Source organism: Propionibacterium acidifaciens, assembly GCF_003798325.1.
GTDB lineage: Bacteria > Actinomycetota > Actinomycetes > Propionibacteriales > Propionibacteriaceae > Propionibacterium > Propionibacterium acidifaciens.
Genome location: NZ_CP033719.1, coordinates 1264986 through 1322656, shown reverse-complemented (window position 1 = coordinate 1322656; position 57671 = coordinate 1264986). Strand labels below are relative to the sequence as shown.

Below are 57671 nucleotides of genomic sequence, written 5' to 3'. Positions count from 1 at the left end.
CGACGCCACGGGAGGCGTGCAGGACCGCCTCGGCCTTCATCCCGGCGAGCACGCGACTGCCGGAACGCCTCCTCCACCCGACCAGGACGGCGGTCTCCTCCGGGGCGACCCCGACCCGCACGCCCCCACCGCATCCGAAACAGCACAGGAAACCCACGAAACACGGCCCCGTCTCAGGGGGCCATAGATGGCCCGAGTGGCCTCGACCTGCACGTGCCGGTCATCGGCGAACAGGGCGTCTAGGCGGTTTTTCTGCTTGTCGGTGAGCAGCCGGCGCGGTGTGAAGGGTACGGCGGTCCTGGTAGAGCGGGTCCCCGGCCTGGCCTCGTCGGACGTGGATTTCTTGTTGGATGCGTCGGCGGCACTCGTCCGGGGCGTCCGCCGGCCAGGCGGACGACATGGAAGGGGTCCATTACTGGCACGGCCTCAGAGATCTCCTCGGCGGCGGTCTTGAACCCGGTGAACCCGTCCATGACCACGGTCTTGATGCTGGCTCTCCAGGCCTGGGGTTGTTCGGCGAACCAGGTCTTGAACACGGCCTTGGAGCGTCCTTGAACCATGTCGAGGAGCCTGGCCGGGCCGGTTTCCTCATGCACGCCGGTGAGATGCGGTGATGACGGTGACGTACTTGTCGCCCCGGCGGGTGTGTCGCATACGTGCTCATCGACCCCGATGACGCGAACACCATCAAGGCGGGCCGGGTCCGCGATGAGCAGGCGTCTGCCTTCGGCGAGGACAGCGGTGTTCGCGGTGTGCTAGAGACCCCGAGAACGCCCGCGAGCTCGTCTTCGACACGATGGCCTATCTCGACCGGGTCTCCGTCGAGGGCGTCGTGATCCCCGAGGAGCTGGCCGCCCCCGCCGCTGCGGCCGTCCCGGAGGCCGACGCCGCCGGAGACGGGCGCGACGGGGCGGGTTCCGGCCCCCGAGCCGGCTCGAGGGCGGACGCGGTCGGCTGAGCGGGCCCGGACGCCGATGGCCGGGGCCCGCAGAGATCATTGAGCTGTCCAATGAGTCAGACCTGCTCCTGAGAAGGCCCTTTCTGGGGAGAATGCTCCGTGTCCCCCGCTGCCTGCTGTCGGCCATGGTGGCGCGCGTCCCGGCGCGCTACGCCTCGGACGTCGTCGTCCGGGAGCTCTGCCTGTCGCGTCACACGGTCATCACCCACCTCGCCCGCATCCGCGACAAGTACCGTGCGGGGCGCCATCAGCTCGGCCGCGTGGCGTCGAGGATGGCGCGGGCCGCCTCGGCGGCGAGGTCTGCGAGCTCGGTGGGGCTGGGCGCGTCCGGGTCCGTGCGGGCGGCCCACCAGGAAAGGGTCTCGACGAGGTGGTCCAGGAGGAGGAGGGCGATCATCCGACGGCCGAGGTCCTGCCCCGGGGGCGAATCGGGGCGGAGCAGGGTCTCGATGGTGTCGACCCAGCGGGTGCGGTGCCCGTGCAGCGCGGCGAGGAGCGAGGGGTGCGAGGCGATGAGTCGGACCCAGTTTGCCATCTGGGACAGCTCGGTGGCGGAGAGGCGCCGGACGAGTTCGTGGGCGATGTCCTGCCCGATGCGAAGTGCCGGCGTGCCCGGTGGCTGTTCGGCGATGACGGCCCGGATCATCCGGAGTGTCTCGTCATCGATCATCATGCCGATGATGAAGTCCTCCTTCGTCGAGAAGTGCCGGAAGAATGTCATCTGCGAGACCCCGGCGCGCTGGGCGATCTGCGCCACCGTGATGGCGTCGTAGTCGTGCTCGGCGAGCAGGGAGCGACCGGCCCGGCGGATCGAGTCCCTCGTGGTACGACGTTTCTGCTCCTGCCAGGCCCGGCGCGCGGCCACGGTCCTCGTCGACGTGCCGCGGCCAGTCGGCGCAGCGGACGGCCTCGTGGCGGTACTCTGCGCATCGGTGTCGGTCACAGTCGCATCATCACCCGGTGCGGGTGTCACCGCGGCGCACGAGCACCACGACGGCGACGAGTGCGCCGACGGCGACCAGGCAGCAGGTGAGCAGGGAGAAGTCCGTCGCCGTGGTGTATGCGCGGGCGGCTGCCTCTCGGAGGGCCTGTCCGGCCGCGTCCGGCGAGCGGGCGGCCTGCTGGAAGGCGATCGTCACCGAGCTCGTGGCCTCGGGCGTCGCGTGAACACCTGAGGCAGTCAGGCCAGTGCTGTAGATCGAGCCCTCGACGGTGCCGAGCACTCCGATGCCCAGCACCGAGCCGAGCTGTTGGAGGACGCTGAGCAGGGACGACCCGGTGCCCCGCCGGTCGCTGTCGACTTGGGAGAGTCCCCACGACAGCGCGACGGGCTGGCAGACGCCCATGCCCAGGCCGGCGAGCGCTTCGCCCACGCCCATGAGGACGAGTCCGCCTCGGACGGTCGCGGCGCCCATGATGACAGCGCCCAGGGCCAGCAGGGTCAGGCCGGCTCTGCATGCGCCGGCGGGGCTCAGCCGACGCGTGGCGTGCTCGTTCAGCAACGAACCGAGGATCGCGCCGGCGACCAGCGGCATGAGCAGCAGCCCGCCCACCAGCGCGTTGTGGCCGCGGACCGTCTCGAGATAGGCGGGCAGGACGAAGATCAGCCCGAAGACCGCGAAGTTCACGGTGGCCAGCACGATCCCCCCGATCGCGAAGGGGGTCGAGGCGAACAGGCGCAGATCGGTCAGCGGACGCCCGGTGCGCAGGTCGGACACCACGAACCCCACGACGAGCACCACTCCTGCCAGGGCGGAGCCGCAGGCCGACAGGCTCATCCAGGCGCGCTGGGCGTTGATGAGCCCAGCCGTGAGCAGACCGAGCCCCGCGGTGACGAGCAGCCCGCCCCGCCACGGCAGGCCGGTGGCGGACGCGACCGGCCGCCTCGACCGGGGGATCACGCGCAGGCTCCACACCATCACCACCAGGAATGCGACGACGTCGAATGCGAAGATCGCCCGCCACCCGGCCAACGAGGTGAGCCCGCCGCCGATCACCGGTCCGAGCGGAGCGCCGAGGGTCCCGGCGATGGTCCACACGGTGAGCGCTCGCGCCCTGTCCGCCATGCGGGGGAACAGATCGGCGATCAGGGCCAGGCTCATCGGGATGAACATCCCCGCGCCCGCGCCCATCAGGGCCCTCGCCGCGATGAGGCACCCCACGACGGGGCTCGCCGTGCCCAGGACTGAGCCGACGAGCAGGCCGACCAGCCCCATGAGCAGCACCCGGCGGTGGCCGAGGCGGTCTCCCCCGAAACCGGCGATCAGCAGGACCACGACGAAGGCCAGGCTGTAGGCCGAGGCGACCCACTGCTGCTGCGCCATCGATGCGTTCAGACTCGCACTCACGTCAGGCAGTGCCACGTTCACCGCGGCAGTGTTGACGAACAGCATCGCAACGCCCACCGACAGACACACCAGCCCGGCCCAGCGGCCGGAGGCCTCCTGCCCGGATGCCCGGGCCCGGCCCGTGTCCTCACCCACAACGTCCCACTTCCTCTCGGTCGCAGCACCCCGGACGCCCTGCCCGGCCGCGACGGCGATCCGATGCGTCACTCGGATCCGAGACCACCAGCATATTCCATATGTGAGAGACTATCATTCTGGTCGGTCGGGTCGCCCGAGGACTTGAGTGCTACCGGGGCGGCGGCCGCGGCACGTCGAGAAGGAGAAGTACGCCGATGGGATACAAGCCAGGGCGGGTGCCCGCCTCGGTGCGCGACAGGCTCCACGATCTGGTGGAGACGTCCGATCGTGACTTCGTGCCGCCGCTCTCGTGGCGGGCGGCGATCGGCGAGGTGTTAAGGAAGCCGGAGTTGTGCTGGAGACGGCTGATGTCTCAACTCCTCTATCCGTAATCGCTTTCGTTGTGCCGCGTGAAGCCCAAGACATAGCCGCCAAGCCCGCGTTGAATAGTGCTAATCTCCAATACGTTGATGCGTGTGACGAGATCTACTTGATTGACCGCATTCCACGTCTGCCTATTAACGGAAAGGTTGACCGTAAGACTCTGCTTACCCACTTGCCCGCAGTCCGATCCGGGAATTTTACCCAGACAGATATCTTCTCTATTGCAAACCTTTGCAGAAAGTAGGAAACCGATGTTGATACTGCTAATCATCAACGCAGTGATCTCCCTGTCCACAGTAGTCGCAGCCTGCATTGCGTTTGTGCGGCCGGGTATGTTCAGTGGCTCTCGTCATGTGGCTGGGGGTGAACGTTTCTTCGCGAACATGTACGCAGCTCGCGCCATTCCCCTCGGGGTTCTTGCCGGAGTGTTGCCATTCATCGTTTTCGCAGACCAGTGGCCGACCAAGGTGCTGCTCGTCGCAGCCGCGCTCGTCCAAGTTGTCGATGCTGTCATCGGTGCTGGCAAGAGGGAATGGGGCATGACGGGTGGTGCAGCAGCCGCCGTCGTTGTCCATGGTCTGACGGCATGGCTCATCTGATCGCAGCCGAAGATTCAAGAGCATTTTTCTTCCTGTTCGACCACGCCATCAGCGAATATTGAGGCTCATTCGTAGGAAGCCGGGCGGAAGAGTGCCCCGGCCATGTCCGGGGCGGCTGGTGTTCCACGTTTTCGGGCTCCGGGGGTGGACACGCTGTACTGGCGGTTCGACCCGGGTGCTGCCGTCTGCTCGTTGGTGTCCCGTGGGGTGGGATGATGCCCGTGGCGTCTTGTCGACGGCCGCCGCGATGCGGGGAGGCGGGTCTCGTGCCGGCCTCCCCGGCGGGCGGGTGTGGCGCCCGCCCGCCGGTTCCGGTCGGGCGGGCGCGCTCCGGCTCAGTGGCCCGTCGGGGCGTGGTGGCCCGCTCCGGCCGGCCGCCTACTTCAGCCAGTCGTTGCCGGGCAGGTCGGCCAGTCGGGTGATGTCGAGGTGCGTCCGGACGTCCGAGGCCGGCTGGAGGCCGTAGTGCTCCAGTGACGTGCGGATGTACTCGGCTCCGTCGATGTTGAGCGGGCCCGAGGTCCACATGGCGTAGGGCAGGTTGACGAAGCGGCCCTCCTTGACGGCGGTCAGGTTCTTCGTCGCGTCATTCGACCGCAGCGCCTCGACCTTCTCGTCGTAGCTCTGGCCCGGGTAGTCGACGAAGAAGATGATGTCGGGGTCGGCGGTGGCCAGTCGTTCCCAGCTCACCGACGTCCAGGTGTCCTGCACGTCGGCCAGGGCGTTCGTGACGCCGGCCGAGTCCATCATCGCCTGCGGGGCGCCGAAGGAGCCCGACGAGAAGATCGTGTCCGAGCTGGAGTCGAACAGGAACGCGGTCGGCTCGTCGGCGGCCCGCGGCGCCGATTCGAGCCCCTGGCGGCGCGTCGTGATGTCGTCCACGGCCGACTCGGCGGCGTCCTGGTGGCCGGTCATCGCGCCGATGTTCGAGATGTCGGTGGTGAGGGCGTCCCACGGGGCCATCGTGCCGCGGTTGCCGTCGGCCTGACGGCAGGTCTCCGAGAGCAGGTAGGTGTCGATGCCCTGCTCGCTCAGCCCGTCGGGGGTGAGGTTCTTCTCCTCGGAGAAGCCGTAGCCCCAGCCGGCGAACACGACCTGCGGCTGCGCGGCGACGATGTTCTCCATCGTCGGGTACTTGTCGGCCACCTGGTTGAGGCCGTCGACGGTCTCGTCGCCGTACTTGAGGGCCAGCACGTCGCGGTCGCGCTGCATGCTCGACACGGCCGTGATGTCGCCGGCGGCGCCGGCGGCCAGCGCGATCGAGATGATGTTGCCGTCGTTGACGAACAGCTTCGTCGTCGGGCTCGGGTACTCCTTCGTCTCGCCGCAGTTGGTGAGCTGCACGGTGCCGGCGGCCGACGAGCCCGCCGAGCCGGACGACGCGTTCGGGCCGCAGCCGGTGGCGACGAGGGCCATGGCGAGCAGCCCGACCGGTGCGATGCGGGTGATCTTCATCGGGTGTCCTTTCCCCTGCTGATGAGCAGATGGGGTTGATGGGTGTGCGGATGGGGGATCTGCATGGCCTCGACGGCGAAGGCCTCGCCCATGAGCCCGGCATCGAGCACCTCGGCGGGCCTGCCGGAGGCCTCCATGCGCCCGTCGTGGAGCACGGCGACGAGGTCGAAGTGGCGCAGCACGGTGTCGATGTCGTGGATGGCGGCGATCACCGTCGTCGGCTGGGAGCCGAGCAGGTCGAGCAGGCGCAGCTGCCAGGCGATGTCGAGGTGGTTCGTGGGCTCGTCGAGCATGAGGACGGGGCAGCGCTGCGCCAGGCCGCGGGCGATCATGGCCCGTCGGCGCTCGCCTCCGGACAGGTTCGTGCAGGGCGTCTCGAGCCGGTCGCCCAGGCCGAGCGCGGCGAGCGACTCGCGGACGATGTGCATCTCGCCGTGCGTGTCCATCGACCACGGGCTCCGGTAGGGGATGCGGCCCAGGGCGACCATCTCGCCCAGGCGCAGGTCGTCCGGAGGGGTCTCCTCCTGCGAGACGAACGAGATGACGCGGGCCCGTTCGCGGGGCCGCATGGCGCCCACTGGGCGTCCGTCGAGCAGCACCCGGCCGGCGGCGGGCTCGGCGATGCCGGCGGCGGCGCGCAGCAGCGTCGACTTGCCGGCGCCGTTCGTGCCGACGAGCGCCAGCTTCGTGCCGGGCGGCACGGTGAGGCTGACGCCGCGCACGACGACATGGCCCTCGACCTGGGCGGCGACGTCCTCGAGGCGGATCTCGGGGATCGGCCCGATGCCGCGGTGCGTGCGCCTCGTGCCGCCCCTCATGCGTCACGACTCCCGAACGCGTAGCGGCGCCGCCCCATGAGGACCAGGAAGACGGGTGCCCCGATCACGCCGGTGACGACGCCGATCGGGATCTCCTGGGGGCTCACGACGACGCGCGAGACGACGTCGACCCACAGGAGGAACAGCGAACCGACCAGCGCGGCGATCGGCAGCATCCGGCGGTGCAGCGAGCCGACCGTCATGCGCGCCGCATGCGGGACGATGAGCCCGACGAAGCCGATGCCGCCGCTGACGGCCACGAGGCAGCCGATGAGCACGCCGAGCCCGATGAACAGGCCGACGCGCATCGCCCCGACCCGCACGCCGAGGGCCGCCGCCGTCTCGGGGCCGGCGGCCAGGGCGTCCAGCCAGCTGCTGACGGCCAGCATCGCGGTGCCGACGACGGCGACCGCGAGTAGCGGCAGCAGCAGCTTCTCCCAGCTGGCGCCGGCCACCGAGCCGAGCATCCAGAACATCACCGAGGTCGCCGCGTGGTTGTCGTCGGAGAGGAAGACCATGAACGAGGCGACCGCCGAGAACGCCGAGGACAGCACGACGCCCGACAGCACCATGCGCAGCGGCGTGAGGCCGCCCTGGGCCTGCGAGACGCCGAACACCGCGCCCGCCGCGCCGAGCGCCCCGAGCAGGGCGCCGGCCGACAGCGAGTAGACGCCGAACCGGGCCAGCACCCCGAAGACGAGCACCGCCGTGGCGCCCACCGAGGCGCCCGAGGAGATGCCCAGCAGATAGGGCTCGGCGAGCGGGTTGCGCACGAGGGTCTGCATGCCCGCGCCGCCGATCGACAGGCCGGCGCCGACGAGCACCGCCAGCAGGGCGCGCGGCATGCGCAACTGCCAGATGATCGTCGCGAACGGGGAGGAGACGGGGTCGCCGGACAGCTGCCCGCGCACGACCGCCCAGACGTCCGCCAGCGGGATGCGCTCGGAGCCGAACGCCAGCGACAGCACGATGCTCACCGCGATGGCGACGACGAGCCCGATGATGACCGGCGTCAGGGCGACGCGGGCGCCGCGCCGGGCCGGTGCGGCGGATCCCCTCGTCCTCATGCGGCGCCCCGCGCGTGGGCGAGGGCGCCGCCATCACGGCGCGACCGGTACCGGCGGGGGACGCTGAGGGGCACGGGACCTTCGACCTTCATCTGGGGCGTCTGTGAGCGCGAGACGCCGAGCGGACGGGCGAGCCGACAGGTCTTCGGACTCGGATCACCCGGGACCGGCCCCTTCCCGGGTCTCCCCAGTGGGTCTCGTGCCGGCCCCGTCACCTTCACCGCTGCGCGCCAGTCCCGGATTTCCACCGGAGTTCCCTGGCGCCCACATCAGTGGGCGCGATCGACTCGACACACAGAGTAGACCCCTGGGGGTCGGGCCGGCGAGGCGGAGGGGATGTTCCGGATTCCGGGACTCTCGCCCTCCCCCCTTGTTACCAGGTAGTAGGTTACTTGATCGTAAGTTGTGGTGCGGTGAGAGGAACGATGGTGGACATCGAGGATCCGACGCAGCCGGTGCGGTTGCTCACGCCCGAGGGGGAGCTCGTCGAGGACCCCCGCTTCCGCTGGCGGGGCGGTGACGGGAGCCTGGTCGAGATGCTCCGCGGAATGCGCCGGGGCCGCCGGTTCGACGTCGAGGGCGCCGCGCTGCAGCGCCACGGGGAGCTCGGGCTGTGGCCGCCGCTGGTCGGTCAGGAGGGCTACCAGGCGGGGATCGCCGCCGCGCTGAACCCGGCCGACATGGTCTTCGCCACCTACCGTGAGCAGTCCCTGGCCCTGGCGATGGGGGTGAGCCCGGCCGACATACTCGCCCTGTGGCGCGGGGCGGGCCTGTCGCGCTGGGACAGCGCGGCCACGCGCATGGCGCCCTACTCGCTCATCATCGGCTCCCACCCGCTCCACGCCGTCGGGTACGCCCTGGGCGTCGCTCTCGGGCGCGCCGGCGACGGTCCCGCGCCCGCTACCCTCGCCGTCTACGGCGACGGCGCCTCGAGTCAGGGCGACGTCAACGAGGCGCTCGTCTTCGCCGCGGCCCGCCGCGCCCCGGTGGTGTTCTGCTGCGTCAACAACGGCTGGGCCATCAGCGAGCCGGTCACCCGCCAGAGCCCCATCCCGCTCTACCAGCGGGCGCACGGTTTCGGCATCCCCGGGATCCGCGTCGACGGCAACGACCCGCTGGCCTGCGCCGCGGTCATGGACTGGGCCCTCGGACGGGCGCGCGCCGGCTCCCCGGTGCTCGTCGAGGCGCTCACCTACCGGATGGGCGCGCACACCACCAGCGACGACCCGGGCCGGTACCGCAGCGACGAGCTCACCCGGCAGTGGGCCGGCCGCGACCCGATCGAGCGGCTGCAGACCCACCTGCTCGCCCGCGGCCTCGTCGACCGGCCCTGGCTGGAGGCCCTCGACGCGGAGCTCGACGACTTCGGCGCCGAGGTGCGCCGCACCTGCCGCGAGCTGGTCGACACGCCCATCGAGCGGGTCTTCGACGATCTGCTCGTCGAACCGGGCGCCCACCTGGCCGAGCAGCGGGCCGAGTGCCTCGACTGGTTGTCCACCGTCCCGGGCTCCACCGTCCCGGGCGAGGAGGTCGGCGCATGAGCGGGCTCACCGTCGTCAAGGCGCTCAACAGGGCCCTGCACGAGGCCATGGCCGCCGACCCCGGAGTGCTCGTCCTCGGCGAGGACGTCGGCGTCCTCGGCGGGGTCTTCCGCGTCACCGAGGGGCTCTCCGAGGCCTTCGGCGAGCAGCGGGTCATCGACACCCCGCTGGCCGAGTCCGGCATCATCGGAACGGCCATCGGCCTGGCGCTGCGCGGCTTCCGGCCGGTCGCCGAGATCCAGTTCGACGGCTTCGTCTTCCCCGGTTTCGACCAGGTCGTCAACCAGCTGGCCCGCTACCGCTCGCGCACCCACGGGCGGCAGGGCCTGCCGGTCGTCATCCGCATCCCCTTCGGCGGCGGCATCGGCGCGGCCGAGCACCACTCGGAGTCGCCCGAGGCCTACTTCATGCACACGCCCGGCCTGCACGTGCTCTCCTGCGCCTGCCCCCAGGACGCCCACTGGCTGCTGCGCCAGGCGATCGCGTGCCCCGACCCGGTGATCCTCTTCGAGCCGAAGGCGCGCTACTACGCCAAGGGCGAGGTGGACGAGTCCGGGCCCGATCTGCCGATGGGCTCGGCGAGGATCGTGCGGCCCGGCCGTGACGCCGCGCTGCTGACCTACGGGCCGATGGTGCGCACCTGCCTGGACGCCGCGCAGGCCGCCGCCGGGGAGGGACGCGACGTGGAGGTCGTCGACCTGCGCTCCCTCGCCCCGCTCGACATGGCGACCATCCGGGCCTGCGCCGAGCGCACCCGCCGGGTGATCGTCGTCCACGAGGCCCGCCTCACGCTCGGGCCCGGCGCCGAGCTCGCCGCCCGCCTGGACGAGGAGATGTGGGGCGCCCTCGACGCCCCGGTGCTCCGCGTGGCGGCCTGGGACACCCACTACCCGCCCGCCAGGACCGAGCGCGCCTATCTGCCCGACGCCGAGCGCGTCCTCGACGCGCTCGACAGGTCCTTCGCCTACTGACCACCCACTCATCGCACGAAGGAGTCATCGTGCCCGCATATCTCATGCCCGACGCGGGGGAGGGCCTCACCGAGGCCGAGATCGTCGAATGGCACGTCGCCGTCGGCGACGAGGTGGGGGTCAACGACGACCTGCTCGCCATCGAGACGGCCAAGTCCGTCGTCGAACTGCCCTCGCCGTTCGCCGGCACCGTCACGAGGATCCTCGTCGAGGAGGGCGAGACGGTCGACGTCGGCGCGCCCATCGTCGTCATCGACGACGGCTCCGGGTCCGACGGGGACGACGGGCAGGACCCGGCGCGGCGGGCCGGGAACGCAGAGGGCCACGCTCCGGAGGCCTCTGCATCGGAGCCCTCCGCGGCCGAGTCCCCTGCGCCGGCCGGTCCCGGAGCCGCGGCCGAGGAGGAGGCCCCTGCGCTCCTGACCTCGGACGTCCAGGACCCGGACGGCGCCCAGGAGGCCCCGACCGCCCAGGCCTCGACCGCTCAGCCCCCGGTCTCCTCGGCCCAGGTCCCGACTCCGGATGCCCCGGCCCGGTCCGGGCCCGCCGCCCCGCCGCTGCTGGTCGGCTACGGCGCCTCGACGGCCGCCGTGCCCGGCCCTGTCCGGCGGCGGCGCCGCCACGAGGTGAGCAGGCGCGCCGGCTCCCGCCCCCGGCGCGACGAGGCGCAGGCCGTCGACGCGGTGCGCCGGGCCACGGCCCGCAACGTCATCGCCTCGAAGGACTCCAAGGTGCACACGACGGCCTTCGTCGAGTGCGACGCCGGCGCCACCGTCGAGCTGGTCGGGACGCTGCGCGCCCGGCGCGACTTCGCCGGCCTCCACGTGACGCCGCTGCTCGTCTGGTGCAAGGCCGTCTGCCTGGCCATGCGCACCAATCCGATGATCAACGCCAGTTGGCCCGGCGAGGAGGACCGGATCACCGTGCACGAGTCCATCAACATCGGCTTCGCCGCCGACACTCCGCGCGGCCTGCTCGTGCCGGTCATCCGTGATGCCCAGGACCGCGACCTGAAGGACATGGCAGGTGAGCTCGGCCGCCTGGTGAAGCTGGCCAAGGCGGGCCGGCTGCAGCCCGCCGACTACAGCGGCGGCACCTTCTCGATCACCAACCTGGATGGTCTCGGTCTGGACGCCGGCACCCCGATCATCAGCGGCTCCGAGAGCGCGATTCTGGCGATCGGCTCCATCCGCCGCCGCCCGTGGGTGATCGAGCGCAATGGGCAGGAGCTCATCGAGCCGCGCTGGACCACGGCGATGTCGCTGTCCTTCGACCACCGGCTCATCGACGGGGCCGAGGCGGCGCGCTTCCTGGCCGACCTGGCCGCCCTCATCACCGATCCCGGGCTGGCGATGATGTACTGACCCGATCCCGTCGGTGCTGGTCCGGCCCGGTCGGTCGACCCGATCCGCCGGTCGGCGGATCCGAATGCGGCTGCGGTGCGCCGCCCGCGGATTGTGCACGGGCGACGCACCACCCGTGCATTCAGGGACGACGCCTCGAGCAGGTGGCCCGTGATGTGGAGAGGTCGGCGTCACCCGTGCATTCAGGGACGACACCCGGGCCGGGGAGTGCCTTGGTGCGGGGCGTGTGTGCAGGGGGCGCGGTGACGCTACTTCCAGAAGGTCGCGATGAAGAAGCTGGCGGCGATGAGCCCCAGGCCGATGAGGAAGTTCCAGTTGCCGAGCACCGCCATGAACGGGAGCGTCGCGCCGGCGATGTAGAAGACGACGAGCCAGATCACCCCGATGAGACCGACCGGCACGAAGACGTAGGGCACCCAGGCGCGGTCGGCGATGCGGACGGACTGGAGCTTCTTGTTCGCTGCGGCCCTCTCCTTGGCCCTGTTCTTCGACCTCTTCTTGTCGACGGCCTTCTTGCGGGCCTTGGATTCGGGCACGGTGAGCTCTCCTCGGAACGACGACACGACTGCGCCGGCAGGGGCGCACCACGACCAAGAGTAGTGGACCGCTCGACCCGGCCCGGCGGTATCCGTCGGCATGGGGTCGGCCGGTGGCTGTGCCGGGCAGGCCGGTGGGTCGGCCCGGGGGCCGTCGGTGCCGGGGCGGGGAGAGCAGGGCTCGGGCGGCCGGGACGGCTGCGGCTCGTGTGCGGGAGTGGCCGACGTTTGGCCGTCCACCCGGCTGTGGGTGTCACGGCTGCGGCTCGTGCGCGGGAGCGGCGTTCGACCGGGCGTCGCCGAGGACGGCCGCCCCGGGGCCCGGCGCGCTCGGGCAGCGAGCAGTGCTCGACCCGCCCTGCACCATCTCAGGGGACCGCTCCCGGGCACTCGTGCGCGGTCTGCCCGGGTGCCCCTGGCCGAGCCCGGGTCGGGCGGCTCGTGCGCGGGAGCGGCGCGTCCCCTGTCGGCGTCCGACCTAGACTTCGGGCATGTCCCGGATCCTCGTCATCGACAACTACGACTCGTTCGTCTACAACATCGTCCAGTATCTGGCCCAGCTCGGCGCAGAGGTCGACGTCCGGCGCAACGACGACCCGAGGTTCGGCCGGGACGACTGGCGCGAGGGCTTCGACGGCGTCCTCCTCTCGCCCGGCCCCGGCGCCCCCGAGGACGCCGGCGTCTGCGTCGACGTCATCCGGGGCGCCGGCGCCGACCTGCCGGTCTTCGGCGTCTGCCTCGGCCTGCAGGCCATGGCCGTCGCCTTCGGCGCCGCCGTCACCCGCGCTCCGCAGCTGCGCCACGGCAAGACGAGCGTCATCACCCATGACGGCCGAGGCTGCTTCGCGGGCCTGCCCGATCCGCTGACCGTCACCCGGTACCACTCGCTGGCCGTCGACCCCGCCACCGTGCCCGACGAGTTCGAGGTCAGCTCCACCGCCGACGACGGCATCATCATGGCGATGCGCCACCGCGCCCTGCCGGTCGAGGCCGTGCAGTTCCACCCCGAGTCGGTGCTCTCGCAGGGCGGCCACCGCATGCTCGCCAACTGGCTCGCCGTCTGCGGCGACGACCGGGCCCCGGCCCGCGCCGAGGGGCTCGCCCCGCTCATGACGGCCGCCGGGGGAGCCTGAGCGGACGCGGCGGTGGGGCCGCGCATCGCGCGGCCCCACCGCGAGGGGTCCGGTCAGTGGAAGTCCACCTGGCGGCCCACCGTGCCCACGAGCGAGGCGCGGTACTCCTCCGAGGCGATGCGCTGCGCGGTCTCCTCGAGGTCCGCCAGACGCTGCGGCAGGCCGATGCGCTCGGCCGTGCTGACGGCGTCCGGACGGTCGGTGTACTCGCGCAGCCGTTCGATGCCCTCGTGCACGAGACGCAGGTCCTCGGCCTGCTTGGCGTCCAGACGGGCCGCGTACCAGTCGGAGGCCAGCACCGACTCGCGGGCGAACAGCGCGCGGAACTCGGGCGAGTCGAGCGTCCAGCCCTCGGAGGTGCTCCCGGTGGCCATGATCTCGAGCAGGCCCCGCAGCGGCGGGACCGCCTCCGAGATCGTGCCGTCGTCGATGTACAGCTGGGCGACGCGCTGGTGGGTCTGGACGATCACGTCGAGCGAGTCGGCGTAGATCTGCTCGTCCTGCAGTTCGGGGCGCAGCATCTCGTCGGTGAACACCACGTCCGGGTGCAGGAAGATGCGCCCGAAGTAGGTGGTGGCGAGGCGGTCGTTCATGCGGTAGCCGAGGCGCGAGGCGTGGACCGTGCGCCCGTTGAACTCGAAGTCCTCGAGCTTGTCGAGGAAGCCCTGCTCGATGAGGGTCCGGGCGTCGCGCTCGGCCGGCTTCATGTGGCTGAACAGCTCGGGCACGAGCATCGTGATGTCGTGATCGACGCGCACGTTCGGGCCGATGCAGCCGGCAGAGCTCAGCCAGCCGTCGTAGCCGGTCAGCACGTAGCTGAGCAGCGCCGCGTTGAGGTCGACGATCGGGGCCAGCGCGTTGAACGGGCCCTTCGTCAGCGCGCCCTCAGAGCCCGCGCCCGTCGTGGACGGCGACTTGCCGGTCATCGAGCTGATGAATTCCATGAACAGCTCGGGCAGCTCCATGTAGTGCAGCGGGTTGTAGGCGCACAGCGCCGGGATCCTCTCCTCTGGCGGGTTGTTGCGGCGGCCCGCGGCGACCAGGTCGATCGGCAGTGGGGCCGGCCCCTCCATCGGCAGCTTGCGGAAGAGCCTGCTGGCCACGTCGGCCACCGCTGTCATCTCGGGGTTCGCGTCGACCGGGCGCTTCTGCAGGTAGCGCGGGTTCTTCGAACGGGTGCCGTCGGGCAGGTGGCGCGACTCGTCCGAGCAGGTCCAGAAGGCCGGGGATTCGTCGTCGGCGCCCGCGGCGGCCCGGGCGATGAGTTCCTGGACCGGTTCGGTGAACTCGCTGAGGGCCTGCACGTCGGTGAGCATCTCGCGGGCCTGCGCCCTGGTGAGCGGCTCGAAGTTCGAGATGAAGGTGTCGTCCCCGCTCGACAGATCGCGTTCGGCCTGCTTGTCGTAGCCGCGGTGGATGGCGTCGTCGGGACGCTGGAAGAGCAGCATCTCGCAGTTCTCGACGTACTTGCGGGGGATCCCCTGCGGGTCCTCCCACGGCGGGGTGACGGTGCTGGCCGTGATGTCGTCCTCGGACTGCACCTTCACCGCCGGGGAGAAGTCGGGGCGCAGGCTGAACAGCCGCCATGAGCCGTCGGGCTCGAAGCCGACGCGCAGCATGTTGACGATGACCTTCTCCCCGTCCAGCCGCACCATGTTGCCGTGGCGCCCGTTCATGATGCCGACGGTGAAGTGCGAGCGCCAGTCGGAGCCCCACTCGGGGCGGTGGTAGCGCTTGACGATGAACGCCAGTTCCTTGACGTCCTGGCGGATGCCGCGCAGGAAGGCGTTGTACTCGTCGGTGTAGGCCCGCGAGGGGGTCAGCAGCTTGATGACCGAGCCGAGGCTGCGCTCGGTGCTCAGCACGGGCCGGTGGTCGGTGCCGTTCTTGGAGGCGTCGGCGAAACGGTTGGAGTAGTCGCCGGCGAAGAGCTCGTCGACCGCGTCCATGTCGGCCTCGAAGTCGTAGGTGTAGGCGTTGCCGAACTGGAAGGCGTCGGCGATCGACTTGGAGATCTCGGACTTGCCGCCGCCCGAGACGGTGGCCGGTTTGTGGCACTGCGTGGGGTCCTGCGAGACGCCGATGAGGTGCCACTGGGTGGCGTCCATCTCGCGGTGCTTGGCGTGCACGCGGTAGCCGTCGGGGGACAGGTACTGCTTGTCGGCGAGCAGCTTGATCGACTGCTCGACGCCGTTGCGGGTCCACGTGATGCGCTGGTCGCGCATCGAGAAGTGCGCGTGCTCGGGCAGCAGGACGATGTTGGGCCACTTCCGGTCGATGGCGTGGCCCTCGGGCTGCACCTCGAAGCGGTCCGGGTCGCGGGCCAGGGCGTCGTCGAGGGTCCACTCGTCGGGGGTTCGGTCGGTGAACTCGACGCCCAGGTTCCACGCCGGGTAGGTGATGGCGCCGCCGGAGTGCTCCTCCTCGGCGCAGCCGAGCAGATTCGCCGAGTAGGAGATCTGGGTCTTGACCTCCTTCTTGCAGTAGCCGAAGTAGTTGTCGGCCAGCACGGTGACCATGACGCCGCGCTCGTCGCGGGCGCAGATCTTGAAGGACCTGCCGTCGTTGTAGAGCTCGTCGGGATCGCGCCAGCACTGGCCGTCGCGGCGCTGGCGCTCGGTGGCGTCGTCCCAGGCGGGCAGGCCCAGGCCCTTCTTCGTGAGGGTGCCGACCAGATGGGGGGCGAGGATGACGCAGCCGGTGGTCCCGGTCCAGGAGGCCGGGTCGAGGGAGGCGTCGTTCTCGGGCAGGTACGGGTCGCCGCCGTTGCCGAAGACGACCTCGACGAAGTCGAGGTTGGCGACGAGGCCGCCCGGTGCGATGAAGCGCACCTCGTAGCTGCGGCGGCGGGTGCGCCCGGGCACTTCGGGGACGACGACCGGGCGCATGAGCAGCGAGACCCAGCAGTGGGCCGGGGTGTCCATGGTCGCGGTGTACGGCAGCATGAGCTCGTCGTCGGGGGCCTGGAGGGCCGCGTCGAGGATGCGGGCGAAGACCGTCTTGTCGACCTCGATCTTGTCCTGTGGGATCGGCAGGCCGCCGGTGGCGATGTGGAAGACGCCGGCGGTCGTGCGTCGGTCGTTCTTCGGGTTGTGCAGGATGCCGTTGACGAGCCGGTAGGACTCGATGACGGGGGAGTGGAACTCGTCGCCGTCCACCGGCAGCGACAGACCGCGCGCCAGGCCCGGTTCGTCGAGGACGAGGGTGGTGCGCGGCAGCTGCGGCTGCAGGCCGGTGTCGGCCAAGTAGGCGTCGAGGAAGGCCTGGATGCGCTTGTCGGGAGCGCTTAGCTGCTGCTTGAGACGCCGGCTCAGTTCGCGCTGGCGGGCGAGGAGGGGCGCGACCATGGCGGTCTCGGCGCTGCCGTCGGCATCGTCCGGAAGGGGCAGGCCCAAGAGCGACAGGCGAAGGTTGATTGCGGTGTTGGTGCGTAAACGATCCTGTGCGGTCATGCGTCCATTCTCGCCCGCGCCGGCCCGCACAGCCAGACCCGCTCGGCAAAATGACCGCGAACGTGACAGCCGTGGCCAGCCTCACCGACACCAACCTCACCGGAGCCGGCCCGCCCCGGCGCAATGGCCGCGAACATGACCAGCCGGACCCGCCCTCCGGCGGCCGGCCCGGGCGTGGTCAGTTGACGGGGCTCTCGCCGAGGGTCACGTGGACGGTCTGGGACGAACCGGTCGCCGTGGTGATCTCGACCGTCGCGTCGTCGCCGGGCTCAAGGCCGGCCAGCACGGTCGACAGTTCGTTCTCGGTGGCGACGGCCGTGTCGTTGACCGAGAGGATCCGGTCGCCCGCTCCGATGCCCGCCCGCGCGGCCGGGCCGTCGTCCTCGACGGAGGAGACCGACAGGCCGCCGGTGCTCTCCTGGACGTTGACGCCCAGGTAGGCCTTCGGGCCGATCTCGACGGTGCCGGACTCGTCGCCGCTCTTGATCTTGTCGACGATCGACATGGCCTTCGCGATGGGGATGGCCCAGCTGCGCAGCGTCGTGCTCGAAGCGCCGTAGCCACTCTTCTGCTCGCCGGCGGTGGTCATGGCGGTGACCTCGCCCTCCGAGTCGTACAGCGGGCCGCCCGAGTCGCCGGGGACGGCTTGCGAGGTGGTCTCGTAGACGTCGGTGAGGGTCTCCTCGCCGCTCGTGGCGAGCTCGGACTCGACGGTGACGGTTGTTGCGGTGTCGGTGATCGCGCCGTCGGCGGCCGACAGATAGCCCTGCCCGTTGGAGTTGCCGACCGCGGTGACCGAGTCCCCGACGGCGACCGCGTCGGAGTCGACCGTCACCGTGTCGAGACCGCTCGCGTCGGTGAGCTTGAGGAGCGCGATGTCGTTGGTGGCGTCGTGGCCGACCATCGTGGCCTCGTAGGTGCCGCCCGTGATGGCGACCTTCGCGTAGATCGTGGTGCTCGACTGGACGACGTGGTAGTTCGTCAGCACGTAGCCGTCGGAGCTGAGCACCATGCCGGTGCCGGCCGAGGTGGCGTCGGTGAGCTCGCTCTCGATGATCACGACGCCCCTCGACTGGGCATCGTTCGCGTTGGTCTGCTCGCCGGTCGGGGCGCTCGAGCTCGGGCTCGGCACCGGGAACTGGACGTTCGAGTGCGAGTGCGAGGGGCTGCCGCTCGATCCGGGGTTCGCCGCGTTCCGGGCCCAGAGGCCGCCCACCGTCAGGGCGCCCAGCCCGAGGAGGACGGCGATCGTGATGCCGACGACGGCGCGCGACGTCGACCGGGACTTCCGCGGCTGGTAGGGGATCCACTGGCCGAACTGGTCGTAGTAGCCCTGGGCCTGCGGGTTCGACTGCGGGTAGGGGCCGAACTGGCCGGCGGCGCCCCAGGCGGGCTCGCCGGCGCCCTGGGGGTACGGGCCGGCCCAGGGCCCGCTCTGGGCGTCCTGCTGGTAGCTCGCCTGCTGCTGGTAGTCGGCGTCCTGCTGGTAGCCGTGCGGATACCGGCCCTGGTCCTGGTAGCCGTTCTGCGGGTACCCGCTCTGGTCCTGCTGGGGGTCGGCGCCGGTCGTGCCGGCGGACCAGGCCGACTGGTAGGGATCGGGTTGGCCTGCGGCCTGCTGGTAGCCGTTCTGCGGATAGCCGTCGCCCTGGCCATAGGGGCCGTAACCGTGCTGGCTCTGCTGGACGGGTCGGCCCCAGGGGTCGGTCGGCGGGCCCCAGGGGGACTGCTGTCCCGCACCGGGGGAGGCCGCCTGGCCGGTCCACTGGGTCGACGGGTCGGGCTGCGGCCATTGCGCCGGGGCTCCGGGGCCCTGTCCCGTCGCGTCGAGAAGGGTCTGCTCGCAGGGCGGCTCCCCCGGCGGGCCGTAGGCGATCGTCTGGTCGGCAGCGGGGCCGAATGCGACGGTGTGCTGTTCGTCCGGGCCGAACGCGACGGTCTCGTCGGCGCCCTCGCCGCCGGCGGGTCCCTGCACGGGGCCGCCCGCCTCGTTCTGAGCGTCTGGCCGAGGGGTGCTGTGGCCGTTGTTCTCGCTCATGCTCGCCTTTCGTCGCGTTCGCCCCTGCCCGCCGGTTCGCGAGGCCGGTTGCCCCGTGCGGACCGCCTCGTACGAGCCTCAGCCCAGCGCGTTCCGGTCGCTCGGCACTGTGCACTGGTCGCGGAGCGTCTGTGAGACGGTGCCCGGAATTCTCTCACACTCATCCGTTCACCTCCGGCCGTGTGGCCGCGCGGACCCGAGAGGAGCCGAACGGATCCATTATCCTTCGCGGGAATGCGTCTGCCAAGTCAACGGGGTCCGTTCCGGGGGTCATGAGGGGTGGTGTTCCGCCCGGGTGGGAGCTCCTCGAGCGGGCCCGCGACCGTCCGCGGACCTCGGGCCTCCCTCCCGGGGCCCGGGGCGACTAGCATGAGGGGCCTTGCGGTCCGGGCTCCGACGGTGCCCCCGGCACCCGCCGAACGGTCCGCGAGGCGTCCCGGAACGGACGTTGGCAGGGAAGGACGATCGGATCGAGGGGAGGCTCGGTGAGCGCCTCGGCTTTCGAGCATCTGTCTCCGGCCTTCCCCGGCCGCGCCCCGTGGGGCACCTCGGGCCGACTGCGCGCCTGGCAGCGCGCCGCCCTCGACCTCTACACCGCGTCGGCGCCGCGCGACTTCCTCGCCGTGGCGACCCCCGGAGCCGGCAAGACGACCTTCGCCCTGCGGGTGGCCGCCGAACTGCTCAGCGCCCGTACGGTCCGGCGCGTCATCGTCGTGTGTCCCACCGAGCACCTCAAGACCCAGTGGGCCCGGGCCGCCGCCAAGGTCGGCATCCAGCTCGACCCCGGCCTGGGCGGGGGCGGTCGGCGGGGCCGCAGCCGCCAGTACGACGGCGTCGTCGTCACCTACGCCGGCGTCGCGGCCCGCGTCTTCCACTACCGGGCCCGCACCGAGAACGCCCGGACGCTCGTCGTCTTCGACGAGATCCACCACGCCGGCGACTCGCTGAGCTGGGGGGACGCGATCGCCGAGGCCTTCGAGCCGGCCACGAGGCGGCTGGCCCTGACCGGCACGCCCTTCCGCAGCGACGACACGCCGATCCCGTTCATCCGATACGACCGCTTCGACGACGGCTCGCTCCACTCGCACGCCGACTACACCTACGGCTACGCGCAGGCGCTGCGCGACCAGGTCGTCCGCCCGGTCGTCTTCATGGCCTACGGCGGCACGATGCGCTGGCGCACCAGGATGGGCGACGAGGTCGAGGCCGACCTGGCCGCGCCGCTGACGAAGGACGTCACCGCCTCGGCCTGGCGCACCGCCCTCGACCCGAAGGGCGAGTGGATCGGCTCGGTGCTCCGCGCGGCCGACACCCGCCTGAGCCAGGTGCGCGTCCACATGCCCGATGCCGGCGGTCTGGTCATCGCGGCCGACCAGGAGCTGGCCCGCGCCTACCAGCGGATCCTCCACCGGATCACCGGCGAACCGCCGGTCCTCGTCGTCTCGGACGACGCGAGCTCCGGCGAGCGCATCACCGGATTCTCCCGGTCCACGGAGCGCTGGATGGTCGCCGTGCGCATGGTCTCCGAGGGCGTCGACGTGCCGCGCCTGGCCGTGGGCGTCTATGCGACGAGCACCTCGACGCCGCTGTTCTTCGCCCAGGCCGTCGGGCGCTTCGTCCGCACCCGACGCAGGGGCGAGCTGGCGACCGTCTTCCTGCCGACGGTGCCGATCATCCTCTCCCACGCCGCTCTGCTGGAGCGCGAGCGCGACCACGTCATCGGCCGGCCCCGCACCGACGAGGGGGACCTGTGGGCGCCGGAGGAGGCGCTCATCGCCGAGGCCGACCGCGCCGAGGGGGCCGGCGACGACCTGCTCGGCCAGTTCGAGGCGCTCGAGGCGCACGCCTCCTTCGACCACGTGCTGTACGACTCGCAGGCCTACGGGCTGCCCGCCGACGCCACGAGCCAGGACGAGGCCGACTACCTGGGCCTGCCGGGCCTGCTCGAACCCGACCAGGTGAGCGCGCTGCTGCGCGAGCGGCAGCGCCGGCAGGTGCGCCGTCACGAGAAGGCCGACCGCCGGGCCAGGGTGCCGGAGCAGGTGAGTCTGCACAAGGCGCTGGAGGCCTCCCGCAAGGAGCTGAACTCGCTCGTGGCGCAGTACGCCCGCACCACCGGGGTGCCGCACTCGCACGTCCACGCCGCGCTGCGCCGCCACTGCGGCGGCCCGCCCCTGGCCCGGTGCACCGCAGAGCAGGTCGCCGAGCGCACCGCCGCGCTGCGCGAGTGGTTCCTGCACCCCGAGCGACGACCCCGCTAGTCGCCGGTCGGCTCGCCCCGGCCCGGGGACGCGCTGCAATGCGGCCGGAGCATTGACAAGGTGCGGTCGGTTGACAAGGTGCGGCCGGCCCGCCCCGGGACGCCGCCTCCGAGGGGAGGGCTTGTTCGCAGGAGGCTCGGCGAAAGGTATGACCCCTGGTCATGGTTGGGTCCATGGGTGCTGCGAGCAAGCCTCGAAGCATCATTGGAGGACTCGCTGTCCGCCTCGGCTCGGGGCGCCGCCGGGGTCGGCGGCGCCCGGCCCCCGGTCAGGTTCCGGCAGCCGCCCCGGGCGCGGGTAGCCTCGGAGGGGTTCCCCACGGGGAACAGCCCGACCTCGAGAGGAGCCTCACGGTGATCAAGTTCCTACGCCGGCTCATCGGCACCGTCATCGTGCTGGCCGTCGTCGTCGTGGTGGGCTGCTTCGCCTGGGTGCGCACGGTCGCGCGCGACCGCGTCGTCAGCGCGGGCGAGGCGCCCTACCGGGACGTCGCCCTCGTCCTGGGGGCTGGTCTGACGTCCGACGGGACGCCGTCGCCGTACCTGTCGGGGCGTCTCGACGAGGCCATCGCGCTCTACCGGGCCGGTTCGGTGAGCGTCGTCCTCGTCAGCGGGGACAACCGCACCACCTCGTACTCCGAACCGAGCGCGATGGCCGACTACCTCATCGACCGCGGCATCCCCGAGGACGACGTGATCGCCGACTACGCCGGGCTCGACACCTACGACTCCTGCTACCGGGCGCGCGACATCTTCGGCGTCTCCTCGGTGACCGTGATCGGGCAGAGCTACCACATCGCCCGCGCCGTCACGACCTGCCGGATGCTCGGTCTGGACGCCATCGGCGTCGGCAACGAGCAGCCCCACGGCACGAGCACCTGGCGCCGGGGCGTCGTCCGCGAGCTCGGGTCGAACGTGAAGCTCGCCGTCGACCTGCTCAGGCGCCGCGAGGCCACCATCATGGGGGAGAGGGAGACCTCGGTCACCGACGCGCTGGCCCGCCACGGGCACTGACCCCGGCCCCGTCTCGCAGGGCCCGGTCCGGTCCCTCCCGGCATGCGCGCCATCGACGCCGCGCCCTCCGGGCGCTGTCCGGTCGCACCGATCCGGGGCGCCCGGTCCCTCGGCTCCGGTGCGGACGTTGCCCGAATGCGGCTGTGAGCGTCCGCCCGTGAACAGTGCGCGGGTGGTCGCCGCAGCTGCGGTCGAGGGACGGGCGAGGGGCCCTGGTCGGCCGCCGCGCCCGGCGGCGAGGCGGTTGCAGGCGGGGCCGGGCGGTCCCCGGGCCGTGGGACAATGGGGCCCATGTCGTCTCTGCCGTCCCAGCTGGCCGCCCGCATCGAGGCCGTTGCCGGCGCCGATCCCGAACTGCGGCCCGCGACGAGGCCCCAGTTCGGGCACTTCCAGTCGAACGTCGCCCTGCGCCTGGCCAGGACCGAGGGGCGCCCGCCGCGCGAGCTCGCGGCCGGCATCATCGACCGGCTCGACGTCTCGGACCTGTGCGAGCCCCCAGAGCTGGCCGGCCCCGGGTTCATCAACTTCCGCCTGCGCCCCGACGTGCTGGCCGCCGCCGTCAACGACCAGTACGCCGACGAGCACGCCGGCATCGTCCAGGCCGAACGGCCCCAGCGCGTCGTCATCGACTACTCCGCGCCGAACGCCGCCAAGCAGATGCACGTCGGGCATCTGCGCTCGACGATCATCGGCGACTGCTTCCACCGCGTCCTCGCGGCGAAGGGCCACACGGTCATCCCGCAGAACCACATCGGCGACTGGGGCCGACAGTTCGGCATGCTCATCGAGCAGGCCCTCGACGAGGGGCTCGACCTGTCGACCCTCGACCTGGCCGGCGCCGAGGAGCTCTACAAGCGCGCCAATGCGCACATCGAGGCCGACGAGGACTTCGCCGATCGCTCGCGCGACCGGGTCGTCGCCCTGCAGGCCGGTGACGGCCCCACCCGCGGGATGTGGGGCGCGCTCGTCGGCCTGTCGAAGGCCGGCTTCAACCGCACCTACGCGCGGATGAACGTGCGCCTCACCGACGCCGACTATGACGGCGAGTCGTTCTACAACGACATGCTCCCGCAGATCTGCGACGACCTGGAGTCCCGCGGCATCGCCGTGCGCGACGGGGGCGCCCTCGTCGCCTTCGTCGACGGCTACGAAGCCCCGGCCATCCTCCGCAACTCGCAGGGCGGCTACGGATACGACGTCACCGACGTGGCCGCCGTGCGCCACCGGGTCGACGACCTGCACGCCGACCGCCTCGTCTACGTCGTCGGCTCGGAGCAGACCCGCCACTTCAACCTCGTCTTCGCGCTCACCCGCCGGGCCGGCTACCTGCCCGAGGGCGTCGAGGCCCGCCACGTCGGCTACGGCATGGTGCTCGGCCCCGACGGCAAGAAGTTCTCCACCCGCGAGGGCACGGCCGTTCACCTCGACGACCTGCTCGACGAGGCCGAGGAGCACGCGTCCCCCCAGATCGCCCTGGCCGCGATCAAGTACGCCGATCTGTCGAACGCCCTCCAGAAGGACTACGTCTTCGACCCCGCGCGCATGACGGCCACCACCGGCGACACCGGCCCCTATCTGCAGTACGCGCACGCCCGGGTCTGCCAGATCCTGCGCCGTGCCGAGGCCGAGGGGCGCACGAGCGGCCCGGTCACCGTGCTCGAGGAGCCCGCCGAGCAGGAGCTCGCCCTGTGGCTGACCCGCTTCGGCGAGGCCGTCGACGAGGTCGCCGACGAGCTGGCTCCCCACAAGCTGTGCACCTATCTGTTCGAGCTCGCCACCAAGTACTCGGTCTTCTACGAGAACTGCCCCGTGCTGAGGAGCACGGGGCAGGTCCTCGCCTCCCGCCTGGGCCTGTGCGCGGCCACCCGCAGGGTGCTGGCCACCGGCCTCGACCTGCTCGGCATCGAGGCCCCGGAGCGCATGTGAGCACGGCACCGGTTCCCCCGCGCGACGGCGCGGATTCGATGGCGGAGCGGCTCATCGCGCACCTGCGGAAGGCGCTGCCGTCCGGCCGACTCGGCGTCGCCTACTCCGGCGGCGTCGACTCGGCCCTGCTGTGCGCCGCCGCGGTGCGGGCCCTCGGGGCCGACCGGGTGCTCGCGCTGCTGGCCGTCTCCGACTCGCTGGCCTCCCGGGAGCGCCGGCTCGCCCACGCCACGGCCGAGTCCATCGGCGTGCCCCTGGTCGAGGTCGTCACCCACGAGGGCGAGGTCGCCGGCTACGCGGACAACGGCGCGGACCGCTGCTTCTTCTGCAAGAACGAGCTGTTCACCGTCATCGACGAGCAGCTCGCCGCGCAGTACGGGCTCGCCGCGGTCGCCTACGGGGAGAACGCGGACGACCGGATGCGGCCCGACCGTCCCGGCGCCCGGGCCGCGACCGCCCACCGGGTGCTGCGCCCCCTCGCCGACTGCGGCGCCACGAAGACGCAGGTGCGCGCCCTCGCCCGCGCCTGGGGGGTGCCGGTCGCCGACAAGCCGGCGGCGCCCTGCCTGGCCAGCCGCGTCCCGCACGGAGATCCGGTGACGGCCGAGAAGCTGCACCGGATCGACGCGGCCGAGGACGTCGTGCTGGCCGCCGGCTTCAGCGACGCGCGGGTGCGCCACCACGGCCCCGTCGCCCGCATCGAGGTGCCGGCCGACGAGCTCGGGCGTCTCGCCGACGCCGCGCTGCGCCGCCGTCTCGTCGAGGGCGTGCGGGCCGCCGGGTTCCGCTTCGTGACGCTCGACCTGGCAGGCATCCAGTCGGGCGCGTTCACCCTGCCGCTCGTGGCCGCGGGGCGTCATGACTGAGTCCGGGCCCGACGGGCGGGCCGTCGACCGGCTGCCCGGCGTCGCCGAGCTCGACGCCGGTCGCGCGGTCCGCCGCGGCATCCCCGAGGCCGTCTACGGGCAGGGCAAGTCGGTGGAGCAGCTGGTCGCCATCGCGACGGCGCTGCGCGGGCGCGCCGACGGGCGGACGGCCCTGTTCACCCGCATGGACGCCCCGCGCGCCGAGGCCGTCGCGGCGGTGCTGCCCGGGGCCCGCTGGGACGAGCGGGCCGGTCTGCTGGCCTGGCCGGGCGAGCCCCCCGCCCCGAGGGGCGGGCTCGTCGTCGTCGCCTGCGCCGGCACCTCCGACATCCCGGTCGCCCGGGAGGCCTGGCTCACCGCCCGTCACCTGGGCTGCCGCGTGGAGCTGCTCGTCGACGTGGGGGTCGCCGGGCTGCAGCGGGTCCTCGCCCGCCGCGAGCTGTTCGAGCGGGCGGCGGCGGTCGTCGTCGTCGCGGGCATGGACGGCGCGCTGGCCTCGGTGGTCGCCGGGCTCGTCGCCGCGCCCGTCGTCGCCGTGCCCACCTCGGTGGGCTACGGGGCGTCCTTCGAGGGCCTGGCCGCGCTGCTGGCCATGCTCAACGCCTGCGCGCCGGGGGTGGCGGTGGTCAACATCGACAATGGATACGGCGCCGGGCACCTCGCCGCGCAGATCGCGCATGCGAACCTCGACCCGGACGACCAACGAACCGGTCAATGACACGAGCCGATCAGTGAGGAGAGCACGATGACGACCCTGTGGCTGGACGCATCCGCCGGAATGGCCGGCGACATGATGATGGGCGCGCTCGTCGACGCCGGCGCCGAGCTCGCCGCCCTCCAGGCGGCCGTCGAGGCCGTCGTGCCGGGCTCGGTGCGGCTCACCGCGGCGCCGACCGTCCGTGGGGGCATCCGCGCCGTCAAGGCCGAGGTCGAGGTGCTCGTCGACGACCCGCCGCGGCGCACCTGGACGAGCATCCGGGCGGCCCTCCAGGAGGCCGCGCTGGCGCCCGACACGAGGAGGCGCGCGCTGGCCGTCTTCGAGGCGATCGCCCGCGCCGAGGGCCGCGTGCACGGCGTCGATCCGGAGCGGATCCACTTCCACGAGGTCGGCGCGCTCGACTCGATCGCCGATGTCGTCGCCTGCTGCGAGGGGCTGCGCCTGCTCGGCGTCGACCGCGTCGTCGCCACGCCCGTCGCCGTCGGCGCCGGCAGCGTCCGCGCCGCCCACGGGCTCATGCCCGTGCCGGTGCCGGCCGTCGCGCAGCTCGCGCTGGGCTGGCCGACGGCGGCCGGTGTCGTCCCGGCCGGGCACCACGGGCAGCACCAGGACCACCCCGCGCCGGGACACGGCCACCCGGCGCATGACCACGGGCATCCCGGACCGGCGCATGCCCACTACGAGCAGGGCGACGATCATCCCGGTCACGACGAGCACGCCCACGCGCATCGGCACCACCACGGCGGCGGCCACGCGGCCGAGCACGCCGCGGGTCACCACGAGCAGGGTGGGGCCGAGGGCCCGCTGCCCGGAGAGCTCTGCACCCCGACCGGCATGGCCCTCGTCGCGGTCCTGGCCGAACGACCGGGCCCCCAGCCCGCCATGACCACCCGCGCGGTCGGCGTCGGCGCCGGCAGCAGGGACACGCCGGGGCGTCCCAATGTGGTGCGCGTCCTCGTCGGGGACGAGGACGCCCGGCCGGCCGGCTCCGACGGGGTCTGCGAGCTCGCCGCCACCGTCGACGACCTCGACCCCCGCGTGTGGCCCGAGGTGCTGGCCGCTCTCCTCGACGAGGGCGCCTTCGACGTCTGGGCCGAGCCCGCCCTCATGAAGAAGGGGCGCCCGGCCCACGTCCTCCACGTGCTCTGCGCGCCCGGGCGCGCCGACGCCCTGAGCACCCGCATCATGGCGTTGACGAGCACCTTCGGTGTGCGCCGCTACAGCGGGGTGGTCCGCGACGTGCTGGCCCGCGACTGGCGCACGGTCGCCGTCGACGGCCATGCGGTGTGGGTCAAGATCGGTCACCGGGACGGGACCATCGTCCGTGCCCAGCCTGAGTTCGACGACGTGCGGGCCCTCGCCGCGGGGCTCAACAGGCCCGTGGTCGACGTGCTCGCCGCGGCCCGTGCCGCCGCCGAGGAGGCGGGGCTGCGCCCGGGCGAACGGCTGGGGTGAGCGTCCGGCCCGTGCGGGGCGATGCGCACCATGTTCGACGGGGGCTGCAGAACGGCTCGTCCGGGTCCGGGCGCACAGGGGGATCTCCCGGGTTAGTACCGCAAGACCAAGTCGCGTTCCTGTTCGCTCCTTGACATGTCACCGCCCTGAGCTCCGCTGAAGATGAAGGATTTCTCGAGGGGGTGCGCACGAGGGACAAGCGGGCCTTGACACCCCACAATATCCACACCACCAAGAGGCATCGATGACTATCAGAGACTTGGTTCTGCACGTTTTGAAGAAGATTCATTGACTCTTCGATCGAACGGCTAACCCTGAGGGTTGTTCAAAGCCAACTCGTCATCAAGGAAAGATCCTAGTCAGGACTGGGTCCGACAAGGGTTTTGAATAAGCCTCCGGGCGTCGGACAGGATCTTCACGACGTCGCGTATCGCCGGGGCGTCCCGGAACCCGGCGCGGGCGCCCGTCCGGGAGGGCGGCCGGGCCAGGATGGTCTCGGGTTCCTGCTTCCGGGCGCGTCCTGGTTCCCCGCGTGCCCGGCCGGGACCCGGCGCATCCTGGTGGCCCGCCAGTCGGCCGGCCGTTCCTGCACCGTCCTCTCCGCCCGCTCGACCATCCCAGCGATGACGCCCGCATCGACGCCACGGGAGGCGTGCAGGACCGCCTCGGCCTTCATCCCGGCGAGCACGCGACTGCCGGAACGCCTCCTCCCCCCGACCAGGACGGCGGTCTCCTCCGGGGCGACCCCGACCCGCACGCCCCCACCGCATCCGAAACGGCACAGGGAACCCACGAAACACGGCCCCGTCTCATGACGGCCATATTACGAATAGCCGGCAACGCGACGAGTGAAGTACGAGCGGCCGATCGCTGCTCCCGCCGCGATCACTGGCGAAGGAGCAGCGGGGCTGGGGGCCGTAGTTCCAAGCCAGGCTCACTCCCTGTCCCTGAGGATCTCGGTCACCTCGATCCTGGCCAGCTTGATCCTGGCACCGATGTAGACGACCACGTAAGAGAGCGCAATGATCCCGATGATCGTGAGAGCCGCTGTCCAGCCGAGTTGGAACGGGGCGCCCATCGGTATGGACGAGATGATGGTTCGCCATACGGGGGTGAGGGAGACCAGCCCCAGCGGAATGCCCAGCACCAGCGACAGCGCCGCCACCGAAGTGTAGTTGTTGAGATACAACTTGGCGATCTCCCCTTCGCGATAACCGAACGATTTCATCAGGGCGATGCTGTAGGTGTCGCGGTCGATCATCATCCGAATGAAGAGTGTGAGTACGATGCAGAAGACGGCTATCGAAAGGATCACCAGAACAGACACTATCGGAGTTGTCATCCTCACCGTCCCCTCAGCTCCCCGAACCACGTCTGCGCGCGTCACTGTCTCCCCCACTCGTCCCTCACTGAAGTTGAGAGATCGGGTGCTGAGGGCAACGTTGTAGTAGTCGTCGGCCTCGCCGAGCAGTTTGCGGGTGTCCGCGATCGGCTGGAAGAGGTACAGCCCCGCTGCGTAGGGGACGATCTGCGACACGGTCACACGGTAGGAGGCGCCCTTGACCGGATCGGTGAGGAACACCGTGTCGCCTTTCTGCAGACCATAACGGTTGGCCAGCCCATCAGAGACCGCCACGTCATTTTCCGAGGCTTCATCGAGCGTGAAATCGAAGTAGCGGCTGTTCTCTGACACCCCGAGGAGGGTCACATCTGCCTGCGCTTCGTCCCCGAATGCCAGGCTCGTTGCCAAGGCCGGCTCCGCACCTTCGGGCACGTCGGTCTCCGGCACCTGCAGCATGTACATGTTGTCGAACTTCAGGTCGTTGCTGACCCTCGACTCATACGCGCTGATGCTGTTCTGCATGCCGAACCCGAACACCATGAGAATCACCGCCAGCAGGAGTCCGACCGCCATGATGACGTACGATCGTGATTCCCGCAGCGCCTGACGCGTGCGGAATCTCGACCCGAACGACCACCCGGTGAGGGACAGGCCCTTGCCTCCCACCTTCTGGGACGGGGTGCGGCGGAGCAGGTCCAAGGGACTCGTTGACAGCTTGTGACGCAGCTGCACTGAGACGACGATCGCCACCAACACAGGTGCTGCGACCAGCCCGATGAGCAGCATGACGAAGTCGAGCTGCGGCGAGGGGGATGGCACCGAGTAGTAGGCGGTGAGCTGGGCGAAATCGTTGAAGGCCTGTGCCCCCAGACTGCCCACGAGGGTCCCGACGACGCAGGCCAGCATGACGACCACGAGGGGCGGCATGAGGTACTGGAACATCAGCTCGCGCGGCCGCAACCCTATCGCTGACAGTGCGCCGATCGATGCGCTGTCCTGCTCGAGATTGTCGATGGCAAAGGCGGTCAGTACGTAGGCGGCGAGGAGCAGAACGAGGACGCCCGCAAAGAGGGCGGTCGTCCTGTTGACGGCTGCGTCGTTTGTCACAGTGATGATCCGCGGGTTGGTGTCGGCGGGCTGGAAGTCTGCCAGCATCGGGATCTCGACGGTCGCCGTCTCGTCGAGGTACTTCTGCAAACCGTCCTGGGCGTCGCTTACGCTTTGCAGCGACTCGCTGGCGCCCGGAGAGGCGGCCGCTGCAGCGCGAGCCCCCTCCGCCAGGCTCTTGACGGCGTCGCCGAGCCTTGTGCGCTTGTCCTGCTGCTCCTCGACCGTGTCGCGTAGCGCCGGATTCGAGATCTCGTCGGGTTCGACGGTCATCTCGAGCAGTTGGCTCCTCAGCTCGTCGGAGGTCGTCGAGTCGGTGAGCCGGTACGCGTAGCTGTACGTCGGGGCCTGGTTGCCGGTCGCGACCGCGTCGAAGCCCTGATGAGTCACAAAGGCAGTACCGAATGATTCGGGCGTCGTCGAGGACGAGGTGACGCTGGGGATGACATACGAGTAATCGGGGGTCGATCCGATCCCCGTGATGGTGAAGGTCCTGCCCGCCAGTTGGATGGAGTCGCCTGTCACCAGTCCGTGCGCGTTTGCATACAGCTTCTCGAGCACGAGGTCATCGGAGGACACCGGAAGACGCCCTTCGCTCAGCTGGATCTTGTTGATCGTGTCGCGAACAGGCTGCAGACGAACCGTGCTGTCGGCGGGCCCACCCGAGTCCGTCCACGGCTGCGCCTCCAAGGTGACGCCCCGATCCTTGAGCGATGCCAGCTGGGTGTCCGAAAGCGCGGCCCGCGTCTCGAACTCGCCATCCTCGATGTTCGCCGCGGATCGGAAGCCCTCGACGGTCGTGATCACCGATCCGGAGGAGGTCTGGATCGCGAGCATGACGCCGGTAGCGCCTGCGACCAAGAGAAACACCGCGCCATAGCGCAGCGCGTTCTGTCGAATCTCACGAAAGGATCTACGCAACCATGTGCTCAACATCACGGTTCCTTCACAGGGGTGCGGGTGTCGTTGTGCTGCCTCTCGATGATCCTGCCGTCCTGCAACCTGATCACGGTGTCACCCATGGTGGCGATCTCGCTGTTGTGAGTGACGATGCACAACGTCGCGCCGGTCTCGGTGTTGACCCGGGTGAGAAGCTCCAGGACATCGACTGAGGTGCGGGAGTCCAACGCCCCAGTGGGTTCGTCGCACAGAAGGAGTTGTGGCCGTTTTATCAGGGCCCGGGCGATCGCACAGCGCTGCTGTTGACCTCCCGACAGTTGGGAAGGGAACTTGCGGGCGTGTTCCTTCATTCCCAGCATCTCAAGGAGTTCGTCGAGCTGGAGAGGATCGTCCGTCAAGTTCTCGCACACTTGGATGTTCTCTTCCACCGTGAGGTTGGGTATCAGGTTGTACAGCTGGAAGATGAAGCCGACGTTCCTGCGTCGGTACTCGGCAAGATCGTGCCGCGATCGGCCTGTGATCTCCTTGCCAGCCACCTCGATGCGGCCCTCATCGGGTTGGTCGAGGCCGCCGATGCAGTTGAGGAGGGTTGACTTTCCTGATCCGCTGGCTCCGAGGACCACGATGATCTCGCCTTGATCGACCTCGAGCTCGACATCATCGAGAACTTTCACATAGCTGGAACCCCTGCCGTAGCTCTTTGACACTCCGCTGACCGAAATGAACACGGCTACACTTCCTTGATCGAGGAAGGGACGGGGATCCGTCGGACGACGCTGCGGGGTGGAGATGGAAGTGGCAGGGGCCGAGCACGGCGCGCGAGCGCACAAGTCCTCATCTCGACGACCCCCATTCGGCTGGTGGTTTGGTTGATCGCGACAACGAACTCATCGCATTGTATGCGCGCCCAAGTTCGCCGTCAAGGCTCCGACATGACTCGCGTGGAACATGATTCACGTGAAACGTCCGGGAACGTCAGTGCCTGTGTTGCTCCGGGTCTGGTGGGGGTTGGTGGGCGTACGGGCGTATCGCTGCCACGGGTGCATCGGGGAAATGTCAGGGGTTGCGGAAGTGGGTCACGCGGATGGCCATGGAAGCGTGTCGGGACCCTGAGGGGTTCAGGGGCGCGGTCCCGTAGGGCTGCTAACGGCTCGGGCGTCCGCCCAGAGGCGCTTCGCGCGTGAGCTGGAGGAGCTGAGACCGACGGGGCGTGGGTCCGGGACGACGAGCAAGGACGCTCAGCGGGACGGGGAGTGGGGGAAGAAGGCCCGCGCGGGCTTCACGGGCTGAAGGATCCTGCGGAGAGCGAGCGCATGGTTCGCCCGGGCGGGGCCTGACCGCCGGTGGAGTTCATCGACGACAACAGGGCGGAGCCTGTGGTCGAGCCGATCTGCCGGGTCCTGGACCGGCCCAGGGCTGCAGATCGCCTCGTCAACCCTTTACGCCGCCCGCAACCGTCGGCGCTGGCCGCCTCGTTCACGGCCCTGCCCCAGCAGCCGCGCAAGACCATCACCTGTGACCGCGGCGAAGAGCTCTCTGCGGCTCTCCGCGTGCGTCACGTGCGCCTTCGGACGGGCACGAGGGTCTATCTCGCCGATCCTCACTGCCCTTGGCGGCGCCCCACCAATGAGAACACCAACGGGCTCCTGCGCCAGTACTTCCCCAACGGCGCACTTCCCCAAGGGCGCCGACCTGTCCCGCTGGAGCGCCTCCGTCCTCACGGCATCGACGACCAGGCCATCGACCGACCCGGCTGGCAACCACCGGCGCCAGACGAACCAGTTCTCACAGGACCGGGGTTTGACGTTCCTGCTCATCCAGTGGAGACGTGCTCCATGCGGTGTAGCAGTCGGGCCTGCGGGACCCGGGGCTTGGCGTTCCCGCTCATCCCCCGCACAGCGCGCACGGCGGATCGCTGCCGGCCCCATGGGCCCCGTGCAGGGGCGGACGGCGTCACTGGGACCGAGGCGGGGACGGTTGTCCCCGCGGCGAACACCGTGCTCATCATGACGGCCCCATCGTTGCGGCGCAGTCGTCCGGGACAGTGCTCGCGCCCGCTCCACCGGCACGGGGCCCGAGCTCGGCGAAGCCTGGTGGCCAAAGGAGTTCGCTCCACCGGCACAGGGACCCGGGAGGCGCTCGACCGTGGGGCCCTGACTCGCCCCGCCTCACCGGTGAAGAGGGTCGGAAAAGGGCCAGTCGTCGGGTTGAGGGGCGGGCCGCGCCCGCCCCGTCGGCACGGGGCGCCTCAGAAGGCCTGCGCCGACGCCGGCCGGGAGCCGTTGCGTCTCTCACTGCCACGGATCAGTCCTCGCCCTTGCCGGGCTCCGGTTCGGGAGGGCTCTGGGATGACCCGACGGCGAATCGGTTCGCCACCGGCTCTTGCCGGGACGGGCTTGCGGACGCTATGTTAAAAACGTTCCCGCAAACGATTCCGTCACGGTCTTCGGAGGATGGATCCCAGCGGGACGTCGATCGCTCGAGGAGGAGCACAATGCCCATTGACATGCGTGGAATCAATCCGGCCCCGGTCACGCCCTTCACCCCCGACGGCGAGGTGGACTACGCCGCCATCAAGCGCCTGGGGAGCTGGCTCGGCAGCATCGACGGCGTGACGTCGCTCGTCGTGCTCGGTCATGCCGGCGAGGGGACCTTCCTGTCGCAGGACGAGAAGAGCAGGGTGATCGAGGCCTTCGTCGCCTCCACCGATGGCCGGCTGCCCGTCGTCGCCGGCATCTCGCTGGAGGGCACGGCCGTCGCCGTCGAGGAGTCCAAGTGCGCCGTCAGGGCCGGCGCGAAGGCGGCGCTCGTCTACCCGCCGCACGGCTGGCTGCGCTTCGGCTTCCAGAAGGGGGCGCCGCAGGACCGCTACCGCGCCATCTACGAGGAGGCCGGTCTGGAGTGCATCCTGTTCCAGTACCCCGACGTCACCAAGGCCTGCTACGACCTCGACACCCAGCTCGAGATCGCTGCCCAGCCCGGCGTCTTCGCCGAGAAGTGCGGGGTGCGCAACATGGTGCGCTGGGACACCGAGGTGCCGATCATCAGGAAGGCCAACCCCGATCTGCAGTTCCTCACCTGCCACGACGAGTACCTGCTGCACACCATCTTCGACGTGGACGGCTGCCTCGTCGGGTACGGCAACGTGGCCTCGGAACTGCTCGTGAAGCTGCTCGCCGCGGGCAAGGCCAGGGACTACCCGGCCGCCCGCGCCGTCCACGACCGGCTCTTCCCCGTCACGAGGACCATCTACCACCGCGGCTCGCACATGGAGGGCACCGTCGCGCTCAAGGAGGCCCTCGTGGCCCGCGGCGTGCTCGAGACCGCCACCGTGCGCTCGCCCCTGCAGCCGCTGCCCGCGGGCGCCCACGAGGAGATCGCGGACGCGTTGAGGGCCGCCGGGCTCGGCAGGGCCGAGATCCCCGCCTGAGTCCCCGGGCGGCGGGTGGTCGCACCGCTGCGCTCACCCGCCGCTCCCGGGCCCGGGGCCGTCCGGGCCCCTCGCCTCTCACCTTCTCCCGTTTCCTCCGCCCGTGGCCCCGTCAGCGCTGTCGGGGCCGGCGGGGCCCCGGCGCACGGAGCCCGCGCCCCGTGCGCACGCACCAACGCATCATCCCGGCAGGAGGCCGGTCATGGTCCTCGTTCAATTCCTCGTGCTGCTCGTCTTCATCGCCCTCGGAGCATGGATCGGCGGCATCGGCATCGCCTTCGCCGGCGGTGCGGGCGTCGTCGTGCTCGGCCTCCTGGGGGCCCACCCGGGCGACCTGCCCATGCAGGTGATCGTCTTCATCATGGTGGTGATCTACGCGGCCTCCGCCATGCAGGTGGCCGGCGGCATCGACTACCTCGTGATGCTCACGGACCGGTTGCTGCGCCGCCATCCGAAGTACCTGGCCGTCCTGGCCCCTCTCGTCACCTATCTGCTCACCTTCATGGCCAGCACCGGGCAGGTCTCGTTCGCCACGATGCCCGTCATCGTCGAGGTCGCGAAGGACAACAACATCCGCCCCACCCGCTCCCTGTCGGTGGCCGTGGCCGGCTCGCTCCTGGGCATCACCGCCTCGCCGATCTCCGCCGCGGTCGTCTTCCTGTCGGGCCAGTTGCAGAAGACGGGCACCGGGTGGGGTTTCGTCGACCTCATCCTCGTCTCCATCCCCGCCACCCTCCTCGGCACGATGGTGACGGCCGTGCTGTTCATGCTCTGGGACAAGGCCCGCGGCAACGACCGCCTCGACCGGGTGCCCGAGTACCAGCAGCGTCTGAGGGAGGGGACGGTCAGGCCCGCGAGCCACGAGGCCGTGACCCTCAGGGCCGGGGCGAGACTGTCCGTGCTCATCTTCGTCATCGCCCTCGTCGTGGTGCTGGTCTACTCGATCATCATCTCCGACCGCGTGCACCTCATCGCCGACCCGGTCATGGACGCCGGGCAGTGCCGGATCTGCGTGATGCTCGCCGCGGCCGGCCTCATCCTGGTGTGCTGCAAGGCGAGCCCGAAGGCCGTCCCCGGGTCGAGCATCTTCCGGACCGGCATGAACGCCTGCGCCTGCATCCTCGGCGTCGCCTGGCTCGGCACCACCTTCATGGCCGCCAACAAGGACTGGATCCAGGGCCACCTGGGCGGTCTGCTCGCCGGCAGCCCCTGGCTCTTCGCCCTCGTCGTGGTCGTCGCCTCGTCCCTGCTCTACTCCCAGGCCGCCAGCACCCAGGCGCTGTTCCCCACGGCGCTGGCGATCGGCATTGCGCCCGCCACCGTCGTGGCCTGCTTCCCCGCCACCTCCGCGCTGTTCATCCTGCCCACCTATCCCACGCTCCTGGCGGCCGTCGACCTCGACGACACCGGCTCGACCCATCTCGGCGGGCACTTCTTCGACCACCCCTTCCTGATCCCCGGGCTCGTGGCGACGGGCCTGTCCGTGCTCTTCGGGTTCGGCCTCGCCGCGATCGTGCGGTGAGGGCGGCCGGACGCCCCGGGGCCGGAGTCATGGCCCGGTCGGGCGTCCTCCCCGGCGGCTATGATGCGGGGGCAGCCGTCGCAGGAGGCCGGTCATGGATGGACGAGTCACCCTCAGGGACGTCGCGGCCCAGGCGGGGGTGAGCGTGTCGACGGCCTCGCGCGCCCTCGACGAGCGCCTTCCCCTCTCGCGCTCGGCGGCGGCGGAGCGGGTCCGTGCCGCCGCCGCCGATCTCGGCTACCAGCGCGACATCACCGCGTCGTCGCTGCGGCGCGGGGGCAGCGGCACCATCGGCGTGCTCGTGCCCCGGCTGTCCGACACGGTGATGGCGCTCATGTTCGAGGCGCTCTACGCCGAGGCCGCCCAGCTCGGTCAGTTCGCGCTCGTGTCAGTGTGCGGGGACGACCCCGGGCGGGAGCCTCAGGCCGCCGAGCAGCTGCTCGCCCGCCGGGTCGACGGTCTGGTGCTCGCCGGCAGCAGGCTCGACGACGCCCTCACCGCCTCGCTGCGCGCCCGAGGGGTCCCGCACGTGCTGGTGCTGCGTACCGACGGGGTGAGCCCCTCGGCCGTCTGCGACGACGAGCTCGGGGGGTACCTGGCGACGCGGCATCTGCTCGACATGGGCCACCGGCGCATCGGGGTGCTGCCGGGGCCGGTCTTCGCGTCCACCGCGCGGGGCCGGCTGGCCGGCCACCGGCGGGCCATGGCGGAGGCGGCCGTGGCGGTCGACGAGGGGCTGGTGCGCCCGAGCGGTTTCGGGTACGACGCCGGTGAGGCGGAGGGCCGGGCGCTCCTGGCCGGGCATCCCGACACGACGGCCGTGTTCGCCGCCAACGATGACCTGGCCCTCGGCGTGATGAGCGCGGCGCGCGGGCTGGGGCGCTCCGTCCCCGACGACCTGTCCGTCGTGGGCTACAACGACACCCCCGTCGCCACGGCCCTGCCCGTGCCCCTCACCTCGGTGCGGGTTCCCTTCCCGGAGGTGGCGACCCAGGCGCTGCGCCTGCTGGCGTCCGACGCCGAGGGGCCCTCGCGGGCCGTGGCCGTCCCCACCCTCATCCCTCGGGAGTCCTCGCGCTCCCTCGCATGAGCCGGGCGCGCGGCCCCGGCCGTGCGCCGCTCGAGCCGACGGCGCGCCGACACGGCGCGCGGCGGCGTCCCCCCGGCGTCCTCGGGCGGAGACGGGAGCGGAGGGCCCGCGGTCGGCGCCTCGGCTGCGGCCTGCAGGGGTCGGGGGCGGAGGACGGGAGGAGGGGGCGCCCGCCGGCCGGCGGATGCCCCCTCCCGCCTCGTCGGGCGGGAGGGGGCCGCGCCTCAGTCCTGCGCCGCGGCCAGCGCCGCCCCGATGATGCCGGCCTCGTTGCGCAGCTGCGCCGGCACGATGGGCGTGCGCAGGTCGAGCAGGGGCAGGAAGCGGTCGTGCTTCTTGCTGACGCCGCCGCCGACGATGAACAGGTCGGGGCACAGCAGCCGTTCGAGTGCCGCGTAGTAGCGCTGCAACGACTTGGCCCACTTCTTCCAGCTGAGGCCCTCGCGCTCGCGGTGGGCGGACGAGGCGCGCGTCTCGGCGTCGTGCCCGTCGACCTCCATGTGGCCGAGCTCGCTGTTGGGGATGAGCACGCCGTCGTAGAACAGGGCGGTGCCGATGCCGGTGCCGAGCGTCGTCATGACGACCAGGCCGCTCTCGCCGCGGCCCGCGCCGAAGCGCATCTCGGCGATCCCGGCGGCGTCGGCGTCGTTGACGAGCCGAACCGGCCGGTGCAGCTGCTCGGCGAGGAAGTCCTGGGCGGCGAACCCGGTCCAGCTCTGGTCGAGGTTCGCCATCGAGGGGGTGACGCCGTGGATGACCGGGGCCGGGACCGTGATGCCGACCGGGCCGGGGGCCTCGTCGCCGAAGTGATCCGCGATCTCGCCGATGACCTGCGCGCAGGCCCGCGGCGTGGACGGCTGAGGCGTGGGGATGCGCAGGCGGGGCAGAGCGAATTCGCCCTTGTCGAGGTCGGCCGGGGCGCCCTTGATGCCCGAGCCGCCGATGTCGATTCCGAGGGTGAAGGACATGGGCTCATGCTACGTGTCCGTCCTCGGCGGACGAGCTACGTGCCCGTCCTCGGCGGACGAGCTACGTGCCCGTTCTCGGCAGGCGAGCCACGTGCCCGTTCTCGGCAGGCGAGCCGGAGCCCGCTCTCCCCGGTGCGGCCGGAGGGATCGTCGCGGCGATGGGGTCGAGGACGAGACCGGCGTGGGCCGCTCCGCGAGCGAGGGGTCGCCGTCGTTCCGGGATCGCAGAAGCGGCAGCGGCGCCTGCCGGGGCGGGCGGGTCCGAGTCGCGGTCACCGGTTCGGCTCCGTCGGTCACGGTCTCGTGCGGGTCGCCGGTACCGATACCCTGACATCGGTCCCTTGGGGAAAATATTGGGAATTGATGGGAAAGTTGGTTGCGAATGATTGGGAATCATGCGTATGATGAGACCACGCCGGGCAACGGAGCACGAGGAGGGCCAATGCAGACCACGCAGCGCCGTCAGGCGATCCTGGCCCAGGTGCGTGCCCGGCGGTCCGTGAAGGTCGGCGAGCTGAGCACCGAGCTCGGCGTCTCGGCCGAGACGATCCGGAAGGACATCCTCACGCTCGACGCGCGCGGTCTTCTCGAGCGCGTCCACGGCGGGGCGGTCGCCGCGTCCAATCGCGAATCCGCCTACGAGAGCCGCAGGACGATCAACGCGCAGGCCAAACGCGACATCGCCGAGGAGGCCGCACGTCTGGCTGCGGATGCCAACTCGATCTACCTCGACTACGGCACCACCGCCTTCCAGATCGCCCAGCGCATCGCCGCCTCCGACCCCGATGTCATGGTCATCAGCGCCTCGCTGCCGATCATCACGGCGCTCCTGCCGTGCGAGCGCGTCCGGCTCGTCGTTCCCGGCGGGCAGGTGCGCCGCAACGAGAACTCGCTCGGCGGCCCCCTGACCGACAAGGCGATGCAGGGGCTGTTCTTCGACATCGGCTTCTTCGGCTGCGCCGGTGTCGCCGCCCGCAGCGGCGTCACCAACTTCGACGCCGTGGAGAACGCGATCTCCCAGTTGGCGGCCGACCACTGCCAGCGGGTCGTCCTCGTGGCCGATCACTCCAAGTTCGACCGCACGGCGACCCTCAGCGCGGCCTCCATCGAGGACCTCGACGACCTCGTCACCGACCGTGAGCCGGCGGGCGAGCTCGCCTCGCTCCTCGCATCCTCGCACTGCACCATCCACGTGACCCAAGGACAGACATGAGCATCCTCATCGACCCCGAATACGTCTTCACCGAGCTCGACGCCGAGACCCGTCAGGACGTCTTCGAGGAGCTCGGCGGCGCCCTCCTCGCCGACGGCCGAGTCAAGGACGACTACATCGCGGCGCTGGCCGAGCGCGAGGAGGGCTGCCCCACGGGCCTGCCGGTGCCCGGAGGCGTGGCCATCCCGCACACCGACGCCTCCCACGTGAACCAGGACACGATCGTCATCGCGACCCTGGCGAAGCCCGTCGCATTCCGCGAGATGGGTGGTGACGCCGACGACCGGGTCGAGGTCTCCACCGTGTTCATGCTGGCCCTGGCCAGCGCCGGCGAGCACCTCGAGGTGCTCCAGAAGATCGTCAAGAGCATCCAGAGGCCTGAGTTCCTCGAGACGATCCGGTCGACGACCGACCCGCAGGTCATCGCCGACACCGCGTCCGAGGCCTTCGGTCTCGACGCCTGATCCCAACCGAATCGCAACCCCTTTCCCGGATCAGCGGTTCCCGACGCTGATCCGCACGCCGGATGCCCATCGCTGCCGTTCGTGCGCCCATTGTCGGGTCGGACGGCCACCATGCCGACCGGTGTCCCAACCCGATCCCAACAATTCACAAGGAGAACCATCATGAAGAAGATCCTCGTCGCCTGCGGTGGCGCCGTCGCCACCTCCACCGTCGCCGCCGAGCACGTCCGCGGGCTGTGCAAGGCGAACGGCATCGACGCCGACGTCCAGCAGTGCCGCATCTCGGAGCTGGGCAGCCGCGCCGCCGAGGCCGACCTCATCGTCACGACCGCCAAGGTCTCCCGTGACTACGGCACGCCCGTCGTCCACGGCATCGCCTTCATCTCCGGCATCGGCGCCGACAAGACCGACGCCACGATCCTGGAGATCCTCCAGGGCTGAGCGCCAAGGGCCGAGGCCCCTCCTCGCCCGTCGTGTCCCCGCAGGGCCGCCGTTCCGAGGCCGCCGCTGCGCCAGTCGCAGCCCCAGCGGGGGAACCCCGCCCCGAACCGCCCGGGGCCCTTCCCCGGCCGCCGTGCGCTCTGCGGGGACCCTCTGGGCCGTCACAAGGACTTCCACCATGATCCCAATGAATGCATTCCTCGACGCGATCCAGTACATCGTCGACCTGGGCGCCAACGTCATGCTGCCCATCATCATCTTCACCCTGGGTCTCATCCTGCGCCGCGGCGTCGGCAAGTCGCTGCAGGCCGGCCTGACGATCGGCGCAGGCTTCGTCGGCATCAGCCTGGTCATCAACCTGCTGAACGACGAGCTGGGCCCGGCCGCAGGGGCCATGGCCGAGAACTTCGGCGGCAGCCTCGAGATCGTCGACCTCGGCTGGCCCGGCACCTCACCGATGGCCTGGGCCTCGACCATGGGCATCATCTCGATCCCCATCGCCATCGCCGTGAACATCGCCATGCTGCTCACCCGGACCACCCGCGTGCTCAACGTGGACATCTGGAACATCTGGCACATGGCCTTCACCGGCATCATCGTCCAGCTGGCCACCGGAAACTTCTGGCTCGGCGTGCTGGGCGTCGTCGTCCACGCGGCCCTGGCCTACAAGTTCGGCGACATGTACGGCGCCGTGACCGACGACTACTTCGGCCTGGAGGGCGTCGCCATCCCGCACGGCACCTCGGCCGTCATGGGCGTCTTCGCCGCCCCGATCGACGACCTCATCGAGAGGATCCCCGGCCTGCGCAAGGTCACCATCAACACCGAGACCCTCGAGGAGAGGGTCGGCTTCTTCGGTCAGCCCATCGTCATCGGCACCCTCCTCGGCCTCGTCGTCGGCCTGCTCGCCGGCTACCCGATCGGCGACTCGCTGCAACTGGCCGTCGAGATGGGCGCCGTCATGCTGCTCATGCCGATGGTCGTCAAGCTCATCATGCAGGGCCTCATGCCCATCGCCGACGCGGCCCGCGACATGCTGCAGAAGCGCTTCAAGAACGCCGACTACAAGATCGGCCTCGACCCGGCCCTGCTGCTCGGCCAGCCGCAGGTCATCTCGGCCAGCCTGATCTTCGTGCCGCTGTCCATCGTCATCGCCATCCTGATGCCCGGCAACCGCGTCCTGCCGTTCGGCGACCTGGCCACCATCGGCTTCTTCGTCGCCATCGCAGTGGGCATCCACAAGGGCAACATCTTCCGCACCCTGTTCAGCGGCACCCTCATCATGTCGGTGACGATCTGGATCGCCAACCGGATGGTGCCGCTCACCACCGAGCTCGCGCGGGTCACCGACAAGCTCGGCGACGCCTCCCAGGTCGCCTCGCTCGACCAGGGCGGCAACCCCATCACCTATCTGCTCGCCCGCGGTCTGAGCGGCCAGGTCGGCGTCGGCCTCGCCGTCATCGCCGCCCTGTACGTCTTCTGCTGGGTCTACACCTTCGTGAAGTACCGCCGCGGCACCCTCTACCGCGCCGACGAGCCCGAACCGGAAACCGAGGTCGCCCGATGAGCGAGACGAAGACCATGCAGGCGCTGTCCGTGACCGGGGTGCGCCGGCTCGACCTGGTCGCCCTGCCCGTCCCGGAGCCGGGGCCGGGCGAGGTGCTGGTGCGCGTCGCCTGGTGCGGCATCTGCGGATCCGACATCCCCCGCTACTTCGAGGGAGGGGTGCACGCCTTCCCCCAAGTGCTCGGCCACGAGTTCTCCGGCGAGATCGCCGCACTCGGCCCCGGCGTGGACGACCACGCAGTGGGCGAGCGCGTCGCCGTGGCGCCGCTCGTGCCGTGCGGGCACTGCGCGTACTGCCAGAAGGGCCGCCCGGCCCTGTGCACCGACTACGGCTTCATCGGCTCACGCCGCCAGGGCGCCCTCGCCGACTACGTGGTGGCCCCGGCCCGCAACGCCCTGCCCGTGCCCGACACGATGTCCCTCGAGGCGGCCGCCCTGGTCGAGCCGCTGACGGTGGCCGTCCACGGGGTCGAACGCACCCGGGTGCGCACCGGCGCCCTGACGATGGTCCTCGGCGCAGGCGTCGTCGGACTCATGACCGTCATGGTGCTGCGCGCCAAGGGCGCCCGCGTCCTGGTCTGCGACATCGACCCGGCCAAGGTCGGGATCGCCGCCGGCCTCGGGGCCCGGGCCGGCACCGACACCGAGGAGCTCGTGGCGGACGAGGCGCCCGAGATCGTCATCGAGACGGCCGGCTCGCCCGTCACCCAGGCGATGACCCTCGACCTGGTGGCCAAGGACGGCCAGGTGTCCTATGTCGGCACCGGGCACGGCGACCTGGTCCTGGGGCCGAGCACCTTCGAGAAGATCCTGCGCGGCGAGCTCGCCGTGACCGGCTCGTGGATGAGCTACTCGGCCCCCTTCCCCGGCTACGAGTGGTCGGCCGCGATCGGTCTCATCGCCTCCGGCGCGGTGAATGCCGAGGCGATGGTCACCGGCGAGTACGCGCTCACCGACGGCGCCCGGGCCTTCGAGGACATCGAAGACCCGGGCGGGCTGCGGCTCAAGCTGCTCTACCGGCTGAGCGGGCACTGAGATGATCACCGCCATCACGCCGAATCCGGCACTCGATGTGACCTACGAGGTGGACGAGCTCCTCCTGCACCGCACGACCCGGGTGCGCGCCGTGCACGAGCGCCCCGGCGGCAAGGGCGTCAACGTCGCCCGCGTCGCCGCCGCACTCGGCCGCCGCGCCGAGGCCAGCGGCTTCCTCGGCGGCCGCGACGGGCGGGCCGTCGCCGACCTGCTCACCCGCATCGACCCCGGCATCGCCCAGCGCTGGGTGCCCATCGACGGCACCACCCGCCGCACCATCGCCGTCGTCGACGCCCAGGACACCTCGATGCTCAACGAGCCGGGCCCCGCCGTCACCGCCGGCGACTGGACGCGGCAGGCCGAGCTGCTTGCCGACGGCAGTGGGCCGGTGGTCGTGTCCGGTTCGATGCCCCCCGGCTCCCGTCCCGGGGACCTGTCCGGGGTCATCGCCGCCGCCCGGGCCGCAGGCCGGCCGATCATCGTCGACACCTCAGGGCCGTTGCTGCACGCGGCCGCGCGGGCCGGCGCCGACCTGCTCAAACCGAACCGCGACGAGCTGGCCGCCGCCACGGGCCTGGACGACCCGGTGGCGGGCGCCAGGGCGCTGCTCGACGAGGGCGCCTCGGCCGTCGTCGTCTCGCTCGGCGCCGACGGGATGCTGCTGCTCCTGGCCGGCCGCCCCATCCGTTGGACGGCGGCCCCGGCCCGCGTCCTGTCGGGCAACCCGACCGGAGCCGGGGACGCGGCGGTCGCCGCCTTCGCAGCGGGCCTGGACGAGGGCTCGGCGGCCGACGCCGTCGGCCGGGCCGAGGCGCTGGTGCAGTCCCTGCCGAAGGCGGTCGCCCTGTCCGGCGCCGCCGTCCTGAGCCCCGTCGCCGGCGAGGTCGACCTGAACACGTACCGCGAGATGCTCTCGCGCATCACAGTCACGGAGGACGAACATGCTGACTGACCTGGCGAGCATCGCCCGCACCTGTCAGAACGAGCGCACGGGCCTCGGAGCCTTCAACGTCATCCATCTCGAGAACGCCACGATGTTCATCGACGCCGCCACCCGCGCGGGGCGCCCCGTCGTCCTGCAGATCAGCGAGAACGCCGTGAAGTACCACGGCTCACTGGCCCCGATCGGCACCGGGACGCTCGTCGCGGCCCGCGCCGCCCGGGTGCCGGTGGTCGTCCACCTCGACCACGCCGAGAGCGTCGACCTGGTGCACGAGGCGGTCGAGCTGGGGTTCACCTCGGTCATGTACGACGGCTCGAAGCTGCCCGATGACGTCAACCGCGCCACGACCGCCGAGGTCGTCGACTTCTGCCACGCCGCCGGCGTGACGGTCGAGGCCGAACTCGGCGAGGTGGGCGGCAAGAACGGCGTCCACGACCCCTCGGTCCGTACCGACCCGGGCGACGCCGCCGCCTTCGTGGGCGACACCGGCGTCGACCTGCTGGCCGTCGCCGTCGGCTCCTCGCACGCGATGGTCACCCGGACGGCCGCCCTCGACACCGACCTCATCCGGGCGATCGCCGCCGCCGCCCCGGTGCCGCTGGTGCTCCACGGCTCCTCGGGCGTCAGCGATGCGGGCATGAGCGCCGCCATCGGGGCCGGCATGGTCAAGATCAACGTCTCGACGCACCTGAACAGGATCTTCACCGGATCGGTGCGCGAGACCCTGGCGGCGAACCCCGACCTGGTCGACTCGCGCAAGTGGTTCAAACCGGCCGGTGAGAAGGCCGGGGCCGAGGCCGAGCGGTTGCTGAGACTGTATGCGCACGGGTGATCCGTCCGGTCGAACCCCATGATGAGCGGGTCCGCGCGCCGGCGCGCGGACCCGCTCATCGTCCCCGTCGCGTTCGGGCGATTCCCAAGAAGGTGCGGGTCCCGCGTGTGGTCGTCCGGAGCGGGCTGGTTTGATGGTGCACACCCCCCTCACCCGATTCACCCCGTACTGGAGAATGCAGCATGGCGCAGCAGCAGGGCGCACAGGACGACCCTGAGCAGTCCCCCGCCCCGGAGCCGCCGCCCCGGGTGCTGCCCCCTCGTCTTCCGAACGGCCCGCGCCGGGGCCTCCTCGACTATTCCCAGGCGCCGATGGAGCAGGCCCGGCGCGGCCTGAGCGGACGCGTCCTGCGGATCCTGCGGGTCCTGTCCGTCGTCCTCGCCGTCGTCCTCGTCCTCGTCGTGGGCTTCGTCGCCGACATCCTCCTCGGCGGCCCCGGCACCGCCGAGTTCGCCGTCCGGGACGCCGGCTACTCCCCGCGGGGCCGGGTCGGCGACTGGCTCGACCCCGGCTACGCCGACGGCTACGATTCCTGGACGACCGACGAGACGGTGCTGGGAGTGTCCTCGGACCGGGCGGCGGTGCTCGTCCAGCGCAGCGCCGGCGCGGGCCAGGACGAGGGCACCGCCCCGCTGACCGGCCTCGACGCGGCCACCGGCGCCCAGCGGTGGCAGGTCACGGGGCTGCGGTGCATGGGCCGCGACGCCGTGCTCGACGGCTCCGCCTACTGCGCGCGCCGCAACGGCGGCACCGGTCAGATCGTCGGCGTCGACATCGCCACGGGGCAGCAGCGGGTCGTCCACGAGAGCACCGACGCCCTCTCCTTCCTCCAGGTCCGCGGCGTGCACGACGGCGAGTTGATCGTCACCGGGGCGGCCGGCTCCGACACCGAGCAGGTGCGCGCGATCGGCTCCGACGGCGCCCTCGACTGGCAGCTCGACCTGCCCTGGTGGGGCCAGTGCCGCTTCCTCGTCGACCACCTCGGCTGCGTCTCGTACGCCGACTCGCAGGTCGCCGTCGTCGACCTGTCCACGGGCTCCTTCTCGCTCGAACCCACCGAGTACGAGCACTCGGGGCAGGAACTGTCGGTCGGGTGGGCGTGGAACGGCTTCACGACCAACGACGCCGGCGATGAGCGGGCCCGGAGGGTCCGCGACCTGACCGGTTCCGAACAGGGCCGGATCACCTCCTCGGGGGGTCCCGACTACGGCTCCGACCGTCTGCTCTACTCCCGCGAGGATCTGCTCGCCGGGGGCTCCCGGCCCACCCGGATCGGGGTCGACGCCACCGGGCGGGTCGTGGCCGTCCGCTCCGGCTCCGGCATCAGGACGCTGCCCTCGCGCGGCCGCATCGACGCCGACTCCGTCGACCTGGTGAGCGCCGACGGCTCGGTGCTGCTGGCCCGCACCTACACCCGCCGCGGCCGGGCCGGCGACGGCGACACCTGGGCCGTCTACGCGGCCGATGGCGCGAAGCGCCAGGACCTGCCGCGCGTCACGTCGTCCGTCGACGGCCTGCTCGTGGACGAGACGGGCGGCACGACGACGGTCCTCGTGCCGCGGGGCTGACACCGCGCCGGCGACGGGCCGCCGCACCGGCGTCTGCTGCACCGGCGTCTGCTGCACCGGTGTTCTGCGGGGCCGGTCTCCCGCTGCACTGATGGGCCGCGGGACCGGCGTTCCGCGGGGCGGACTCGCCACGGGCCGCCTCCGGCCGCCATCCTGAGCCGTTGCCCGGTCTTCCGCGGTGCGCCGTTGGTGGGCGCCGGGAGGCAGGATGAGCTTCTCACTGCTCGCCGGGCGTCTGTCAAGCGTCTTCGGGGTGGTCGTCGGTCGTGGCTGTTGGGCGTCGGGGGCCGGGTGAGCTTCTCACTTCTTGTTCGGCTATGGCGGTCTGCGGGCCGTGGCTAATGTGACGTCCGCTGGTTCGGTTCGTCGTCGCCGGTGCGCGTCGGCGGATCGTCGTAAGAGGGAATCCGGTGCGAGTCCGGAGCTGTCCCGCAGCGGTCAATGGGAACGAGGCTGCGTCGAGTGCACTGGGCTCTTGGGTCCGGGAAGCAGCGGTCGAGGAAGCCGGGGTGATCCGGAGTGCCCATGAGCCCGAAGACCTGCCGGCCCGGCGGTGTCCGCCGTCGGTTCACGCTGTGCCCCGCGGGGGCTCGCAGGCCCTGCCGTGCGCGCATCCCCGGGGGCGAGTCCCGCCGAGGAGCGCATCATGGGCCGTGCCGTCGCGGACCGGACCGCCGGCGCGGTGCTGCCCGTTCCCGCCGGGGTCGCGCCCGTCGTCCCGGCGAGGCGCGGCCGGGCGATCCGGCGGATCGTCCTCATCGGCGCTCTGCTCGTCATCACGCCTGCGCTCACCATCGCGATGGGCCCGGCCGCCGTGCCCCTGCACGACGTCTTCGGCGTCATCGCGAGTCACGTCCCGGGCCTGCCGGTGGACATCACGTGGGACCGCACGATCGACGCCATCGTCTGGCGGACCCGGCTGCCCCGCATCATCGGGTCCATGGCGGTCGGGGCGATCCTCGGGGTGTCGGGCGTCGTCATGCAGGCGATCGTCCGCAACCCGTTGGCCGAGCCGTACGTCCTGGGCGTCAGCTCGGGGGCCTCCACCGGCGCCGCCCTCGCGATGATCACCCTCGGCGTCTCCTCGGGTGGTCTCGTCGGCCTGCTCGCCTTCGGCGGCGCCTCCCTGGCCACCGCGGCGGTGCTCGCCGTCGCCGGACGCACCCACAGCCCGCTGCACCTGGTGCTCGGCGGCCTGGCCGTCGGCTTCGGCTTCCAGGCGGTGACGAACCTCATCATCTTCTCGGCCGACTCGGCGGAGGCGGGCCAGTCGGTGTCCTTCTGGATGCTCGGCTCGATGGCCCGCATCGGCGTCGGCGACCTGCCCCGCCTCGTCGTCACCGCCGGCCTGCTCGCCATCGCCATGGCGGTCCTGGGGCCGGTGCTCGACGCGCTGGCCAGCGGCGACCGCACCGCCCAGTCCGTCGGCGTCGAGCCGGGCCGGGCCCGCATCTGGCTTCTTCTGCCCGTCTCGGCGGCCGTCGCCATCGCCGTGGCGAGCGCCGGCGGCATCGGCTTCATCGGCCTCATCATCCCGCACATCATGCGGTCCTTCATCGGGCACTCGCACCGCCTGCTCGTCGTGGGCACGGCGCTGGCCGCGGCGCTGTTCTGCGTGTGGACCGACACCGCGGCGCGCATCGTCTTCTCGCCCACCGAGCTGCCGCTCGGCGTCATCACGGGGCTCGTCGGCGCCCCCTTCCTCGTCCTCATCATTCGCCGCAGCAGAACCGCCTGGTGAACCGATCGGCCCATTCCACAAGGGAGGAACCATGAAAAGACTCGCACCCGCAGTCGCGGCGCTCGCCGCGGCGATGGTGTTCAGCGGCTGCGGCTCGTCCGCCGCCGACAAGGCCGCGTCGTCGGCCGGCGGATCCGGCTCCGCCGCGGGCTTCCCCGCTCAGGTGACCAGCTGCACCGAGAGCCTCACCTTCGACAAGGCGCCCGAGAGGGTCGTCGTCATCGGCGGGACGAGCGCCTCGATCCTCGACTCGCTCGGCCTGCTCGACCACGTCGTCGCCCGCGCCGGCGATCCCGGCTTCGCCGACGCCGACCCCGATCTGCAGTCGCGCATCGACCGGATCCCCGAGATCGAGTCGAGCGGCAACTCCACCGGAGGCCGCGTCGTCTCGACCGAGGCGATCCTGTCAGTGCACCCCGACCTGGTCATCGGCTACGACAGCGGCGCCGACCGCAATGCGCTGCGAGACGCGGGCATCCCCCTCTACGCGCCCGACGCCTTCTGCGACGAGTTGACGCTCGACCGCGCCAGCTGGGACGACGTCGAGCAGGAGATCACCAAGACCGCCACGATCTTCGGCGTCACCGACAAGGTGCCGGCCCTCATGGACGACATCCACAGCCAGATCGACGGCCTCCAACAGGGCCCGGCGGCCGGTCAGAGCGCCGCCGCCCTGTACCTGACGCCCGGCTCCGGCGTCTTCTACGCCTACGGCAACTCCTCGATGATCCAGCCGATCTTCGAGGCCAACGGCCTGCGCAACAGCTACGAGGACAGCCGGGAGCGCGTCTTCGACGCCTCGATGGAGGACCTGCTCACCCGCAACCCGCAGTGGCTCATCCTCATGGGCGACTCCGGCACGACGGCCGAACAGCTCACAGAGACCCTCAACGGCATCAGCGGCTCCGCCGACCTGCAGGCCGTCAAGAACGGGCACGTGCTCTACCTGCCCTTCCGCCTCACCGACCCGCCGAACACGCTCTCGGTGCAGGGCGCGGTCCGGCTGTCGCAGCTCATCGGCGAGGCCCGGTGATCCAAGCCGAGCACGTCACCATAGACCGGGGCGGCCGGACGATCTGCCACGACGTGGACCTGACGGTCGGCCCCGGCGAGGTGGTGGGCATCGTCGGGCCGAACGGCTCGGGCAAGACCACCTTCCTGCTCTCGCTCAACCGGGCACTCGCCGCGGCCGGCGGACGGGTGCTCATCGACGGTGCGGACATCGCCGGGATGACGCGCCGCCGGATCGCCCGGCAGGTGGCGGTCGTCGCCCAGGAGAGCGAGACGGCGCTGCCGCTGAGCGTGCGCGACTCGGTCGCGCTGGGGCGCCTGGCGTCCAGCTCGATGCTCGACTACGGCGACGCCGGGGACACCGAGCTCGTGGACGCCGCGCTGACCCGCGTCGACCTGGGCGGGCTCGCAGACCGGCTCATCACGCGGATCTCCGGCGGCGAGCGGCAGCGGGCGATGGTGGCCCGGGCGATCGTCCAGCAGGCCACGCACCTGCTGCTGGACGAGCCGACCAACCACCTCGACCTGCACCACCAGTTCTCCCTGCTCGAGCTGGTGCGCGAGCTCGACTGCACGACGGTGATCGTGCTGCACGACCTCAACCTGGCCGCGCGGTTCTGCGACCGGGTGGCGCTGCTCGCCGACGGGCGCGTCGTCGCGGCCGGGGCGCCGGGCGAGGTGCTGACCCCGGAGCGCATCGCCCCGATCTACCACCTCCATGTGGAACGGATCGATCACCGGGGCAGGCCCTGTCTGCTCTTCGACCCCGCGGACACGACCACGGGGACGACCGATGGGAGGAGTGCCGATGACACCGGATGAACTGCTCGCCGCATGGCACGAGCAGCAGACCGCCTTCATCGAGTTCCGCGGGCTGCGCACCCGCATGATCACCGACGCGCTCGTGGCGCTGCGCGCCGAACTGGGACGTCCACTGCGCCTGCTCGACCTGGCCTGCGGGCCCGCGAGCCTGGCCTCCGCCGCCCTCGAGGCGCTGCCGGACGGCGAGGCGGTCGCCGTCGACTGCGACCCCGTGCTGCTGCGTCTCGCCCGCGAGACGAACCGCTTCGGCGACCGGCTGAGGCTCGTCGAGGCCGACCTCGTCGACCCCGACCTCGTCGCCGTGCTGCCCCCCGGCCCGTACGACGCGGCGTTCAGCGCGACGGCCCTGCACTGGCTCGATCCCGACGCGCTGGTGGCGTTCTACCAGCGGCTGCCCGGCCTGCTCGGGCCCGGCGCCCTGTTCCTCAACGCCGATCACCTGGGCTACGACGGGGTGCGGAACCCCTGGTTGAACGCCCGCGCGCGGGAGAGCCGCGACGCCTTCGAGCGCAGGGCCTGCGCCGACGGGGCGATGGGCTGGGACGAGTGGTGGGGCGCCGCCACGGGGATGCCCGGCTGGGAGCGGGAGGCCGCCGACCGCGAGAGGGTCTGGGCCGACAAGCACACGGTCGTCAAGGTCGATCCCGACTTCCACCTCGCCGCCCTGCGCGCGGCGGGATTCGCCGAGACCGGGCAGCTCTACCAACTGCTCGACGACCGGATCATCTTCGGGCGGATGCCGTGCTGACGCCGCCGCTCGGACGCCGACCGCGCTCGCCCGGTGGCGAGGGGCAGGGCGGGGCGGGGCGCGCCGGGCGGGCCCGATAGGCTGCGGTGAAGCACATGCGCGCCCTCGTCCGAGGCGGCGCGTCGGGTACAAGGAGGATCCATGAGCTGGCTCGTCACCGGTGGGGCGGGGTACATCGGTTCGCACATCGTGCGCGCGTTCCGGGAGGCCGACATCGAGCCGGTCGTCATCGACGACCTGTCCAGTGGTTTCGCGGACTTCGTCCCGCGGGACGTGCCGTTCGTCCAGGGCAGCATCCTCGACACCGCGCTCGTGCGGCGCGCGCTCACCGAGTACTCCTGCGAGGGCGTCGTCCACCTGGCGGGGTTCAAGTACGCCGGCGTCTCGGTCTCGCGCCCGCTGCACACCTACACGCAGAACGTCACGGGAACGGTGAGCGTCCTGGGGGCCATGCGCGAGGCCGGCGTCCACCGCTACGTGTTCAGCTCGTCCGCCTCGGTCTACGGCACGCCCGAGACCGACCCGGTGACCGAGGACACCCCGTTGCATGCCGAGTCGCCGTACGGTGAGACCAAGCTCATCGGCGAGTGGCTCAACAGGGACATGGCCGCAGGTGACGAGGCCTGGCAGTCGGTGAACCTGCGCTACTTCAACGTCGTCGGCTCCGGCTCGGACGACCTCTACGATGCCAGCCCCCACAACCTGTTCCCGATCGTCTTCGACATGCTGCTGGCCGGGAGGACCCCCCGCATCAACGGCGACGACTACCCGACCCCCGACGGCACCTGCGTGCGCGACTACATTCATGTGGCCGATCTGGCCCGCTCCCACGTGGCGGCCGCTGAGGCGATGATGGCTGGCCGGAGGCTGGAGCCCGCCTACAACCTCGGCTCGGGTACCGGGTCGTCGGTGCGCGAGATCATGGAGGCCATCGCCCGCGTCACCGGCATCGATTTCACTCCCGAGATCGCGCCGCGGCGGCCCGGCGACCCGGCTCGTATCGTCGCCAGGGGCGAGCTCGCGGCCCGAGACATCGACTGGACGATGCGCAACAGCCTCGACGACATGGTCGCCTCGGCCTGGTCGGCGCGAAAGGCCCACCGGGGCTGATCGCGGCTCCGGGACGATCCCGGGTGCCGGCGGGGCGGCCGATCGCCATCGTGCGACGGCCGCCCCGGCGCGTCCGGGGCCGCATCCCCGCGGGCGAGGGCGGGCGCTCGTCAGTCGGCGGATGCCCCGCCCGGGCGGTGCGTCGGCGCGCCGTCATCCAGCCACGGCTGCACGGCGGCATCGCCGTCCGGGTGGAAGGATTGACCCATGCGGATCACTCACGTCGCCGCTCACAACTGGCGCAACTTCAAGAATGTGGACTTCGCCGGGGGGAGCCGGCTCCTCGTCGTCGGGCCCAACGCGGCGGGGAAGTCGAATCTGCTCGATCTGTTCCGCTTCCTGGGCGATGTCTCCCGCCGCGGCGGCGGTCTCGCCGCCGCGCTGGAGAAGCGGGGCGGGTTGTCGAAGACGCGCTGTCTCTTCGCCAGGAACAACCACAGGGGCGAACTCGCCCTGGAGATCGATCTGGCCGACGGCGAGGACACGCTACGAGCTCGCCGTCAAGGGCGAGCAGGGCGGCCGCAACAGGCCGATCATCGTCCGGGAGATCGTGACCCGCAATGGCCAGCCCCTGCTGTCGCGTCCCGATGACCGGGACGAGCGGGACCGCGAGCTGCTGACGCAGACCCATCTGGAGCAGATATCGGCGAACCAGGGCTTCCGGCCGATCGCGGAGTACTTCGCGAAGGTCAACTACTTCCACCTCGTGCCCCGGGTCATCAGGCACGGCCGGCCCGGGGCGGACCTGGGTGCGCGGGAGTTCGGAAGCTCGATGATCGCGGACATGAATGCGACGCCGTCGCGCACGAGGAATGCCTGGTTCAGGCGCATCACGACCGCTCTCGTGTCCGCCGTGCCGGGCTTCGAGAGCCTCGAGCTGGAGGTGGACAGCACCGGCCGGCCCCATCTCATCGCCGGGTACCGCAACTGGCGCAGGAACCCGTCCGAGCAGGACGAGACCGACTTCTCCGACGGCACGCTACGGCTCATCGGCCTGCTGCGGACCATCGTCAGCGCCCCCGCCAATGGCGGGATCCTCCTGCTCGAGGAGCCGGAACTGTCGTTGGACACGGCGATCGTCCGCAGACTCGCCTCGCTCCCGGCGGCCGCCCAACGCGGCACGTCCATGCAGGTGGTCCTCTCCACCCACGCGCCGGAACTCCTCGACGACGAGGGGGTCGGCGAGGACGAGGTCCTCGTGCTGCGGGTCACCGATGACGGCACCACGGCGAGCCTGCTGTCGCAGATCGAGGATGCGGGACCCGAGATCGAGGCGGAGATCCCCTTCTCGGAGATCGCCTCAGCACTGATCAGCCCGGGGGACCTGGCGGGCCTCGTCAAGGCCGCTCGCAGGTGACCGCCCATGCGAGTCGTCGTGGAGGGTCATTCCGATGAGTGGGCCGCTCGCCGGATCGTCACGTACTGCGGCCATGAGGTGACGGACCTGCGGGCCGTCGGAGGGAGGAGCAGAGCGGTCGCCTCGCCGGGCGAGCGCACGACCATGCGGCCGTCGCCCGGCGGCGGGTCAGCGGGGCGCCTTGGCGGTGATGCCGCCCATGACCGAGGAGCCCCTGACGACGATCGTCGGGGCGTCCGGGGCGGGCCGGAGGGAGCCCTTCACCTTGAACTCGCTCATGATGTGGGTGCTCTCGTCGATGACGTTGACGCCCTCGGGGACGATCAGCTTCACCTCGCCCATGATGACGCTCGCGTCCAGCTCGACGACCGGGACGGTGAAGACCGCCCGGGTCATGTCGATCCTCACCTCGCCCATGAACGCCGAGACGTGCAGCGTCCGGGGCACCGTCCAGACGCCCTCGCGACGGGTGCTGCTCATCGTCGCCCGCATCGGGCCGGTGCCCGGCGCTCTCGCGGCCAGGGACGACGCACCGCGGATGCGGGCCGGCGCGAGGTCCTCGATGAGCGATCCCAGGTCGGCGACCGTCTTCGCCGCGAGGGCCCTGGACGTGCGATCGGAGTGCTCGGCCAGGTCGAGCCGGCCCTCGGCGTGGGCCCTCGTGAGCAGGTCGACGACGGCACCGCGGTCGGCGTCGCTGACGCGCATCGCACTGACGGACTCGGGCACGGGCACGACCACAGCCTAACCGCTCGGCCCGGGCGCGGGCCGTGGAGGATTCACTGTGCGGACCGCGCGGAATGACGGACGATCTCCGCACAGCGAACCAGGAGCGACCGGTCGTCCCGCGCTGCTCAGACGGTGACGACCTGCCGGTCGTCACCGGGCCTCAGCACGAACTCGACCTCGCCCCACGCCGGGACGAACCCGCCGGCGCGCTCGGTGCGCACGCGCACCTGCTCGGCGTCGGCCTCGACCCGCCAGCGCAGCCACAGGCCCCTGCCGGTGCGGTACGCGTCGGAGACGCCGTCGTCCTCGAAGAGGAAGCCCTCGGCGTCCTGGACGCGCTCCGGCAGGTAGAGCACCACCCGGCGCCGGGTGGCCGCCAGTGAGGCCGTCGTGACGATGCCGTCGCCGGCGGGCAGTTCGGCCTGCGGGATGCCCGCCCCGGCGCGGACGAACAGCGGCAGGCGCTCCAGCGGGGCGTCCACGGTGACCGTCCGGCCGCCGGCGTGGTGCACCCCGGTGTCGTACTCGAACCATCCGCCGGGCACGTCGGGCAGACGCACGGCGCGGGTCGTCGCGCCCTCCTCGACGACGCTCGCCACGAGCAGGTCGCGGCCCAGCAGGAAGTCGTCGTTCTCGACGAACAGCGACTCGTCGGACTCGTCCGCGTAGAAGGTCGGGGCGATGATCGGCTCGCGGCGCTGCGAGGCCAGGTAGAGCGCCGTGTACAGGTACGGCATGAGGCGGTAGCGCAGCTCGATGGCGCCGCGGACCAGCGGCGTGACCTCGGGATGCATCCACGGCTCGTTGACCGAGCCGTCGTCGTGCCAGGAGTGGATCGTGAAGCGCGGGTGCATGACGCCGTTCTGCACCCAGCGGACGAACAGCTCCGGGTCGGGGCGCTCGGGGCCCGAGAAGCCGCCGACGTCGTGGCCGACGTTGAACACCCCGCACATCGAGAAGCCGGTGCCCATGCGGGTGTTGTACCGCAGCGTCCGCCAGCTGGCGTAGTTGTCGCCGCTCCAGGTCTGGACGTAGCGCTGCATGCCGAGCATGCCCGAGCGCGAGATGAGATAGGGGCGCTCATCGGGGGCGAACTCGCGCTGGGCCTCGCCCGAGGCGCGCATCATGAGCAGGCCCTGGACCGGCCGGACGAGGGCCAGCGGGATCGGCCGGCCGAAGCCGGCGCACAGCGCCCGGTCGTCCCAGACCTCGTACTCGTTGTTGTCGTTCCACGTCGACCCGATGCCCATCTCGAGCAGCTCGCTGCGGACGTTCTCCTTCCACCAGTCGCGTCCGGCGGGCGAGGTGAAGTCGACCTGCGCGCCCCGATCGCCCCAGAACAGGCTCAGCTCGGGCTCGCCGGACTCGGCGTCGGTGATGAAGACGTCCCGCCCGGCGGCCTCGTCGAACAGCGGATGGTCGACGAGCAGGGCCGGCTTGATGTTGGCCGCCAGATGGAGGCCCCTGTCGGCGTACGCCGCCGAGGTGGCCCTCGGGTCGGGGAACTTGTCGTGGTTCCAGTTGAAGACGTAGCGCTTCGGGCCGATGCTCGTGTACCCGCTGGACATCTGGAACGAGTCGCAGGGGATCCGGTGCTCGTCCAGCAGGTCGAGGAACTCCAGCAGCTTCTCGGACGCGTTCGGGGCGTCGGTGTAGTGCATCGTCGAGCCCGAGTAGCCCAGCGCCCAGCGCGGCAGGAAGGCGTTGTCGCCGGTCAGCCGGACGATCGCCCGCGTCAGATCGGCGAGACGGGCGCCGAGGAGGACGTAGTAGTCGATGTCCCCGCCCTCGGCGGTCCAGGAGATGAAGGGCCGGTGGTAGTTGTCCTTGACGCGGCCCATGTCGAAGACGGCCGCGGTCTGGTTGTCGTAGAGGACGCCGACGGCGCCGACGCCCGCCCGGCGGGTCATGATGAAGGGCACGTGCTTGTACAGCGGGTCGGTGTCGGCCGCGTCGTAGCCCATCGCGTCGAGACAGCGCATGTCGAAGGTGCGGCCCGTGCGCTCCAGGTCGCCGGCCTTCTCGCCGAGGCCGTAGTAGCGGTCCTCGGGCTCGCGCATGATGTAGTGCGCGACCCGACCCGTCCGTGGGTTGACCTCGTAGCCGCCGGTGCGGCGGTCCTCGGTGATGGTCGTCCACCCGCCGTCCACGCGCACCTGCCAGCAGATGCGCAGCGGGATGTCCTGCACCACGGCGCGCAGATCGCCGCTCGTGACGATGATGCGGTGCTGGCCCGGGCGGGGCCGGTCGAAGATCGCCATCTCGTCGGTGGCGTTCCTGCCCGTGGTCGTGACGGCGGGGCGGTCGGCGCCCAGCTCGATCTCCTCGACCGTGACGGCCGGGCAGGGGAAGCCGCTCAGGTCGGCGCGGTCGCGGCCGGCCCACGGCACGTCCTCGGCCGGGGTCAGCAGGTGCTCGGGGTCCAGCCCGGTGCTCTCGCCGATCCCCCGGCCGGGGGTGATCATCCACGTCACGGGGACGGCCGGGCCCGCGGAGGGCAGGACGCGCACCCGGGCCAGGGCGTTGTCGAGGATGTCGAGCCGCAGCGTGAAGCCGCCCTCGATCTCGGCCCGCAGACCCGTTCCGGTCGGCGTGAAGGTGCTGATCCTGTCGAGTGTTCTCATGCTCGGTGGCTCTCCTCGTCGAGGCCGTGCGGGCCGCGCGCCGTGGCCCAGGGGATTCAGCCGGTCGGGACGCTGTCGTCCGCGAACCGGTGACTGCCCCTACTCTGTCGGTGCGGGGCCGCCCCCGCCCGGCATTGCCGACAGTTGCCGGATCCTGGCAACGGTTGACAGCCGGATGCGTCCCGTCCGCTCAGTCCCGGCCCGTCCAGGCGCGCCACAGCTCCTGGTCGAGCCCGGGCTCGTCCCGGCTCGTCGTGTCGAAGACGCGGCCGATGCGCTCGGGGTCGGTGAAGGCGGGCCAGCCCGGATCGCCCGTGGCGGCGAAGCGCACCCAGGCGTCGGCCATCTCGGTGGCCAGCCGCTGGGGCGGGTTCGGGCCGGTCATCTGGCGGTGCGCGGGGCTGTCGAGGTTGTCCCAGACGAACGGGAACTCGGTCATGTGGGCCGCCTGGGCGCGGCCGTCGTCGGCGCGCGAGGCGTAGTCGAAGCGGTACAGCCAGGTGGGGCGCCCGGCCCGCGCCAGCTGGTCCACGGCGGTCATCGTGGGCCCGGTGAAGATCGTCCACGTGAGGTGCTGGGCCATCGCCATGCCCGGCTCGTGGATGCGGGTGCGCCCCAGCAGCATCGTGCGCAGCGGCTCGACCGCCCCGTGGGAGGCCAGCAGGTAGCCGGCCAGCGTCTCCTCGGTGGCGGCGGCCATCGAGTCCGGCGTGATGAGGAAGAGATTGCCCTCGTCGCGGTTGGTGCCCCAGACGGTTCCGCGCACCGGGCGGTCGAGCATCGCGGCGTCCAGATCGACCGGGACGATGTCGTCGTCGATCCACGGGCCGAGGGCGAGCGTGCCCCACTGGTCGTCGTGGTGCTCGGCCAGGGCGGGCAGAGCGGTGTCGAGCAGCGTCCTCTGGTCGACGGCCGACAGCGCCTCGGCCGTCGGGGCCAGGCCCAGGGCCTCGGCGATCCGACGCGCCCGGTCGGCCGCCCGCTCGGGGCCCTCGGCCATCGGGGACGAACCGGACTGGATGATCGCGCGGTGGAAGAGGCCGTCGGCGGCGGGGCTGGCCAGCAGCAGGGCGATGCTCATGCCGCCTGCGGATTCGCCGTGCACCATGACGCGGCCGGGGTCCCCGCCGAAGACCGCGATGTTCTCCTGCACCCAGGTCAGGGCGGCGATCTGGTCCCGCAGGCCACGGTTGGTGGCGGCCCCCTCGAAGGCGGCGAAGCCCTCGGTGCCGGTGCGGTAGTGGATCGAGACGTAGACGGCGCCGCGCTCGGCCAGGTGACGGCCGTCGTAGGCGGGCAGGCCGCCGTTCCCGGTGAGGAAGGCGCCGCCGTGGATGTGGACGAGGACGGGCAGGTCGTCGCCGGCCTCGCCGGGCGTCCAGATGTTGAGGTTGAGCGTCTCGTCGCCGGGGCGCCAGCCGGGACCCATGATGGAGCGGTAGTTGAAGCCGTGGCCGCGGAAGAGCGGCTCGATCTGGTAGGTGCTCGGGCCGAAGGTCGTCGCGTCGCGCTCGCCGTCCCACGGCTCGACGGGCCGGGGCTCCCGGAAGCGGTTGGCGCCGTAGGGGGCCGCCGCGTACGGGACGCCCCGGAAGATCTTCATGCCGTCGTTCTCGACGAGGCCGACGATCCGGCCGCCGGTGACATCGGCCAGGACGCTTCCGTAGGGCGTGATCTGCATGGGGTCCTCCTCGCTCGCGGGGGCTCCGTCGCCGCCCGGGGATCATGGTCGCCGATCCGCCCGGCCGATGCGGCGGGCTTTCCGTCTGTTGCCCGCCCGCGCCGCCCGCGCGGGGACCGTGGGATGCCGGACCGTTTCTCGGCCGGTGCCGCGAGACGCGCGTCCGCGCGCCCGAACGACGGGGCGGAGCCCGCGTTCCTCACGGGGTGACGCATGAAGAACGCGGGGTGCGCCGGTCAGAAACCGACCGAGGCGGCCGTCTGCCGGATGCGCTCGGCCGAGGCGTGCAGGAGGCTCACCTCGTCGGCGCTCATCGGCGCCTCGAGGACGCGGTCGATGCCGTGCTCGCTCACGAGGGTGGGCAGGCTCAGCGCGATGCCGGAGATGCCGTACTGGCCGTCCAGGAC

48 protein-coding genes, 1 pseudogene, 2 riboswitches and 1 other annotated feature (2 of these 52 cut by a window edge) are annotated in these 57671 nt (G+C 71.3%); of the genes and pseudogenes, 31 read left to right on the top strand and 18 right to left on the bottom strand.

The features are described 5' to 3' along the window. Positions 1-121, bottom strand: partial view of a hypothetical protein gene (locus tag EGX94_RS05630; protein ID WP_123826003.1) — the 5' end (the start) only. 437 nt of this gene lie to the left of the window's left edge; only the first 121 of its 558 coding nucleotides appear in the window; the start codon lies at positions 119-121; its stop codon lies off the left edge, out of view. A gap of 118 nt (positions 122-239) precedes the next feature. Beyond that, positions 240-674 carry a transposase gene (locus tag EGX94_RS05625; RefSeq protein ID WP_404825146.1) on the bottom strand — a complete coding sequence of 145 codons (435 nt, stop codon included), beginning with the start codon at positions 672-674 and terminating at the stop codon, positions 240-242. Positions 675-796: 122 nt separating this feature from the next. On the opposite strand from EGX94_RS05625, the gene EGX94_RS13365 reads away from it, so the two are divergent. Then, entirely contained in the window at positions 797-958 is a 162-nt protein-coding gene (locus EGX94_RS13365; RefSeq protein ID WP_021796276.1) for a hypothetical protein, read from the top strand. A gap of 247 nt (positions 959-1205) precedes the next feature. Here the strand turns inward: EGX94_RS13365 and EGX94_RS05620 are convergent, their stop codons facing one another. Together EGX94_RS05620 and EGX94_RS05615 are read right to left on the bottom strand one after the other, a co-directional pair. After that, positions 1206-1901 carry a TetR/AcrR family transcriptional regulator gene (locus EGX94_RS05620; RefSeq protein WP_021796262.1) on the bottom strand — a complete coding sequence of 232 codons (696 nt, stop codon included), beginning with the start codon at positions 1899-1901 and terminating at the stop codon, positions 1206-1208. Positions 1902-1911: 10 nt separating this feature from the next. Then, the gene (locus tag EGX94_RS05615; RefSeq protein WP_021796264.1) at positions 1912-3441 is read right to left on the bottom strand and encodes an MFS transporter; all 1530 of its coding nucleotides are present in this window, start codon (positions 3439-3441) and stop codon (positions 1912-1914) included. Positions 3442-4085: 644 nt separating this feature from the next. On the opposite strand from EGX94_RS05615, the gene EGX94_RS05610 reads away from it, so the two are divergent. Beyond that, a complete protein-coding gene (locus EGX94_RS05610) occupies positions 4086-4406 on the top strand; it encodes a hypothetical protein (protein WP_226906052.1) in 321 nt (106 codons plus the stop codon). Between the two features lie 378 nt (positions 4407-4784). Here the strand turns inward: EGX94_RS05610 and EGX94_RS05605 are convergent, their stop codons facing one another. From EGX94_RS05605 to EGX94_RS05595, 3 genes are read right to left on the bottom strand one after another with little or no spacing between them, the layout of a single operon-like run. Continuing rightward, positions 4785-5861, bottom strand: a complete 1077-nt coding sequence (locus EGX94_RS05605; protein ID WP_021796272.1) for an ABC transporter substrate-binding protein — start codon at positions 5859-5861, stop codon at positions 4785-4787. Continuing rightward, entirely contained in the window at positions 5858-6679 is an 822-nt protein-coding gene (locus EGX94_RS05600; protein WP_021796271.1) for an ABC transporter ATP-binding protein, read from the bottom strand. Before EGX94_RS05600 ends, EGX94_RS05605 begins: the two co-directional genes overlap by 4 nt. Continuing rightward, positions 6676-7695, bottom strand: a complete 1020-nt coding sequence (locus EGX94_RS05595; RefSeq protein WP_028706696.1) for a FecCD family ABC transporter permease — start codon at positions 7693-7695, stop codon at positions 6676-6678. The genes EGX94_RS05600 and EGX94_RS05595 overlap by 4 nt, the downstream gene beginning before the upstream one ends. A gap of 170 nt (positions 7696-7865) precedes the next feature. After that, positions 7866-8048, bottom strand: a riboswitch (cobalamin riboswitch). Between the two features lie 123 nt (positions 8049-8171). Between EGX94_RS05595 and EGX94_RS05590 the strand changes: the two genes are divergently transcribed. Genes EGX94_RS05590 through EGX94_RS05580 form a run of 3 tightly spaced genes read left to right on the top strand, consistent with a single transcriptional unit; the run spans position 8172 to position 11622 of the window. Continuing rightward, the gene (locus EGX94_RS05590; RefSeq protein ID WP_043120062.1) at positions 8172-9287 is read left to right on the top strand and encodes a thiamine pyrophosphate-dependent enzyme; all 1116 of its coding nucleotides are present in this window, start codon (positions 8172-8174) and stop codon (positions 9285-9287) included. Next, positions 9284-10258, top strand: coding sequence for an alpha-ketoacid dehydrogenase subunit beta (locus tag EGX94_RS05585; protein WP_021796277.1), 975 nt, complete (start codon positions 9284-9286; stop codon positions 10256-10258). Before EGX94_RS05590 ends, EGX94_RS05585 begins: the two co-directional genes overlap by 4 nt. Before the next feature lie 29 nt (positions 10259-10287). Next, positions 10288-11622 (top strand): dihydrolipoamide acetyltransferase family protein, encoded by a 1335-nt coding sequence (locus EGX94_RS05580; RefSeq protein WP_123826001.1) that lies wholly within the window; start codon positions 10288-10290, stop codon positions 11620-11622. 248 nt (positions 11623-11870) lie between these two features. Here EGX94_RS05580 and EGX94_RS05575 read toward each other — a convergent pair whose 3' ends face one another. Then, on the bottom strand, positions 11871-12158 hold the full coding sequence (locus EGX94_RS05575) for a cell division protein CrgA (RefSeq protein WP_021796867.1): 288 nt from the start codon (positions 12156-12158) through the stop codon (positions 11871-11873). Between the two features lie 491 nt (positions 12159-12649). On the opposite strand from EGX94_RS05575, the gene EGX94_RS05570 reads away from it, so the two are divergent. Next, complete coding sequence (locus EGX94_RS05570; RefSeq protein WP_021796879.1) at positions 12650-13291, top strand: aminodeoxychorismate/anthranilate synthase component II; 642 nt, start codon at positions 12650-12652, stop codon at positions 13289-13291. 53 nt (positions 13292-13344) lie between these two features. On the opposite strand, the gene EGX94_RS05565 is transcribed toward EGX94_RS05570, so the two are convergent. Both EGX94_RS05565 and EGX94_RS05560 read right to left on the bottom strand, forming a co-directional pair. Next, positions 13345-16743, bottom strand: coding sequence for a hypothetical protein (locus EGX94_RS05565; protein ID WP_021796886.1), 3399 nt, complete (start codon positions 16741-16743; stop codon positions 13345-13347). Positions 16744-16921: 178 nt separating this feature from the next. Further along, positions 16922-18781 (bottom strand): trypsin-like peptidase domain-containing protein, encoded by a 1860-nt coding sequence (locus EGX94_RS05560; protein ID WP_051383745.1) that lies wholly within the window; start codon positions 18779-18781, stop codon positions 16922-16924. A 485-nt stretch (positions 18782-19266) separates the two neighbouring features. On the opposite strand from EGX94_RS05560, the gene EGX94_RS05555 reads away from it, so the two are divergent. The 6 genes from EGX94_RS05555 to EGX94_RS05530 all read left to right on the top strand — a co-directional run bounded on the left by EGX94_RS05555 (position 19267) and on the right by EGX94_RS05530 (position 27020). Then, positions 19267-21042 carry a DEAD/DEAH box helicase gene (locus EGX94_RS05555; protein WP_021796875.1) on the top strand — a complete coding sequence of 592 codons (1776 nt, stop codon included), beginning with the start codon at positions 19267-19269 and terminating at the stop codon, positions 21040-21042. 353 nt (positions 21043-21395) lie between these two features. Continuing rightward, positions 21396-22055 (top strand): SanA/YdcF family protein, encoded by a 660-nt coding sequence (locus tag EGX94_RS05550; protein ID WP_021796869.1) that lies wholly within the window; start codon positions 21396-21398, stop codon positions 22053-22055. A 291-nt stretch (positions 22056-22346) separates the two neighbouring features. Further along, the gene (gene argS / locus EGX94_RS05545) at positions 22347-23981 is read left to right on the top strand and encodes an arginine--tRNA ligase (protein WP_021796887.1); all 1635 of its coding nucleotides are present in this window, start codon (positions 22347-22349) and stop codon (positions 23979-23981) included. Further along, positions 23978-24847, top strand: a complete 870-nt coding sequence (larE, locus tag EGX94_RS05540; RefSeq protein ID WP_021796885.1) for an ATP-dependent sacrificial sulfur transferase LarE — start codon at positions 23978-23980, stop codon at positions 24845-24847. The genes argS and larE overlap by 4 nt, the downstream gene beginning before the upstream one ends. Further along, positions 24840-25565 carry a nickel pincer cofactor biosynthesis protein LarB gene (gene larB, locus EGX94_RS05535; RefSeq protein ID WP_021796871.1) on the top strand — a complete coding sequence of 242 codons (726 nt, stop codon included), beginning with the start codon at positions 24840-24842 and terminating at the stop codon, positions 25563-25565. Before larE ends, larB begins: the two co-directional genes overlap by 8 nt. 27 nt (positions 25566-25592) lie before the next feature. Continuing rightward, positions 25593-27020, top strand: a complete 1428-nt coding sequence (locus tag EGX94_RS05530; RefSeq protein ID WP_021796882.1) for a LarC family nickel insertion protein — start codon at positions 25593-25595, stop codon at positions 27018-27020. Between the two features lie 415 nt (positions 27021-27435). Here the strand turns inward: EGX94_RS05530 and EGX94_RS05525 are convergent, their stop codons facing one another. From EGX94_RS05525 to EGX94_RS05515, 3 genes are all read right to left on the bottom strand, one after another. Then, positions 27436-27777, bottom strand: coding sequence for a hypothetical protein (locus EGX94_RS05525; RefSeq protein ID WP_043120622.1), 342 nt, complete (start codon positions 27775-27777; stop codon positions 27436-27438). 177 nt (positions 27778-27954) lie between these two features. Continuing rightward, positions 27955-30405 carry an ABC transporter permease gene (locus tag EGX94_RS05520; protein ID WP_021796876.1) on the bottom strand — a complete coding sequence of 817 codons (2451 nt, stop codon included), beginning with the start codon at positions 30403-30405 and terminating at the stop codon, positions 27955-27957. Beyond that, positions 30405-31097 carry an ABC transporter ATP-binding protein gene (locus EGX94_RS05515; protein WP_021796868.1) on the bottom strand — a complete coding sequence of 231 codons (693 nt, stop codon included), beginning with the start codon at positions 31095-31097 and terminating at the stop codon, positions 30405-30407. Before EGX94_RS05515 ends, EGX94_RS05520 begins: the two co-directional genes overlap by 1 nt. Positions 31098-31679: 582 nt before the next feature. Further along, positions 31680-31800: a sequence feature (AL1L pseudoknot), on the top strand. A gap of 26 nt (positions 31801-31826) precedes the next feature. On the opposite strand from EGX94_RS05515, the pseudogene EGX94_RS05510 reads away from it, so the two are divergent. From EGX94_RS05510 to EGX94_RS05495, 4 genes and pseudogenes are all read left to right on the top strand, one after another. Next, positions 31827-32094: pseudogene (locus EGX94_RS05510) on the top strand (IS30 family transposase); the annotation flags it as partial. Between the two features lie 769 nt (positions 32095-32863). Then, the gene (locus tag EGX94_RS05505; protein ID WP_021796872.1) at positions 32864-33799 is read left to right on the top strand and encodes a dihydrodipicolinate synthase family protein; all 936 of its coding nucleotides are present in this window, start codon (positions 32864-32866) and stop codon (positions 33797-33799) included. 202 nt (positions 33800-34001) lie between these two features. Continuing rightward, the gene (locus EGX94_RS05500; protein ID WP_021796884.1) at positions 34002-35321 is read left to right on the top strand and encodes an anaerobic C4-dicarboxylate transporter family protein; all 1320 of its coding nucleotides are present in this window, start codon (positions 34002-34004) and stop codon (positions 35319-35321) included. A gap of 94 nt (positions 35322-35415) precedes the next feature. Further along, positions 35416-36411 carry a LacI family DNA-binding transcriptional regulator gene (locus tag EGX94_RS05495; RefSeq protein ID WP_021796883.1) on the top strand — a complete coding sequence of 332 codons (996 nt, stop codon included), beginning with the start codon at positions 35416-35418 and terminating at the stop codon, positions 36409-36411. Positions 36412-36635: 224 nt separating this feature from the next. Here EGX94_RS05495 and ppgK read toward each other — a convergent pair whose 3' ends face one another. Further along, complete coding sequence (ppgK, locus tag EGX94_RS05490) at positions 36636-37379, bottom strand: polyphosphate--glucose phosphotransferase (protein WP_021798021.1); 744 nt, start codon at positions 37377-37379, stop codon at positions 36636-36638. A 442-nt stretch (positions 37380-37821) separates the two neighbouring features. Between ppgK and EGX94_RS05485 the strand changes: the two genes are divergently transcribed. From EGX94_RS05485 to EGX94_RS05420, 15 genes are all read left to right on the top strand, one after another. Further along, a complete protein-coding gene (locus EGX94_RS05485; protein WP_021798034.1) occupies positions 37822-38592 on the top strand; it encodes a DeoR/GlpR family DNA-binding transcription regulator in 771 nt (256 codons plus the stop codon). Beyond that, positions 38589-39056, top strand: coding sequence for a PTS sugar transporter subunit IIA (locus EGX94_RS05480; RefSeq protein WP_021798038.1), 468 nt, complete (start codon positions 38589-38591; stop codon positions 39054-39056). The genes EGX94_RS05485 and EGX94_RS05480 overlap by 4 nt, the downstream gene beginning before the upstream one ends. Before the next feature lie 162 nt (positions 39057-39218). Further along, positions 39219-39497, top strand: coding sequence for a PTS galactitol transporter subunit IIB (gene gatB / locus EGX94_RS05475; RefSeq protein ID WP_043122250.1), 279 nt, complete (start codon positions 39219-39221; stop codon positions 39495-39497). A 187-nt stretch (positions 39498-39684) separates the two neighbouring features. Then, positions 39685-41064 (top strand): PTS galactitol transporter subunit IIC, encoded by a 1380-nt coding sequence (locus EGX94_RS05470; protein ID WP_043122248.1) that lies wholly within the window; start codon positions 39685-39687, stop codon positions 41062-41064. Then, positions 41061-42098 carry a galactitol-1-phosphate 5-dehydrogenase gene (locus EGX94_RS05465; protein ID WP_021798028.1) on the top strand — a complete coding sequence of 346 codons (1038 nt, stop codon included), beginning with the start codon at positions 41061-41063 and terminating at the stop codon, positions 42096-42098. Before EGX94_RS05470 ends, EGX94_RS05465 begins: the two co-directional genes overlap by 4 nt. Position 42099: 1 nt before the next feature. Further along, a complete protein-coding gene (locus tag EGX94_RS05460) occupies positions 42100-43050 on the top strand; it encodes a 1-phosphofructokinase family hexose kinase (RefSeq protein WP_021798014.1) in 951 nt (316 codons plus the stop codon). Next, positions 43040-43873: a class II fructose-bisphosphate aldolase gene (locus EGX94_RS05455; RefSeq protein WP_021798031.1), complete on the top strand. Its 834-nt coding sequence runs from the start codon at positions 43040-43042 to the stop codon at positions 43871-43873. The genes EGX94_RS05460 and EGX94_RS05455 overlap by 11 nt, the downstream gene beginning before the upstream one ends. Before the next feature lie 182 nt (positions 43874-44055). Then, positions 44056-45441 carry a hypothetical protein gene (locus tag EGX94_RS05450; RefSeq protein WP_021798040.1) on the top strand — a complete coding sequence of 462 codons (1386 nt, stop codon included), beginning with the start codon at positions 44056-44058 and terminating at the stop codon, positions 45439-45441. Positions 45442-45783: 342 nt separating this feature from the next. Next, positions 45784-46002, top strand: a riboswitch (cobalamin riboswitch). Positions 46003-46087: 85 nt separating this feature from the next. After that, entirely contained in the window at positions 46088-47182 is a 1095-nt protein-coding gene (locus EGX94_RS05445) for a FecCD family ABC transporter permease (RefSeq protein WP_021798023.1), read from the top strand. A 31-nt stretch (positions 47183-47213) separates the two neighbouring features. Next, the gene (locus tag EGX94_RS05440; RefSeq protein ID WP_021798024.1) at positions 47214-48215 is read left to right on the top strand and encodes an ABC transporter substrate-binding protein; all 1002 of its coding nucleotides are present in this window, start codon (positions 47214-47216) and stop codon (positions 48213-48215) included. Continuing rightward, positions 48212-49015, top strand: coding sequence for an ABC transporter ATP-binding protein (locus EGX94_RS05435; protein ID WP_021798036.1), 804 nt, complete (start codon positions 48212-48214; stop codon positions 49013-49015). Before EGX94_RS05440 ends, EGX94_RS05435 begins: the two co-directional genes overlap by 4 nt. Continuing rightward, the gene (locus tag EGX94_RS05430; RefSeq protein ID WP_021798011.1) at positions 49002-49763 is read left to right on the top strand and encodes a class I SAM-dependent methyltransferase; all 762 of its coding nucleotides are present in this window, start codon (positions 49002-49004) and stop codon (positions 49761-49763) included. Before EGX94_RS05435 ends, EGX94_RS05430 begins: the two co-directional genes overlap by 14 nt. Positions 49764-49904: 141 nt before the next feature. Beyond that, the gene (gene galE / locus EGX94_RS05425; RefSeq protein WP_021798009.1) at positions 49905-50873 is read left to right on the top strand and encodes a UDP-glucose 4-epimerase GalE; all 969 of its coding nucleotides are present in this window, start codon (positions 49905-49907) and stop codon (positions 50871-50873) included. 207 nt (positions 50874-51080) lie between these two features. Continuing rightward, positions 51081-51464 carry an AAA family ATPase gene (locus EGX94_RS13725; RefSeq protein ID WP_021798035.1) on the top strand — a complete coding sequence of 128 codons (384 nt, stop codon included), beginning with the start codon at positions 51081-51083 and terminating at the stop codon, positions 51462-51464. Then, complete coding sequence (locus tag EGX94_RS05420) at positions 51424-52230, top strand: AAA family ATPase (protein WP_021798044.1); 807 nt, start codon at positions 51424-51426, stop codon at positions 52228-52230. The genes EGX94_RS13725 and EGX94_RS05420 overlap by 41 nt, the downstream gene beginning before the upstream one ends. A gap of 168 nt (positions 52231-52398) precedes the next feature. Here EGX94_RS05420 and EGX94_RS05415 read toward each other — a convergent pair whose 3' ends face one another. The 4 genes from EGX94_RS05415 to EGX94_RS05400 form a co-directional block, all read right to left on the bottom strand. Beyond that, complete coding sequence (locus EGX94_RS05415; protein WP_123825997.1) at positions 52399-52965, bottom strand: DUF1707 SHOCT-like domain-containing protein; 567 nt, start codon at positions 52963-52965, stop codon at positions 52399-52401. 119 nt (positions 52966-53084) lie between these two features. Further along, a complete protein-coding gene (locus EGX94_RS05410; protein WP_021798016.1) occupies positions 53085-55583 on the bottom strand; it encodes a glycoside hydrolase family 31 protein in 2499 nt (832 codons plus the stop codon). A 190-nt stretch (positions 55584-55773) separates the two neighbouring features. Further along, a complete protein-coding gene (locus EGX94_RS05405; RefSeq protein ID WP_021798032.1) occupies positions 55774-57264 on the bottom strand; it encodes a carboxylesterase/lipase family protein in 1491 nt (496 codons plus the stop codon). 236 nt (positions 57265-57500) lie between these two features. Continuing rightward, positions 57501-57671: the 3' end of an L-lactate dehydrogenase gene (locus tag EGX94_RS05400; protein ID WP_021798041.1), read on the bottom strand. Its footprint extends 786 nt past the window's final position; the window shows 171 of its 957 coding nt (coding positions 787-957); its start codon lies beyond the right edge, outside the window; the stop codon is at positions 57501-57503.

Excerpts from the sequence above, each read along its gene's own strand:
- EGX94_RS13365 (WP_021796276.1), top strand. The coding sequence starts at position 797 with ATGGCCTATCTCGACCGGGTCTCCGTCGAGGGCGTCGTGATCCCCGAG.
- EGX94_RS05605 (WP_021796272.1), bottom strand. The coding sequence starts at position 5,861 with ATGAAGATCACCCGCATCGCACCGGTCGGGCTGCTCGCCATGGCCCTC.
- EGX94_RS05600 (WP_021796271.1), bottom strand. The coding sequence starts at position 6,679 with ATGAGGGGCGGCACGAGGCGCACGCACCGCGGCATCGGGCCGATCCCC.
- EGX94_RS05590 (WP_043120062.1), top strand. The coding sequence starts at position 8,172 with ATGGTGGACATCGAGGATCCGACGCAGCCGGTGCGGTTGCTCACGCCC.
- EGX94_RS05585 (WP_021796277.1), top strand. The coding sequence starts at position 9,284 with ATGAGCGGGCTCACCGTCGTCAAGGCGCTCAACAGGGCCCTGCACGAG.
- EGX94_RS05570 (WP_021796879.1), top strand. The coding sequence starts at position 12,650 with ATGTCCCGGATCCTCGTCATCGACAACTACGACTCGTTCGTCTACAAC.
- EGX94_RS05565 (WP_021796886.1), bottom strand. The coding sequence starts at position 16,743 with ATGACCGCACAGGATCGTTTACGCACCAACACCGCAATCAACCTTCGC.
- EGX94_RS05560 (WP_051383745.1), bottom strand. The coding sequence starts at position 18,781 with ATGAGCGAGAACAACGGCCACAGCACCCCTCGGCCAGACGCTCAGAAC.
- argS (WP_021796887.1), top strand. The coding sequence starts at position 22,347 with ATGTCGTCTCTGCCGTCCCAGCTGGCCGCCCGCATCGAGGCCGTTGCC.
- larB (WP_021796871.1), top strand. The coding sequence starts at position 24,840 with ATGACTGAGTCCGGGCCCGACGGGCGGGCCGTCGACCGGCTGCCCGGC.
- EGX94_RS05530 (WP_021796882.1), top strand. The coding sequence starts at position 25,593 with ATGACGACCCTGTGGCTGGACGCATCCGCCGGAATGGCCGGCGACATG.
- EGX94_RS05520 (WP_021796876.1), bottom strand. The coding sequence starts at position 30,405 with ATGTTGAGCACATGGTTGCGTAGATCCTTTCGTGAGATTCGACAGAAC.
- EGX94_RS05505 (WP_021796872.1), top strand. The coding sequence starts at position 32,864 with ATGCCCATTGACATGCGTGGAATCAATCCGGCCCCGGTCACGCCCTTC.
- EGX94_RS05500 (WP_021796884.1), top strand. The coding sequence starts at position 34,002 with ATGGTCCTCGTTCAATTCCTCGTGCTGCTCGTCTTCATCGCCCTCGGA.
- EGX94_RS05495 (WP_021796883.1), top strand. The coding sequence starts at position 35,416 with ATGGATGGACGAGTCACCCTCAGGGACGTCGCGGCCCAGGCGGGGGTG.
- ppgK (WP_021798021.1), bottom strand. The coding sequence starts at position 37,379 with ATGTCCTTCACCCTCGGAATCGACATCGGCGGCTCGGGCATCAAGGGC.
- EGX94_RS05485 (WP_021798034.1), top strand. The coding sequence starts at position 37,822 with ATGCAGACCACGCAGCGCCGTCAGGCGATCCTGGCCCAGGTGCGTGCC.
- EGX94_RS05480 (WP_021798038.1), top strand. The coding sequence starts at position 38,589 with ATGAGCATCCTCATCGACCCCGAATACGTCTTCACCGAGCTCGACGCC.
- gatB (WP_043122250.1), top strand. The coding sequence starts at position 39,219 with ATGAAGAAGATCCTCGTCGCCTGCGGTGGCGCCGTCGCCACCTCCACC.
- EGX94_RS05470 (WP_043122248.1), top strand. The coding sequence starts at position 39,685 with ATGAATGCATTCCTCGACGCGATCCAGTACATCGTCGACCTGGGCGCC.
- EGX94_RS05465 (WP_021798028.1), top strand. The coding sequence starts at position 41,061 with ATGAGCGAGACGAAGACCATGCAGGCGCTGTCCGTGACCGGGGTGCGC.
- EGX94_RS05460 (WP_021798014.1), top strand. The coding sequence starts at position 42,100 with ATGATCACCGCCATCACGCCGAATCCGGCACTCGATGTGACCTACGAG.
- EGX94_RS05455 (WP_021798031.1), top strand. The coding sequence starts at position 43,040 with ATGCTGACTGACCTGGCGAGCATCGCCCGCACCTGTCAGAACGAGCGC.
- EGX94_RS05450 (WP_021798040.1), top strand. The coding sequence starts at position 44,056 with ATGGCGCAGCAGCAGGGCGCACAGGACGACCCTGAGCAGTCCCCCGCC.
- EGX94_RS05445 (WP_021798023.1), top strand. The coding sequence starts at position 46,088 with ATGGGCCGTGCCGTCGCGGACCGGACCGCCGGCGCGGTGCTGCCCGTT.
- EGX94_RS05440 (WP_021798024.1), top strand. The coding sequence starts at position 47,214 with ATGAAAAGACTCGCACCCGCAGTCGCGGCGCTCGCCGCGGCGATGGTG.
- EGX94_RS05430 (WP_021798011.1), top strand. The coding sequence starts at position 49,002 with ATGACACCGGATGAACTGCTCGCCGCATGGCACGAGCAGCAGACCGCC.
- galE (WP_021798009.1), top strand. The coding sequence starts at position 49,905 with ATGAGCTGGCTCGTCACCGGTGGGGCGGGGTACATCGGTTCGCACATC.
- EGX94_RS13725 (WP_021798035.1), top strand. The coding sequence starts at position 51,081 with ATGCGGATCACTCACGTCGCCGCTCACAACTGGCGCAACTTCAAGAAT.
- EGX94_RS05410 (WP_021798016.1), bottom strand. The coding sequence starts at position 55,583 with ATGAGAACACTCGACAGGATCAGCACCTTCACGCCGACCGGAACGGGT.
- EGX94_RS05405 (WP_021798032.1), bottom strand. The coding sequence starts at position 57,264 with ATGCAGATCACGCCCTACGGAAGCGTCCTGGCCGATGTCACCGGCGGC.